A 56689-nucleotide genomic window follows, 5' to 3' on the forward strand; every position below is an offset into this window, starting at 1 on the left:
TGGGACCAGCTGTTCAACAAGCCCAAGGACACACGCCCGGCAGGGGAAATTCCGGTTCAGCCGCTTTCGCGTCAGCAGTTGCTGGCAGCACCGAACAATACGGTGTATCGCCTGGGTCATTCGACTGTGCTGCTCAAGCTGCGCAACCGGTTCTGGATTACCGACCCGGTGTTTGCCGAGCGTGCCTCGCCGGTGCAGTGGGCAGGGCCGCAACGCTTTCATCAGCCGCCCATCAGCCTTGACGAGCTGCCGCCGATCACCGGTGTGATTCTCTCCCACAATCATTATGACCACCTTGACCGCATGGCTATAAAAGCCCTGACGGACAAGACCGAACACTTCCTGGCGCCGCTGGGTGTGGGCGATACGCTGATCGAGTGGGGCGTCCCTGCGCACAAGGTTCGTCAGCTCGACTGGTGGCAATCCACCGAGATCGAGGGTATCGAATTCGTTGCCACGCCTTCGCAGCATTTTTCGGGTCGTACATTGCTCGACAGCAATCGCACCTTATGGGCGTCCTGGGTGATGATCGACGACGATCAGCGGATTTTCTTCAGTGGCGACACGGGCTACTTCGACGGGTTCAAGACCATTGGCGAACAGTACGGGCCGTTCGATCTGACGCTTATGGAAACCGGCGCCTATAACGTCGAGTGGCCACAGGTACACATGCAGCCCGAACAGACCTTGCAGGCGCACCTGGACCTGCGCGGGCGCTGGCTGCTGCCGATCCACAACGGCACTTTTGACTTGGCGATGCATGCCTGGCACGAACCTTTCGACCGGATTCTGGCGTTGGCCTGGGAACAGAATGTGTTGATCACAACACCAATGATGGGCCAGCCGTTCTACCTGCAATTTCCGTGTAGCGGAATGACCTGGTGGCTGGGTGTAGATGATCTCGTCGGTGCCGAGGTGCCGCGCACAGAACAGGTCGAATGTTGCGATGGCCGTCGTCAGAACGCCTGAAAGCCGCGTGCGCCAGGTCTGACCTGATTTTCCGATAGCACGTCCCATATTCTGATTTGCCGCCGACCCGCCCACCCGGCCTAATCGTGACCTTTACAGCGAAGGTGACGGTATGCAATTGCGTGGCTTGGCGGGAAAACCTATCGGGTTGATGGTCAGTGTGGTTCTGGTCGCATTGAACCTGCGCCCATCGATGGCTGCAGTCGGTCCGTTACTGGCGGCGATTCGCCTTGACATGCCGCTGAGCTTCGCTGCGGCGTCGCTGTTGACCATGCTGCCGGTCATGGTCATGGGGCTGGCGATGTTTTTCGGCGTCAGGGTTGCCCATCTTCTGGGCTCGCACCGTAGTGTCATGCTGTCGCTGGCGCTGATCGGCGTGGCGACCCTGGCGCGTGTGTTTCTGGGGTCGGCTGTCGACCTGATTGCCAGCGCCGTGCTGGCGGGGCTCGGGGTTGCCATTATCCAGGCGCTGATGCCCGCGTTGATCAAAGCCCGTTTCAAGTCCCATGTCTCTTTGTGCATGGGGCTCTACGTCACGGCGATCATGGGTGGAGCAACCATTGCCGCATCCTTGAGTCCGCTTATCCTGTGGCTTAGTGGCAGTTGGCATGTCGCGCTGTCTGTCTGGTCCGCGCTGGCGCTATTGGCGCTGTGTTTCTGGAAGGGCCAGCAGCGGCGCTTGTCGCAGCCTGATGCACCAGTGGCCATGCTTGAGCAGCGAGCGTTTTCGCACCTGCCTCGGGCCTGGATGCTCGGGGTTTTCTTCGGTCTGGGCACTGCTTCCTATACCTGCGTGCTGGCCTGGCTGGCGCCTTATTACGTGGAACATGGCTGGAGCGAGCAGGGCGCCGGCCTGTTGCTGGGGTTTGTGACACTGATGGAAGTGATCTCGGGCTTGCTGGTGCCGGCGCTGGCCAACCGTAGCCGGGACAAACGTATCGCTCTGAGTGTTCTGCTCGGGTTGATGATGGCCGGTTTCGCCGGTCTGATCCTGATGCCCGAGCAATCGAGCCTGGTCTGGGCGGGCCTGCTGGGGTTGGGTATCGGCGGTCTGTTCCCGATGAGTCTTATCGTGTCGATGGACCATCTTGACGATCCGCAGCAGGCAGGCAGCCTCACGGCGTTCGTGCAGGGGATCGGTTACCTGATCGCCAGCCTGTCGCCACTGTTCGCCGGACTGATCCGCGACCTGACCGGCAGTTTCGCTGGGGCGTGGTGGTCGCTCATGGCAGTGGTCGCAATCATGCTGCTGATGGTGGCTCGACTTAACCCGCGGCATTATCATCGGTATCTGCGTGGTGCCCGGAGTACGCCGGAATGCGAAGAGGCTGCCTGATTGCATTTTGATGCTATCGTGCTCGCGCAGTCCTGACCGTCCGGTCGCAACGCCAGCGAGAAGCCTTGATGCTCAACAGTAATGCTCTGAGAAAGCTGGACATGCAGGACCTGATGGTATTTGTCTCAGTGTATGAGCAACGCAATCTGACGCTGGTCGCCGAAGCGCTGCATGTCAGTCAGTCGACGGTCAGTTACTGCCTGAAAAAGCTGCGTGCGAATTTCGAGGATGACTTGTTCATCAGCACTCGCAATGGCATGCGTCCGACCCGCAAGGCCCTTGCCATGCACAGCCATGTGCAGCAGATCCTGCAAGCCATCAATCTTTGCCATGACGGGCTGAAGCTGTTTGATCCGACACGCAGGCAAACCACCTTCACGGTGTGTGCTCCCGAGTATTTCGAGCTGCTGGTATTGCCTCACCTGATGCGCGATTTCGCGGCGGCGGGGTTCTCGGTCACTGTCAACGTGCAGAAGCTGGACAAGCATTTGCCAGTCGAGTCGCTCAACGACGGCCATCTCGATCTGGCCCTGTGTTTCGGTCCGGGTTTTCATCGAGTGCCCGACAGCCTGATTTCGCAGGTACTGCTGGAGGATGATCTGGTTTGCGTCATGGACTCGCAGTTCGCGCCGCAGAGCGCACTGATTGACACGACCACCTTTACCCGGCGGCGGCATGTATACCCGACCCCCTGGACCTCCGACAGCAATATGGTTGATGGCTGGCTGCAACGTCAGGGGCTGGAACGCGACATTGTCGCTCGTGCCAACAGTTACCGGGCGGCCTTACAGTTGCTCGAGGGTACCGACTTCATTCTGGTGCTGCCACGGCGCATTCAGACCCTGCTGGATAACGAACCGTGGGTTTCTGTTTTCGAGCTGCCACCGGACCTGCCCGGTTTTAGCCTGGACATGGTCTGGAGCGCGCAGGCCGATCAGGATGAAACGAGTTGCTGGCTGCGCGAACAGATCGTGAAGGTCTGTGCAGAGCGGGGGCTGCTCTGACCAGCGATCAGCTGCCGGAATTGTCTTTTTGCGGGTCGGGAGAAGTGCCAGGTCGTGGCTGCTCACCCTGCTTGTTGAGTTCTTTATTCTTCTCACCCACTTTGCCGGCATTTTCCGGTTTGTGGTCGAGGTCTTCACGTTTGGATTCATCTGTCATGGCAGTTCTCCAGAGGGGTGGGGTATCTGGATATTGGGCTGTTGCAGCCCGACAAGATTCGATCTAAATGACGCGCGGTTCAATGCCGACCCTTCAGGCACCGAACCGCGCATCAGGCATCAACTCAACAGAGTCAGCACGTCTTTGGCAGCCTGCGCCGAACTGGCCGGGTTCTGTCCGGTCACGAGTTTGCCATCGGTCAGCACGTAAACGCTCCAGTCATCGCCTTTGGAGTAGTCGCCGCCCAACGCTTTGAGCGCGTCTTCGACCAGAAAAGGTACAACGTTGGTCAGGCCGACAGCTTCTTCTTCGCTGTTGGTAAAACCGGTAACGCGGCGACCCTTGACCAGCGGCTCGCCATTTTGTGCTTTGACCTTACGCAGCACGCCGGGTGCGTGGCACACCAGACCATGTGGCTTGTCGGCTTTGGCAAACGCTTCGATCAAAGCAATGGAATGCGCGTCTTCGGCCAGATCCCACAGTGGACCGTGGCCGCCCGGGTAGAACACAGCATCGAAATCGGCGGCGTTTACTTCAGCCAGGCGTCCGGTATTGGCCAGCACTTTCTGAGCATCGGTATCTTTGGCGAAGCGCTCGGTTTCAGCGGTCTGGGCGTCAGGCTCATCGCTTTTAGGGTCAAGCGGTGGTTGGCCGCCAGCAGGCGATACCAACGTGACTTCGGCACCTGCATCCTTGAACACGTAATAAGGAGCTGCAAATTCTTCGAGCCAGAAACCGGTTTTTTTGCCGGTGTCGCCCAGTTGGTCATGGGACGTCAGAACCATCAGGATTTTCATATTCATGCTCGTTTTTGAAGGGTTGGGAGGGTGTAGACAGACAAAACCCCCAGGAGTTATGAGAATCTTTGCTGCGCAACGAAACAAGGCCGGATATCGACGCAGTGCTTTACGTCAAGATCCGGCCTTGCTCAGACTGGGCGCTGAAAAGCTTCAGGCAAAGATCATTGCTCTTTGGTAAGGTCCACCAGCGGCTCTTTGCGGACTTCGGTTTCGCGCCCGTCCTGGATGGTCTTGATCTGCCCGAGTGCCTTGTCGACTGCACCCTTGTCAGCCAGCAGGCTGTAGCTGATCTGGAACTGACGTTGCTCCTTCGGTGCAATGGTCGGCACCAGGTTGAGGGGGCGCTGGAATCGGCGGTTATAAGAGAAACTGGTGCCTGGCTCCAGCCCGGTCACGTAACCCTGACCTTTGGTGTCTGTGTTTTTCCACAGCGAGAACACCGGCAACTGCTTGGTATTGAAACCGACGGCAACGCCCAGACTGCCGGCCTTGTTGTGCAGCACGGTCACGGTGTCACCTTTCTCATCGCCGTAAGGCACGATGTTGTAGACCGTCTCGTCGTAGTCCGGGGTAGGTGCGCGGTAGGTTTGCCAGTCGCCCAGATCAGCCTTGGCCTTCTCGTTGAACGGCGAGACCTGCTTGACCGGTGCCTCGAAGCGCGCGCCCTGTTCGAGGAATGGCGTGCTGAAGTTGCTGTGGTACAGCGCCTGATACTCTTTCGGATAATCGCCGTTGTTGGTCAACGTATCGTTAAGCGAGAAGCTTGTGCTGCCAGGCTCGGTGACCAGTTCGGTCTGCACCGAGAAATCCACTTTCTTGAACGCCTGCTCCTTGAGTTCGCCCTTCAGGCGAATGGCATAAGGCGGTTTTTCGTCGATCTGCAGCGTAACCTTGCTGGCCGGGATATTGGCCGCGCGACCGTGCAGGGTCAGCAACTCGCCATTGTCCATGCCCGGATGGCCCACCCATTCGTAACCGCAACGGACGACCAGTTCGTTGAACCCTTCCAGCCAGCCCAGCCCGCCACGGCCGTTAAGCTCGATGAACGCCGGGTTGACGACATCCTTGACCGGTGAATCCCACCCCATGCGCACGTCGCCAACCGAGGCATGCAACACGTTCATGCCGCGGGTCGGTACCACCGACAGCTTCATCGTGCCGTTGTCGATATCGATAATGCTCACGCCTTCCTGACGACCGCCATGCAGCGTGCGCATCGTGATCGTGAACGGCTTGTCAGTCTTGACGCCCAATTGCTTGCTGGTGATCTGCTGATTTTGCGCAGCCTTGTCGGTATCGAGCAGCACGTAGTCCCAGGCAAAAACACTGGAAGCGGCAGTCAACGCGCCGAGGCCTACAAGCAGGGGAAGGGATTTCATGGCGGTGGTCCTTCTGGAATTATTGGAATTATGGTCTTGCAGAGCGCATTCAACCTGACACCAAAGCCGAGTTAAACGATTCAGCAATCAGTTGAGTCTAGCCAAAATGAAGGCAGCTGTGGAGCGGTATTTCCAGGCCCGGCAGCACCTGTGTATCACGATGAGCGCGGAGCCTGGAGACGACGATCAGAAAGTTATCGTTCCTCACGCGCCCGCGCAGGACATCAGGCAACAGCCCCACTCAGCAACCGTTCGATCTGCGCCTGTTCCCAGGCGCTCAGCAAGCTGACCGGGTCAGTCCGCAGCCAGCTCTCGAACGAGCCTTCCCGCCCGTCCGGGCAGCGGCTGTAGCGGCAGTGGCTCAGGCTGCTTTCGATCGTTTCCAGCGTCAGCAGCCAGCCGTCTATGGTCACCTGATGCAGCCCGGTGTCCGAGGAGTGGCCAACACGCTGCATTTCTCGCGTGCCCATCGCAGCATCTCGCAGTTGCTGGTACACCTCCCGAGTGGTCAATGCTTTCATGGGCTTCAAGTATCTCGATTTTCGCTGAGTAAAGCGCGGTTTTGAGTCGCGCACCGTTACCGTTGTTTGGCTGCCTGATCAGCCTGCCTTCAGGATGATTGTGCCGCGCCGAACAGGCTTTCGATCTCCGGGCGTGTCTGATTGATCGCGCCGAGTTGACGAATCAATTGAGCCTGACGGCTGCCACGCACCCCGGCGGCGGTCATGATCGCGTCACGCACGTAGGTGTAGACACCGCTGACGCCAAATGGTGTTACATAGCGAACATGCGCGCCGAGGCCTTGGGTGATGGCCTTGAAATGCTCGCTCGCGTAGTAGGTCCGACGAGTCCAGGCCGACTCGAACACCACTTCCATCATGACCATGTCCAGACGGGACTCTTCGACTTCATGATTCACATCGGGTGCAGGCGGTGCCGGTTGAGCGTTGTCGTAGGGTTGCGCGAGGTGCAGGCGCAGCTTGAGGACCGCATCGGCACTGGCCATCTCGCGGGCCAGTTTTTCCACGGCGTCGCGCGCAGCCGACCGATCACCGCTGTCGAGATGAAAGTGCAGATGGGTTTTGTCCTGGGTTGCCGTTTCGTTGGGGATCGGATCAGGCAGACGATCGACCAGCGTGCTCGAGCCGTCCGGCACGTCGTAGGCAATGGTTTCCGCGAACATGTTCTGCTCGTCTGTAAACAGCAGGGAGCTGGCGTCCTTGAATTGCTTCTGGTCCTCGGCGGACAGAAAGCCGATCTCCACGCCGCCATCAAGCACATAGCCCGGCAGTGGCTTGACGCCTTCGATGACCGGCCACAGATGGCCGTCCTTTTCTCGGGTCAGATGGTGCTGAACGTACCACCCCAGGCCTGGAAGCCTTGCGCACAGCGGGCCGTGAACGTCACGCCAGTAGGTGGCGAACAACGCGTGAGGGACCCCGTCTCTGCGCAGGACAGTGGTGTAGGAATTGATGACGATGTTCTCGTCGCGGGAGCCGTAATCGTCGGGCAGTGCTGAGGTATGCATGAATACTCTCTGTGCGGAAGGTGTCTATCTCAGGCGCCCCGCTGCGAAAGTAAGTTCAAGGAGATTTACCGAAGGGCACATGCGCTCGATGCAATGCACGGCGAGACGAACAGATGCCCTCGGTAGGCGCCCGCCAGGGTATGCGCAGACACGATCAGCCACATGACCGCCAGCAACCCCACCAGCCCTTGGCCGAACACGTCGAAAAAGCCCAGATGCAGGGTCGCACCCAGTTTGAGCGTCGCCAGCGCGTACACCCCGAGTGGAAAGGTGAATGCCCACCAGCCCAGATTGAACGCCAGACCTTGCTTGAAATAGCGCGCTGTTATCAGCACTGCCAGCGCCATCCACCACAGGCCCAGCCCCCAGAAAAGCATACCGGCAATGACCCCGACGCCGGCTGCCACGCTGCCCATCGACGCCAGACCGTGTGCGGCAAACACTGCCGGGGCATCGCTGCTCATCACCAGCATGCTCAGTGCGCCCGTACCGATCGGGCCCAGTGCCAGCCAGCTCGATGCCGCCATGCTCTCGTGCGGCAGTTTGTGGAGTGCCAGTCGCAACAGCAGGATCACCAGGATGCTCAGCGCAACAGGCACCGAGTAGGCCCACAGTACGTAGCTGGTGATCAGCACGGTGAACTGCGCATCTGGCGTGGCGAGCTGCTGCGTCAGCAACCCGCCGCAGGCCGCTGCGACTTCGGCGGCCACCACGGGCAATAGCCATACAGCGGTCATTTTCTCGATGCTGTGTTCCTGGCGGGTGAACATCATGAACGGGATCAATACGCCACAGGCCAGCGCCATGGCCACATCCAGCCACCACAGGGCTTCGGCAACCGGAACAATTGAATCGCCCCAGCGTGCCGGGCCGAAGACCAGCAGGCCGCTGATGAGGGTCGCCAGGCCCATGGGGATCGTGCCGAAGAACATCGAGACCGTCGAATGCCCGAACACCTTACGCGCCTCGTTGAAGAACAACAGCCAGCGACAGGCGTACATCACGCTGAACAGCACGAACAGGCCGATATTGAGGAACCACAGTGCTTCCCCTAGGTTACGCAAAAGTGCCGAGTTGCCTGGCAGTTGCGCCAACGCCAGCGACAGAATTCCGGTGCCCATGGTTACGGCGAACCAGTTTGGCGTGAATTGGCGGATCGCTTCGCGCGGGCTCGCCAAGGCTTTGAGAGGGGCGTAACCCTTGATGATGATGGCGAGCCGGTTCATGGCGTTTTCCTGCGGGCAGTTGCGGATGTGCAGTTAGTTTAAGGTTCGACAATAAATTCTCTAAACGGGTAATCTCGCTTCTTGTTACCTGTATTTCAGGTAGATAAACCCTGAATGGAGTTCGCCCTTGAGGCTTAACCTGCGGCAACTGCAGATTTTTTGCGCTATTACGCGGCACGGCAGCACTACCAGTGCAGGCCATGCGCTGGCGTTATCTCAGTCGGCCACCAGCGCTGCACTCAACGAGCTGGAAAGTGCGCTCGGCACGCGCCTGTTCGACCGGGTGGGCAAGCGGCTGGTCCTTAATGACAGTGGACAGGCGCTGTTGCCCCGCGCCATGACGATGCTGGAAAGCGCCCAGCAGATCGAAGACAGTTTTCTGCTGCCCGATGCCAGCCTGAATGCGCGCCTGCGAATCGGCAGTAGCAGCACTATCGGCAATTACGAGCTGCCGCTGATTATCGGTGCGCTTCGCGCCTCGGCACCGCTGTTGCGGGTGGACGTGGACATCGGCAACAGCGCATCAATTGCCCGCAAGGTCGCGCAGTTCGAGATTGACATGGGGCTGATCGAGGCGCCGTGTCATCTGCCGGAACTGATCGCCGAGCCCTGGCGGGTCGATGAGATGCTCATTGTTGCCGGCAGCAGTCATCCGCTGGCCCGGCAGGCACAGGTATCACTGACTGAATTGCAGCATGCGGAATGGCTATTGCGCGAGCCGGGCTCCGGAACCCGGGAGGAGGTCGAGCACTTGCTGCTCAGGCACCTGCATGATCTGAAGGACATGCGCCAGATGGGCAGTTCCGAGGCAATAAAACGCACCCTTGCTGAGGGCATCGGCATCAGCTGTCTGTCCCGGCGCGTGGTGGCTGATCTGCTGGCAAGCGGTCAGTTGAAGACGCTTGCCAGCCCACTGCCGCCGTTGAATCGGCGATTCTTCATGATCAGGCACCGCGACAAATTCATCTCGCCGAGTCTTGAGTGCTTCCGCGATACCTGCAGGCAAGCCGTCGATCAGGCTTCTGTGCTGCGCCACGGCTTGAGCCACAACGCCAGTCCTGCCAGCAATAGCGCACCATAAAGGCAGCTCAACCCAAGCTGCAGCCAGGTATTTTGCAGCGGATGCAGGGCCAGAGCGGCGATCACCATCAGCGCGCTGGCCAGCAACCAGTGACTGCGCCAGGGCAGGACCTTGAGCAGTGACTGGCGCCGCATCAGCAGCAGACCAGTGACCAGTGCGCCGCCCAATGCAGCGATGGCGATGCCAGACAGACCGAATACCAAGGGCAATGTGCCGAGCAGCAGCGCGTTGCACAGGCTGCCGATCAGTTCGCAGTTGAGCGGCAGACGCGTATCACCTGCTGCGTAGGCATACCGTGCGAGCAGCGCATTCCAGGCACCGAACATCAGCGGTACGGCAAACCATGCCAGCAGTCCCGGCAAAGGGCCGTCGTGGGTCTGAGCGGGCAGCAGCAGGGTTACGAGCGCACCAGCCGCACCTATCAGGCCGGCCACCGCTGGCAAGGTCAGCAAGGTGGCGCTGCCCAGCCCGCGCCGTAGCAGCGACAGACGCTGATCGCCCGCGCTGCCGCTCATCAGCCCCAACAGCACCTGATTCAGGCTCATCAGCGCTATCAACGGCAGGTTGATCAGCTTGCGCGCCAGGTTGACCCAGGTCACCGCGCCTTCGCCAAGCAACGAAGCTACCATTCGCTCAAGCAAGGCAAGGCCCTGGCTGGCCAGGTTGCTGCTCAGCAGTGGCCCGATGCGTTGCAACAGTTCGCGCACGGCGCCAGCTTCCGATTGCCACTGCCAGGGTCGCCAGCCGGAACGGTACAACGTCGGCAACAGCACGCTGGGCATCAGTATGCTGCCCAGCACGCAGGCACTGGCCACGCCAGTCGATGTGGACGCGTGACCAGAAGTGGCGAGGTAGATCACCGGTGGCAAGTTGAACAGCAGCGAGCCAAGCCCGGCCAGTACGAACCGCGACCGAGCCTGCAAGGGCACACAGAACAATGCGTGCAGCAAAAAACCGGGGGCGCACCAGGCCAGCCAGCGCAGGCCGCCAGCAGCCTGAACGTAACCATCGGTATCCAGTCCCGGGCCTATCAGTCGCACCAGAGGCCCGGCACCGACCACCAGTATCAGGCTCAGTGCCAGACCGCTCAGCAGCAGTCGCGGTGCCATCCCACCGAGCCAGCGCTGCTGCCGCTCGGCGGAGCGTTGCTGATACAGCGGCAAGGCCGCCGCACTGAGCAAGCCGGCTGCCAGCGACATGCGCAATGCTTCAGGTACAAACATCGAGACCAGAAACGCATCGCTTTGGCCTCCTGCGCCCCAGGCCGCGACTAACAGCCACTCACGGGCAAAACCGGCTGCCAGGCCGGTAAGGGTGGCCAGTGTCAGCCAGAGTGTCGAACCCAGCATCGCAGGCGCTGCCGATCAGTGGAACAAGGTGAACAGGCCTTTGCCGCCCACCTTGTACTTGAGATTACGCGCGCGCTCGCCTTTGACTTCGGCATTTGGGCCGCTGACGATCGCGTAGGGCGCGACAGGCTTGGACACCACGCTGTTGCCACCGACCACGGCACCTTCGCCGATGTCGGCACCGAACGAGAGCAGGGCGCGGCTGCAGATCCAGGCGTAGTCACCGATGAACACCGGCCCACCCACCGCCCAGAACTCGGGTTCATTCAGGTCGTGCCCTCCGGCGATAATCAGCACATGCGAGGCGATGGTTACGTGATCGCCAATCACCAGCCCGCCACGTGCATCCAGCTGGCAATGCCAGCCCACTGTGGTGTCATTGCCGATACGCAGGCTGTCGACCCCCAGAACTTCGGTATTGCGCCATACGGTCGAGCCTTTGCCGATTTTTGCCCCTCCGATACGCAGCCAGAGCAGGCGCAGGGTATGGCTGGGGATCTTGCAGATCAGAATGTTGTAAGCCAACTCCCAAGTGCGCAGCATGCGGTCACGTAGCGTCGGCCAGTTGATCCCGTAAAGCGGAATCAGGGCGCCAAGGGTTTCACTGGCTAGCAGCTTGTAAAAACGTCGTGCCAGCGGGTTCTCGATTCTCGGCTCGATGTTCAGGTAGCAGATGAACGACAAGGTCCGCTCCTTTATACGCGTCTCGAAGCACACTTCGTTGTCGAGCATCCACTGGTAGGCGGCTTCGAGTTCTTCGAGTGGCACGGCCATCTTGCGTGCGTAGTCGGGCAGCGCCTCTCTGAGGTTGTGCGAATGCAGCATGCGATGTTTCATACGGAGGCTTCCAGCTCGGGTGGGGCAGCGGGGTGATGACGTGAGTTTGCGGCGCTGGCGCGCAGGCGCCTGGTTTCGTGCAGGCTGATGCCGACAAACAGCCAGAACAGGGCAGCCAGCACGCTGGTGAAACTGAAATAGTGGTCGAACAGGCCGCTGAACAGGGCCGACAGCACGCCGATCATGCAACCCAGCGCAATCGCGTTTTCGCGGGTCAGCACGATTCGGCCCGTGTCGGGGCGTACGGCCTTCCACCAACTGACCGTGACGGCGATAAACAGCAGCATGCCGGGCAGACCGATCTTGTAGATGAAGTTCAGCCACAAATTGGAAATACCGAATTGCGTGTAGCCCAGCACTGGCGGATCGGTCTTGAAACCGATGCCGAACGGGAACGTCGCCATTGCATCCGGGAAATGACTGTATTCAAGGAAGCGGATCGCGGTGCTGACGTCGTCATCGGCGAACAGGCCCATCAGCCGCTCTTGCAGCGGTGGATAGAACATCAACAGCACGACGCCGGCAGTTATGCCACCCATCAGCAACCGACCGAGATGCGGGACACGCCGACGGACCATCCACAGCATCACTGCCAGCAGGCTCACCAGCGCGCCGCGTGACCCGGTCAGCAGCAGGCCGACGACGCCCAACACTGCAACGGCCAGGCCCAGCTTGCGTGCCATGCCGCTGCGGGTCATGCCGAAACAGAATGCCAGCGGCAGCAACATTGCCAGAGCGCCACCGGCCACGTTGGGGTGCATCCAGGGTGAGCCCATCCGGGTCGCGAATGATTGCAAACTATCGTTCAGGGTGTCTGCGCCGCTGTAGCCCAGACTGCCGAGAATCGGGATGATTGCTGTTCCCGAGCCTTTGCTTACATAGATCGAGATCGACATCAGCAGCAACAGAAGCGTCCCGCCGAGCAACGCAATGACCAGGCTTTCCAGCGTCTTGAGATCGGTCAGCAAGCGTGGCACCAGAAACAGGATCGACAGGTTGAACAGCCAGCGGACCCAGTTGATCGGCCCATTGCCTTCGGCGACGACGGTCAGTTGGCCCACCAGAAACGGAAAAGCGCTGAACAGCATCAAGGCGACCAGCAACCGCTCGGTGCGCAGCATCGGGGGCACCTTGTCCTGTTCTTGAAAAAATACGCCCTGCAGCAGGTAGCTGACCCAGGTCAGCATGACCAGCCCCTCGGACACCGTCGTTCGAATGCCGATCTGAACCGTGGAGTAGGGCAGAAAGGTCCCGATAAAGCCGAACAGCAGCAAGCCGAGCACTGGGCGGCGCATGACTGTCGCCACGGCGGCAATACCCAGCACGGCCATCAGCACCAGCGGTATCGGCAACAGCCAGATCATCACCCCGAACAACAGGCTGATCAGTAACCCCAGAGGCATCGCCAGTGGCATCAGCGCAGCTCCTCCAGCGTAGCGTGAACGCGATCGCAGAACGCTTTCAGCTGATAGCGGTCGGTCCAGTCCCTGGCGAGAGCCGGGTCTTCTTCGGGGGCATGGGACAGCGTGCCCATCAGCCTGATCAGGTTGCCGCTGTCATCAGGCGAAAAGCGCGGGCTGTGGGGTGGGGCGACTTCATCCAGCGACGAACCGGTGGCCACGGCTACCGGAGTCCCCACGTTCAGCGCCTCGATCACCGGCAGGCCGAAACCTTCGCTTCTGGACGGCTGCCAGAGCCGCTCGGCATTTTTGTAGACTGCGTGCAGCTCGGCATCACTGAGGCCGGTCAGCACGTGCAGACCCGGCAACTGACGCTGCGCTTCGGTCAACGGTTCATCGCTACCGACCAGAACCAGCTCCGGGGTGTCGACGAACTGCATGCGTGCGGTCTGCCAGGCCTCGACGAACCATTTGATGTTCTTGCGTGGCTCGCGAGTGCCAACGCACAGCCAATAGCGCTCGGGCAGCCGCAGGTGAGTGACGTCGGCCGGTTCGCCCTCGAAGCGCTCGACCAGCAGGGGCACGACCCGCAGCTTGTCCTTGAACCGCGGGAACAGGCGCGCCGCCTCGTTGGCGGTAAATTGCGACGGCACCCAAATCTGGTCGGCGACCTTGAGCGACCAGACAATCGACAGGTAGTCGGTCAAGCGGTACACGCGGGCTTTCAGGCGCGAACCGTGGCTGTTCTGCTGGGTGATCTGAAACAGATCGTGCAGCTGCAGTACATAGCGCATGCCAGTGGGTTTTCGACCCAGCGGCAGGCCCATGTTGATATTCGCGACATAGACCTCGATGCCTGCATCGCGCAGGGCGCCAGGCAGGAAAGAGCCCTCGAAGCGCGCGCGGTCCGGCAGGCGATGCACCGAGTCCAGCGGGGCAGCCCAGCGCGGCGCATGCATCACGCGGCGCACCGGATGGTCGTAAGGTGCGACGCCGAACAATTGCAGTTGCACGTCCGGGTGCTCGCGGAAGGCTTTCTCCAGCGCAAAATTCTGGCGGCCGATGCCGCTAATGGGGTAACCGGCTGCCGCGCGGTAATCGAGTCCTATACGCATGAGCGCGATCCTTGCTTGGTGGGCGAAAAGCGGGTGTAGATCACTTCCAGTTGGGCAGCCGACACTGACCAGTCGTGCCGGGCGCGCACATAAACGCGGCCTGCCTCACCGATCTGATCGAGCCGCAGTGGCTTGTCGGTGTATTCGACTATCAATGTGGCGAGTCCGGCTGCATCTTCGCTGCCCAGATAATGTTCGCCATTGGTCACCGACAGGCCCGAGACGCCTTGCGCGGTAGTCACCACCGGCAAGCCGGCGGCCATGGCTTCCAGCGTCTTGAGTTTGGAACCGCCGCCCTGGCGCAAAGGGGCGAAGAACATCGAGGCGGTGGCCTGCAAGGCGCGCAGGTCGGGTACGAAACCCAGCCATTCGATGCGTGGGTCCGGCCAGCGCTCGCGCCAGCTCTCAGGCATGCCAAAACCGCCGATGGCAAAACTCACCTCCGGTGCCTGAGCCCAGACCTTCGGCATGATCTCATCCAGTGCCCATTCGATGGCGTCGATGTTGGGGCCGTACTCATAATTGCCGATGAAGAGCAGGCGATGGCTGCCGCGGTCGGCACGCACACTGGCGTAGTAGCCGCAATCGACACTGTTGACGACATAGGACGTGGCCCTGCCGCTCAGGCGCGACAGCACCTTGGCATCGTCCTCGGTCACTGCAATCAACTCGCCGGTCTGACGAAACACGCGGCTTTCCCAGCGTCTGTAGCGCCAGCGATCATACAAGGCAAAAGCCCCGGCCCAGCGCGGCAGCCGGTCGTAGCTGGCGGCACCCAAGTCGGATTCGACGTTGTGCTCGGTCAGTACGAATGGCTTGCCCGAGCGTTTTAGCGCGCGTTCGAAAGGCTGAAAGAAATACGTATGCTGCAGCTGGATGATGTCCCAGTCTTCCTCGAGCAGTTGCTCGAAGGCTTTTTCCAGTGTCGGGGCATAGCCGTTGATACTGGCCAGCATCGGAGCAGGTGAGAACGCCACAGCCAGCATTGTGCGAAAGCTCAGCAGTGGACGTCGATCAATCACGATCAGGCGCTCCAGCCAGGGTTCAAGTGCCGAGCGGGATTCATCATCCAGCGCAGTCTTGGACTGAACCAGCAGGGTTATGCGATGGCCTCGGGCTGCCAGGTTGCGCAGCAGGTGATATTCCCGGGTCTTGCCGCCGCTGGTGGTGGGCCATGGCAGGTAGGGGAGCGTCCATAGAATTCGCATGCTCAAGGTTTCCATTCCAGGATTTGCAGAGTCGGCTTCAGCAGCAGGGTGATGCCCTGGCTGCCGGACAGCGGGGTACGGCTGCCGGTCAGCGGGTCATGCACCACTGCGTTGGTGATGCCTGGAAAATTCAGCGATGTGCCGGTGGCGCTCCAGAACATCAACAGACGGGAGCCATCGTCCCTGCTCCACGGCACCGCGTACAGATCGCCGGGCACGGCGCTCACCGCAGGCGGGTCCGCAGGTTTGAGGCGCGGGCCGGTGATCTTCAGGAAGTTCTGCAGTGCGGTGTAGACCGGTTTGGGGCCTGCTTGCAGGTCCAGCAGCCCGTAGCCCTGATCACGGGCCGAAGCACGCTCGTCAAGGTCGCTGAGGTTGAACAGGAAGATACGCTGGAAGTCCAGGGCGCTCATCAGCGCCAGGCGCCGCAGGGTGTAGTCGGCCTGGCCTGAAGTGCCAATCAGCTGTTGCATCTCCACCGGACCGTCGTAGCTTGACCAGCCCCATTCGGTGGCCCACACCTGCTTGACACCGTTGCTGTGCAGCAAGTTATTCATGGCATCGGCGCGTACCAGAAAGTCGCGGTCTGCCACCGAGTCGCCTTCCGGGTATTCGGAGTATGGGTGGTAGGCGGCCACGATATTCTGCTGGCCCAGACCGTTGTCGAGCAGGGCCTGCAGCATGTAGCCGGAGGTGCTGTGCATCTGGCTGTAGTAGGCCATGCCTGCGGTGACGATAGTTTTATCCGGCAAGGCTGCGCGAATGGCATCGGCTGTGGTCGTCAGCAAACGACCATAAGCCGCCGGGTCCTCCTTGGGCAGCCAGATAATATTGGGCTCGTTCCAGACCTGCCAGTTGCTCACCTGCGGGTAGCGCCTGGCCAGAGCGGTCATGCGTGCGGCAAAGACGTTGAAATCTTTGGGCGGGTACTGATCGCGGCTTCTGGCATCGACCGGGGCACTGCTGGCGAACGAAGCCGAACCGACCAGGTACGCCAGCGTGTTGTAGTTGCGCGCCTTGATCGCCGCCATGGCGGCGTCCAGTTCGGTCAGGGCGTATTGATCCTTTTGCGGTTCGATGATCGGCCAGTGGATGGTCAGCCGCACCCAGTTCAGGCCCAACTCATCCAGACGGTCCATCTGTTGCCTATAGATGTCCGGCGCAAAGTACTGGAACTGTACGTTGACACCCAGAAAGTCTTTCCAGACCACGTCGCGGGGCGCTTTCAGGACCGTTGCCGCCTGAGCGGCGCAGCTCAGGGTGGCAGCTATCAGCGCGGTTGTAACGGCCTTGAATCTGGATAAACGCTGCATGTCACTTCTCCTCGCAGGCTTGGCGGAAGACGTCCCGGAAATGTTCGGCGGTATGACTCCAGACCCGGGCCTCGCCCATGCGCGAGGCGTTCACTGCCCATTGCTGGATCATTTCGGGCGATGCGCAGACACGCGCCAGGGCACTGGCCAGGCATTCGACATCACCCTGAGGATAGATCGTGCCGTTGCCGTGCGAGACTTCTTCGGCAAATGAACGTGCATCCGAGGTGATGACGCCTCTGCCGCAGGCCACTGCCCATGACAGCGCGCCGCTGGTGCCGCGCAGTTTGCCGAGAATCTTCAGTTTGCTTGATTCGCGATAGGGCAGCACCATCACATGATGAGCCTGAATGACCTGCGCGATCTGCTCGGCAGGCAAGTCCAGTTGCCAGTCGATCAGGTCGACCAGGCCCAACTGGCGAATACGCGTACGCAGTTGCTCCAGGTAGCTGCCGGACTGGCCGAATGCCATTTCCGGCTCGCTGCCGCCCGCCAGGGTCAGGCGTACCGTTGAACGCAGTGCGGGCTGTGAAGTGAACACACTGGCCAGCGCGTCCAGCAGGTCCTCTATGCCCTTGCCGCGATAGATGAAACCGAAGTACAGCAGGCGCAAAGGCTTCATCGGCGGCAATGGGGCCGACGCAATCGCCACGTTGCCGTGATGGATCACAACCATTTGCGCTGGCTTGAGGCCCATGCGCTGACGCAGGCTTTGACTGCCTGCCTGTGTCAGAGTCACCAGCCGGGTCATGTGCCTTGCCAGCTGTCGCTCTTCATGCAGGCACAACGGGTCGGCCAGCACTGTGGCCATCTCCGGCAGAGGTGAACGCATACCGCTGGCGATCGACAGTGGCCAGGGAAGCTTTTCGCGGCGCCAGACCAGTCGTTCAGGGTCATGTACGGTCGCGGTCAGCGGCAGCTTCGGGAAGCGCCGGCGCAGGGCGCGCAAGGCCTGGAACTCCGCCAGTCTTCCACCCCCCAGTTCGGCATGGACCAGATCCACGCTGCTCCAGTCCGTGTCAGCCACCCGCTGTTCTGCGGCGCGAGGATCATTGCCTACCCCTTGCAGCGGCGTACTGATCTGCAGTCCCAGAGCTTCCAGCGCCTGGCGCAGATGCCCGGCATAGTCAGCGATGCCGTTCTGCTCGGGCGGCAGCGGTGCCAGCAGCGCGATTCTCATCAGCCTCGACTCCCGAACCGCTTGAGGAACTTCAGCACGCGTTCCGGCACTTCGAAACGGCGCCGGTTGACGATGATGCCGTCGACCTTCTTGAAGGCGGTATTGAGATTGTTCAGTGTGTCCTCGAGCATCGGCACGGTGGTTTCTTCGGCACGCACCACCAGTACGATCAGATCAGCCTTGCGCAGCAGCACGAAAGCGTCCTGATTAGCGGACAGTGCCGAGGCGTTGATCAGCACGATTTCACCCGGGCTGGCAGGGCTGCGTCCTTCAGTGCGGACTTGATGGCCCTGTTCGACCAGCAACGTACGCAGCCGCTCGATCACGAAGGCCACACCCGCGCCCGACTTGACCGAAGTAAAGCCGAGGGTCAGGCCCTGTCCGTCGACCTGATCCAGCGGCAGGATTCCGTAAACACGGTGCAGGTTGGAGGTAAAGGCAGCGCTGCGTTCCTGCGCGCGCTCCAGATCTGGCAGGCTGGTCCAGACCGGCACGCCAAAGCTGCTCTCGATCTTGTCGCCGTCATGGATGCGCTGATCCAGCAGGTAGAAGAAGTACAACGCCAGCGCGCCCACCACAACGCTCAACGGAAACGCCAGTAGCAGCATCAACAGGCTTTTCGGAAAGACCCGGCTGGGGTTGAACGTTGCCTCTTCAATGGTTGCGATGTTGCTGATCTGGCTGTTGTCCAGCTCGCGGTCGATGCGGGATTTTTCCAGACTGTCCTTGTACAGCGCGTAGCTTTTTTCCGAGGCATCCAGCTCGTTCTGCAGGCGTGAAAGCTCCGGCTCCAGATTCAGCGCCTGCTGGCGATCGTTTTCCAGTTGAGCGATTTGTGCATTTTGCTGCGCAAGCTGGGTTTGCAGGCGTGCGTAGCTGGTCTGCTGATCGGCGTAGACGTTCTGCATGCGGTTGTAGATAGGGTTGGGCGTGATGCTTTCGGAGCGCTGAACAGTTGCCTCCTGCCCGTTGAGCAGTTTCTTGAGGTTATCGATTTCCTCATTAATCGCCCGAATCGGTGGCGCCTGGTCCTTGAACGAGCGGAGCATTTCCTGGCGCTCCACTTCCTTGCCATTGATGCGGTTCTGCAAGTCCTGGCGATTGGGATTGAGCGCCAGCTCGCGTCCGGCGGAGACGGTCTTGGGCTGCTCGGACAGCTGTTTTTTCAGCAGGTCCAGGCCTGCCTTGGTCGAGGCGATGGAGCGCGTTGTATTGTTGCGTTCGGTGCGCAGGTCGTTGAGCCCCTGAGACGTATCGGCCAGTCGCTGGGAAATACTGACTGCGCTGAGCTGGTTCAGGTAGTTCTGAATCTGCTTCTTGTATTCGATGATGTTCTCACCGGTGGTCTTCACTTCCGCTTCGTAGAACGCATACAGGCTGACCCGGCCAAGGGTCTTGGTGCGCTGCGACTGATATTCATCGATCCACGTCTTGAGTACTGTTTGTGCCGTGGCGGGGTCGTTCCAGGTAAAGGTCAGTTCCATTACCGAGGAACCAGGCTCATGACGGACCTTGAAGTTCTTTTCCAGGTCTTCGGCCAGCCGCTCGACCTGCGAGCGGTGTTCCACCAGACCGATGAATTGGAGGACGCTACGCACGCCGTTGACGACGCCCCCGACGACTGCCTTGACGCCGTTCTTTATCGATGCCAGCACGCCGGTTTCAGGTGGTGCCATTGACAGCTCCGCAAGGTACTTCTCGGACACTGCGCGCATGATCGGTCGGCCGCTGAGCATGCGCTCTTCGTCGAGCAGCGGGTCACGCAGGCCGCTGGGTATGACGATGGCCTGACGGTCGGAAAGCTCGATAGGCACAGTGCTGCTGTCGCGGCCGGGCTTGACCAGCAGCAGAGCTGTTGATTCATAGCGATTGGGCAGCAGAAAGGCGCCCAGCAGAATAATGACGAAGGTCGCCAGCACGGTAATCTTGACTTCGCGCTTGAAGATAAAGAACAGGCGCAGCAGGTCGCGGAATGAGCGGATGTTGATCATGTCTGTATCCCTGACAATTAATTGTTATTGCGCAACTCGTAGTTCATGCCCAGCCCGATCGACTTCGCGAAGGGAATCAGCTGGTTGAAGTACAGGGACACGCCGTCGACCTTGTTGCCGACCGATGATTTGGGAACAAACACTATGTCGCCGCGTTTCAGCAGTACCGGCGCGGTTGGGCCTCCGGCATCTGCCCAGAGGAACTTGCTGTAGTCGAAAAAGTAGGTCTTGTAGAGCCCGTTCTCTTCCTGACGCAGCAGTGCAACCTGACCGGCATCTGCGTCCAGCGCGACCCCGCCTGCGCCGAGGATGGCCTGATTGAGATTGGTGGCCACGTTGATCGGCAGCGTGACCGAATTGCGCACGGCGCCGCCCACGAACACGGTATTGCCCGGCGACTGAGAAATATTGATGGTCAGTGCCGTCTCGCGGTAGACAGTCTGCAGCTTGCTTTCCAGCAGGTCATTCAATTGCTGTAGCGTCAGGCCGGCCGCTTTTACCGTACCGATGTAGGGGTAGGAAAAAGTGCCGTCATTGAGCACTTGGAACAAGGTCAACTCATAGATGGAGTTGGCCGTGAACGCCGAAATCGATGGCGCCTCGCCACTGTTGCGCACAATGCGCAGCGTGTCGCCAGGACGAATGCGTTCCGGCGGCAGCGGTTTACCCGCCAACGCGCGCCCGGCCGCCTGGCCCGCCTCGATTTGCGCACGATCGTCCGGCAAGCCGACCCGCGACGGGGTGTTGCACGCACTCACCAGCAAAAGGCTGGCAATCAGCATCATGCTTCTCATTGTTCCTGAACTCCTGTCATGCACAAATACGGCTCCCTTGCGGGTAATAAACTCATGATGGCGGGTACTGCATTACGTAAGCGTCGTGATTCAAATTTACTTGATCGGTGCAAACTGCCTGCGGTCGCTCAGCCTTTGGCGGGTTTTTCCGGCACCCGGCCATAGATGTCGGTAAACCGCACAATGTCGTCCTCGCCCAGGTATTCGCCGCTCTGGACTTCAATCATCACCAGATCGATGACTCCCGGATTAACCAGCCGGTGAGTGAAGCCCGGTTTGATGAACGTCGACTCGTTGGTGTCGAGCATGAATTCCCGTTCGCCGTTGGTCACAGTGGCCATGCCGCTTACCACGATCCAGTGTTCGCTGCGATGGTGATGCATCTGCAATGACAGCGAGGCTCTGGGGCGCACCACGATGCGTTTGATCTTGAAGCGCTTGCCTTCTTCAAGCACCGTGTAGGTGCCCCACGGGCGGGTTACAGTGCGGTGCAGGCGATAGGCATCATGCCCTTGACGCTTTAGTTCCTGAGCGATGATCTTGACGTCCTGACTGCGGCGACCGTCGGCGATCAACAGCGCGTCGGGGGTGTCGATAATGATCAGATTGTCGAGGCCGACCGCACCTACCAGCCGTTTTCGCGAATCGATGTAACAGTTGGTGACGTCATGCAGCACGGTTTCGCCGTTGCAATAGTTGCCCTGTGCATCGACGGGCGACAGTTCGCGCACGGCCTGCCAGGAGCCGATGTCGCTCCAGCCCAGTTGGCAGGGCACCACCGCCACCTTGTCGGAGCGCTCCATCAAGGCGTAGTCGATGGAGATGTCGGGTGCCAGGGCAAACGAATCGCTGTCCAGCTCGATCTGCAATTCGCGATCGCCTTCCTTGCGCTGGCTTGACGCCAGGCATGCACTGACAGCGTTCAGCACCTCGGGGGCATGAGCGCGCATTTCACGCAGTACGGCGTCGGCGCGCATGCAGAACATGCCGGCGTTCCAGAAGTGCAGGCCTCCATCGACATAAGCCTGGGCAGTGGCTGCGTCGGGTTTTTCGACGAAACGTGCCACCTGACAGCCGTCGTTGCCCAGCGCCGGGCCTTTTTCGATGTAACCGAAACCGGTTTCGGGCGCGGTGGGCAAAATACCGAACGTCACCAGCCAGCCGTCGGCAGCAAGTGCCTGAGCCGCCGCCACGGCGCGGGCAAACGCCGCAACGTCGGTGATCAGATGATCGGCCGGCAACACCAGCAATTGCGCATCGTCGCCGTACAGCTCGCTCACGTGCAGTGCAGCCGCAGCAACAGCTGCGGCGGTATTGCGGCCGAAGGGCTCGAGGATGAAGTCCAGACGTGCCTTGCCTTTGTTCAGCTGCCGGTAGTCGTCGACCGTGCGGAAATACACTTCACGATTGGTGACGGTCAGAAGACGATCAACACCGCGCAGACCGACCGCGCGCAAAAAGGTCTTCTGCAGCAGGCTTTCGCCATCGGGAAGGCGCATGAACGGCTTGGGCATGGCTTCCCGCGAGACAGGCCACAGGCGGGTGCCGGAGCCGCCGGCGATGATGCAGGGAATGAGTGTGCTCATCAGAAAGCCTCGCGAGTGAATAGCACTGCAGGCACAGTGCGCATGAGGATGTACAGGTCGAACCAGACAGACCAGTTTTCTATGTACTCAAGGTCGAACTCGACCCTTTTTTCGATTTTTTCTACTGTGTCGGTTTCGCCACGATAGCCGTTGATCTGCGCCAGGCCGGTAATCCCGGGTTTGACGCGGTGCCGCGATGTGTACTCTTTCACCGCCTGTTCGAAAAGAATCCCGGCAGCCTTGGTGGCGGTCGCATGTGGACGCGGCCCCACCATCGACATGCTGCCTGCCGCCACATTGAACAATTGCGGCAGTTCATCAAGGCTGGTCTTGCGAATGAAGCGCCCGACCCGGGTGACTCTGGCGTCGCCTCGGGTGGTCTGTTGTTCGGCTGTTGCGTCAGCCTGGTGCTGATGCATGGAGCGAAACTTGAACACCTCGATCAGGCGATTGTTATAGCCATAGCGCTTCTGGCGGAAAAACACCGGCCCTGGCGAGTCGAGCTTTATGGCCATCGCGACCAGCAGCATGACCGGCGACAGCGCCAGCAGGGCCAGAGACGACAGGACAATGTCCTCGGCACGCTTGATGAAGGGCGACCAGCCGTTGAGCGGAACGTCCGAGGCGTTGAACATCGGTAGCCGGGCCACTTCGGTAATGCGGTTGTGGGTGTGTCGGAAAGCAATCATGTCTGGCACCAGCAACACATTGACCGGCAGCCTGCGCAGTTCGCGAATGATGTAATCCATACGGTTTTCAGCCGTCCAGGGCAGGGCGACCAGCACCTGGGTTACCTTTTCTTCGCGAATCAAACGCTCCAGATCGCTGGTGTTGCCCAGCATCGGCAGGTTGGCGACGGTCTTGGGCAGGCGTCCGATACGATCGTCGATAAAACCGATCACGCCCGAGCGAATGTCCTGATGTTCAAGGAGGTATTCGGCAAGACGCTGCCCGTTTTCAGTCGCGCCCAGAATGACCGCATGTTGCAGGAAGAAGCCTTTGCGCATCTGGCGCTTGAAAAGTGTCAGCAGCAACAGGCGAATGACGCCGAACAACGCAAGGCTGGTCAGGTACCAGATCAGCAGCTCTTCATTGGAGAGGTAACCGAACAACCCCATGGCCTGTTGCATGAACAGCAGCAGGCCGAATGCTGCGGTCCAGGCGATCGCCATTGCCCGCATGCGTAAATCGTTGCTGAACAGGGCCTCTGAGTAGACCCCCATGGCTTGAAACACCAGCACGCCGACACTGCCGAAAAACAGCAGCATGGTCAGGTAAGTCTGTGGCGTCTGCAGGCCACTGTCCTTCATGAGCAACATGATCGCCAGCCCCGGCAGAATGCAGGCAATGCCGTGGGCCAATCGAATGCCGAACAGAAAATATTCGACCAGACTGGTGCGGGTGAGCGAAAGACTGTCGACTGGCTGCAACCTCATAGATCTTCCTTACTCCCTGTAGGCGTCAGAACCCTGCTGGTTCTGAACGTGCTCTGATGGCTGCGCGCAGCTTGCAGATAAGTATCTCTTTGCCATCACTGCTCCAGCTTAGCCAGTTACCGGTCGCTGCGATGAAGGATTCGGTCTGTCTTTTGTGAATATCACTTTAGTTATGTCGTCCAGAGCCGAATTTTATTTAAGACTTTTCAGTGATTTGTAGATGAAAACCTCTTCAAATGGATGGTTCTGTTGTCAGTAAAGCTCATGAAAAAAATACTGCTGTAACTAAATTGGTCCAATTCCGCTGCGACGGGTGAGACAGGAGCCTCCAAGGTCGGGCACATCAGCCATTCAAAGGGGCAGATTTTTTGAGGGAGATTGAAAATTATATGAAACCGACGGGCCTTTTCGCCTTGTCCGGGGTCACAATCATGCGCCGGGCAAAATGCGTCCCGACGCACAATCGTAAAAGAGCGTCGCTCACAGGCTTTAATCCGGACGGTTCGGCAGGGGAGGTGTCATGACACAACGCAGGGCAATGCTCATTCTTCACGGCAAACAGGCGCTCAATGAAGAGGTGCGCGACGCGGTCGCAGACAAGCGCAAGCAGGGCTGGGAGCTGGATGTACGCGTGACCTGGGAGGCAGGCGATGCCGAGCGTCTGGTCGGTGAAGCGCTGGCTGCGGGGCACAGGCATATAGTGGCTGGCGGCGGCGACGGTACGCTTCGTGACATCGCAGAAGCCTTGGCGTTGGCAGATATCAAAGCCAGCCTGACTATCCTGCCTCTTGGCACTGCCAATGACTTTGCCCGTGCTGCCGGCGTGCCACTCGAAGTGGCGAAAGCGCTGAAACTGATGGATGTCGAGCCCCGCGCCGTCGACCTGGGGGAAGTGGGCGGCAAACTTTTCCTCAATATGGCGACAGGCGGCTTCGGCAGTCAGGTGACGGCCAACACCTCCGAAGACCTCAAGAAAGTACTGGGCGGCGCAGCCTATCTGTTTACCGGACTGACGCGCTTCAGCGAGCTGCACGCTGCTCATGGCGAGTTGACCGGGCCGGACTTTCACTGGCGCGGCGATCTGCTCGCGCTGGGCATCGGCAACGGTCGCCAGGCGGGCGGCGGACACGAACTGTGTCCGACTGCGTTGGCCGATGATGGCTTGCTGGACATCAGCATCCTGCCAGCGCCTCAGGAAGTGGTGGGTACGCTCAGAAGTCTGCTCGAGGGTGGTCTCGGCTTTGACAACATGTTCATCCGCGCACGTCTGCCCTGGGTCGAACTCAAGTCTGCTCAGGGGCTGGATATCAATCTGGACGGCGAGCCGTTGTCCGGTGAAGACCTGCGCTTCGAGGCGCGACCGGCAGCGCTGCAGGTGCATCTACCAGCGGACTCACCCCTGCTGAGCAACGTAGCGGGTCTCAATCGTCCAGACTGATGATCCGTTCCCGAACACAAAACAGTACCAGCCCAGCGACATCGAAGATCTGCAGACGCTTCATGATCTGGGACCTATGGGTTTCGACGGTCTTTATGCTCAGGCCCAGGCCGCTGGCCATTTCGCGTGTCGATTTGCCGCGAACGATCAGTCGCAGTATTTCAAGTTGGCGCGCGGTGAGGTTATGCCGCTCTTTCGCTTCGATGGCCCTGTCCGATCGAGTGCCGCGCGTGGCACGCTTGACGACGGTGTGGGCGATGGCAGGGCTCAGGTAGCGCTCGCCCGAGCGCAGCGCATCCAGTGCCTGCTCGAGTTCGGCGGCGGTGGTGTCCTTGAGCAGATAGCCGCAAGCGCCCAGCTCTAGTGCGCGCATGATCATCGCCGTATCAGTGTGCATCGAAAGAACCAGGACTTTGCACTGCGGTTGCACATTCAACAGTTGTTCGAGTGCGTCGAGGCCGTCGACGTTCTTCATCCAGATGTCGAGCAGTACGATGTCGGGCTGGAGGCATTGCGCCAGGCTCGACAGCTGCGCACCGTCAGATGCTTCGCCCACGACAGCGTAGCCCGGAATATCCGCAACCAGCGCTCGCACGCCAGCTCTGATCAGTGAGTGATCGTCGACCAGTAACAGATTGCAGGTCATGGTGGCTCTTGCGTAGATAGGCCCGCTGAGGTCATTCCTTCGTCAAACATCAAGACAATGGACGGAAATGTCCTGCATGACAATAGCGCTTGCGGGCAATGCAACAACACGGTCGGCCCGTGAGTCGCATCAAATGCTATCGGCGGGTAGTACCTGCCGGCGCCTGTGGCGTGGACAAGCCAGCCAATTGGTCAAGAAGCTCGAGTTGTTCGTTGTTGTCCATCGTCAACTCGCCGGTCTGCGGATCGAGTAGCTCGACTTGCCATGAAATCAGCGTAAGGCAGTTCTTGACCGTGCGCAGTGTTTCCTGAGACAGCTCCCTGGTCTGGCTGCCGGATTTCAGCAGCTGGCACAGCTTGCTTGAAAACTCGGCGATACAGGGCACCGGCGCTGCTTCCGCTTCCCTAGCCAACATGCGCAGTGTGGTCAGCAGGCAGCCTGTCGCGTCCTCGTCGTCGGGGATCATCTCCAGGTGCGACAGACATTCTTCCGATTTGTAAAGAAGCGCCTGAGATGTGCTCAGAAACTCGTCGTGTTTCTGCTGCCAATCGTTGTTGCTCAGCATCCTTTATCTCCACAGATCATGGATAGCGAACTTCCGCCCGCGGCGAATGGCTGACAGTTAATGTCGATTTCACATGAAAGTATGTAGGGCATTTCCGAATGTCGCCAATTCCGGTCGTGTACTCAGGGTGTAAGGCGGACAAGAATCAGGCTCCAGTCATAAAGTGAGAATTACTTCACGATAGTGGCAATTAGATGGTGATCATATCAGGTTATCCCTGATTGACATTTTCTGAGCGTAGCAAGATTGGCCGTTGTATCTCTACAGAGTGCCTGGCCTTTAGCGCATTGTGTTGCAACATTTGTCGGCGAAGGCTGCCGGGCGGGGAAGCGGTGATGTTATATTGATATCAATTTCTGCGAATGGCCTTCATCGCCATTAAGGTCCGGCCCGTTTCAGCCGATACAGCTTCCATAGACTCATCATGACCATTGCTTCTGGAGCTAAAATGGCAGGCATTCTCGACACAGTAGATCAACGCACACAGCTGGTGGGCGAGAATCGCCTGGAAATCCTCATGTTTCGCCTTGCCGGTCGGCAGTTGTTCGCGATTAACGTGTTCAAGGTCCAGGAAGTGCTGCAACTACCCAAACTGACCCTCATGCCGCAACGCCACTCCTTCGTCTGTGGTGTCGTCAATCTGCGCGGTCAGACCCTTCCGGTGATCGACCTGTCCCAGGCCATCGGCATGCGTCCGCTGGTGCCAGGGCCTGGCAGCACAATTATTGTGACTGAGTACAACCGCTCTGTTCAGGCGTTCCTGGTCGGTGGCGTGGATCGCATCGTTAACATGAACTGGGATGCGATCATGCCGCCACCGGCCAGCGCCGGTCGCCAGCACTACCTGACGGCCATCAGCAAGGTCGATGATCAACTCGTAGAAATCATCGACGTTGAGAAAGTCCTTGCCGAGATCGTGCCCTACAACGCCAAGGTATCCCGCGAGAAGCTTGAAGATCCGGTGCTGGAACACGCACGTGGTCGTGAAGTACTGCTGGTCGATGACTCGAAGGTAGCTCTGTCACAGCTGCGCGATACCCTCTCTCAACTGGGTCTCAAGCTGCACGTGGCCAGCGACGGACTCAAGGCGCTCAACATGCTCAAGGCCTGGGCAGATGCAGGCGAGAACGTTCAAGAGAAGCTGTTGATGGTGTTTACCGATGCAGAAATGCCGGAAATGGATGGCTATCGTCTGACCACCGAGATTCGCAACGACCCGCGCCTGCGCGCCCTGTACATCGTGCTGCACACCTCGCTGTCCGGAAGCTTCAACGAATCGATGGTCAAGAAGGTTGGCTGCGACAACTTCCTCTCCAAGTTTCAGCCCGACAAGCTGGTCGAAGTGGTGCGCGAGCGCCTCCTGATGATCATCTGAAAACTGCCGGACTGCTGCTCCCGGATGTCTGCCGGTTGCTCTTCGTATAAGCTTTGACGTCAGCATCAAAGCTTATCGAGCCCCTCAAGGAACCGGCCCTCATGTTACGTCTCAGCTCGCTCTACCGTTACCCCCTCAAATCCTGCAAGCCGGAAACCTTGCAGCGAGCCTCTTTCGATACATTGGGGTTGGCGGGGGATCGGCGCTGGATGCTTGTCGATGAAAGTAACGGTCGATTTTTTACTCAGCGAGCCCTGCCGCAGATGTCGCAGCTTTCAGTGCTGTGGAATGCCAGTGGTGGCGTAACGCTCTCGGCGCCTGATCTCGATCCTCTCGACGTCGCTGTTCCGCAGGACCTCGAAACAAACCTGCGTGGTGTGACGGTCTGGCATGATTCGCTGCAGGTGCCGGATGCAGGTGATGCGGCGGCCGAGTGGGTCAGCCAACTGATCGGCAAGCCCACACGCATGGTGTACATGCCCGTGGAGCGCGCGCGCAGGATGCCGGGGGGCTACGGCCGCGATGACGGGCGCGTGAACTTTGCCGACGGCTTCCCCTTGCTGCTGATCGGTCAGGGCTCGCTGGACGACCTGTCGGCGCGTCTTGGCAGGCCGATGGACATGCGACGCTTCAGGCCCAACCTGGTGGTCGAAGGGGCCGAGGCTTTCGCTGAAGACGGCTGGAAGCGCCTTCGTATCGGCGACATCGAATTCCGCCTGCTCAAGCCTTGTGCGCGTTGCATCCTGACGACAGTCGATCCGGTCACTGGCGAGCGCAGTCCGGACCGCGAACCGTTTGCGACGCTCAAGACCTATCGGCAAGTAGAGGGCAATGTATTGTTCGGCCAGAACATGGTCAACGAAGGGGTGGGGGAGCTGGAGGTGGGGATGACGGTGGAAGTGCTGGAGTAGGCGCCGACTGCCGGGAACAAGCACTCGTCCGAGTGCTTGTTCCGTGGCCTGTCAGAGGTCGTCGAAAAACCGCTCGTGCCAGTCGACCAAGGGTTGCGGCGAGTTGAGTTTCTGACCGTAGATCACCGAGTATGACAGCACGTTTTGCACGTATTGACGGGTTTCGTCGAACGGGATGCTTTCAACCCAGACGTCGAAGGCCAGGTGATTGGCACCCTTGAGCCACTGACGCACACGGCCCGGTCCTGCGTTGTAGGCGGCCGAGGCAAGTACGCGGTTGCCATTGAACTGAGCATGTACCGAGCTCAGGTAGGCTGCCCCCAGCTGGATATTGGTGTCCGGGTCCAGAACCTGCTGAGGCGAGGCGAGCGGGATGCTGTACTTGCGCGCGGTTTCCTTCGCGGTCGCAGGCATCAACTGCATCAGCCCTGCAGCGCCGACACCTGAACGTGCATCGTCCATGAACGCGCTTTCCTGGCGAGTGATGGCGAACACCCAGCTGGAATGCAGACCCCTTACTCGCGCTTCACGTACCAGTGTGTCGCGATGCGCCATCGGGAAACGAATGTCCAGATCATCCCAGTACTGTGCCTGACTGATGGTGCGGATCGCCGGGAAATACCATTGCATGTCGTAGGCCAGTTTGGCCTGTGCGACCATTTCGTCGCGGTTGAACAGGCGGCTGACGTGATACCACTCGCGTCGCCCGTTGACGATCTCGCCGCGGTCGTGAAATTCCAGTGCGCGCCGCACGCCAGGCGTGTTGCGCACCTTGTTGATCAGCGCCTGGCTGAGCACCAGCGGTTTGTTGTTGAGCTGGTACGGGCTCTGGGTGCGATCGGCCGCCAGAAAACCGTAGAAGTCGCGTTCCTTGGCCACATCCTTGTACAGCGCTGCAATCAACGGGCTATTGGGCTGGGCCAGTTCGAGGGAGCGGGCTTCCCAGTAGCGCCAGCGATTGGTGGCTGCGAGGTCCTTGGGCAGTCGCCGCGCCAGCTCGTACGCATCTTCCCAGCGGCCCAGGCGCAGGAGCAGGCGCATACGCCATTCGGTGACCGTATCGTCGCGCAGTTCAGGGTCGTATCGGGTCATGACCTCCAGCGCGCGGTCGTCGTAACGACGTGCCAGGGTCAGACCGATTTCCTTGGCAATCTCGACCTGTTCTTCGCGAGAGAAGTGCATGGTCGCCGAGTAGCCATCGAGCATCGACAGAACTTTTTGCGGGTCCTCCTTTGCCAGGCGACGCAGACCGAGACCGACCACATCGGACATCGCTTCGTCCACGGGCGCGAACTGCGACGGGTTGTTGACCATCTCCGGTTTCTGGGCGACAGCCAGTAACAGGCGACCCTGTGGGGCCAGCGAATTGAGGCTGTTGACCAGCGTGGTCGCCAGGCTGTAGTTACGCGCCTGGGCGGCCAGTTTGGCTCGCTGCCAGCGCTTTTGTTCGGTCAACTGGCCCGCTGCCGCCCACTGGGCGAAAAAACCGTCACACGCTGCCGGCAGTGTCTTGCCGGTCATCCAGAGCTTTTCGGCACTGGCATAGCCTTCGGCGCGTTTATTATTGTTCAACTGGTATTGCCCATACAGGCAGTCAAGTTCGACGAACTTCATTTTAGGGTCGTAGTACTTGACGAAGGGCTGCCAGTCGCCACGCTCGGCCAGCCAGCGCAACCAGCGCAGCTTCATCCAGTTGGCCTGGGGCAGGTCGCCATGTTCGGCGAGAAACTTCTCGATCTCGGCATTGCTTGCCGTTTTCAGGCGCGCCGTCAGCTCATCGTATTCAAGATACGGCTCCAGCGGATAGTCGGCCAATGCCGTGCTGTACATCTGGTAGGGGCCCGAATCGCCCTTGGCCAGTGCGCGCTTTGCTTCGTCGTAATACTTGCGTTGCTGGTTGAGGTCTGCCGCATGAGCAGTCTGGACGGCGGTGGCGGAGAGGAGCAGGCACGATAAAAAGCTGAACAAACGACTGCGCATGAGACTTCCGAACAGATGAGTCGGTGAAAAGTATGGCTAGCTTAGCCTTTTGCCAGCTCTTGGTGAAAGCATTGCCGACAAGCTTGACTCATGTAGACATAATTGCCGTTTATAAAGGTGTCACCGATATCGACACGCGTACCGCGAATGCCGACATCCGCATGCTATCTCAGGTAGAATGCGCGCCCGGTTTTTGGAGAAGCTCATGACCCTGCTCAAATTCAGCGATGTGTCCCTTGCCTTCGGCGCCATGCCGTTACTGGACAGGGTGTCCTGGCAGATCGCCCGTGGCGAGCGGGTGTGCATCATCGGCCGCAACGGCACAGGCAAATCCAGCATGTTGAAGCTGGTAAAAGGCGTTCAGAAGCCTGACGACGGCGCTGTCTGGCGCGCACCCGGCCTAAAGATCGGCGAATTGCCCCAGGAATTGCCAGTGGCCGACGGACGGACAGTGTTCGACGTCGTGGCCGAAGGTCTCGATGGCGTCGGTGCGTTGCTCGCCGAATACCACCATCTGGCGCAGAACTGCGTCACCGAGGAAGACCTGAACAAGCTGATGCACGTTCAGCAAGACCTCGAAGCCCGCGATGGCTGGCGCCTGCAGCAACTGGTCGACAGCACGCTGAGCCGTCTGCAGTTGCCTGCCGACAAGACACTGGCCGAGCTGTCGGGTGGCTGGCGTCGTCGTGTTCTGCTGGCTCAGGCACTGGTTTCAGAGCCAGACCTGTTGCTGCTCGACGAACCGACCAACCACCTGGATATCGGTGCCATTGCCTGGCTTGAAGAAGCCCTCAAGGAATTCCAGGGTGCCGTGCTGTTCATCACGCACGACCGGGCATTCCTGCAAAACCTCGCGACACGCATTCTTGAGCTGGACCGCGGCGGCCTGATCGACTGGAACGGTGACTACGCCAGCTTCCTCGTTCACAAGGAAGCCGCACTGGCTGCCGAAGAGACTGCCAATGCGCTCTTCGACAAACGTCTGGCTCAGGAAGAAGTCTGGATTCGTCAGGGGATCAAGGCCCGTCGTACCCGTAACGAAGGCCGTGTGCGTGCGCTCAAGGAGTTGCGTGTAGAGCGCAGTGAGCGTCGTGAGCGTACCGGCAAGGCCAATATCCAGCTCGACACTGCCGAAAAATCCGGCAAGCAGGTCATGATCCTCGACAACGTCAGCTTTGCCCACCCGGGCGGCCCGATGCTGATCAAGGACTTCTCCATGGTCCTGCAGCGCGAAGACCGTATCGGTCTGCTGGGTGCGAACGGTACCGGCAAGACCACACTGCTCAAGCTGATGCTCGACAACCTGCAGCCTACCGGCGGCAAGGTTGAAGTGGGTACGCGGCTGGATGTGGCGTATTTCGACCAGTTGCGTCACCAGCTCGATCTGGAAAAGACCGTGATCGACAACGTCGCTGAAGGCCGTGACTTCATCGACATCGATGGCCAGAGCCGTCACGTGCTGAGCTACCTCGGCGATTTCCTGTTCAGCCCACAGCGTGCCCGCACGCCGGTCAAGGCGCTGTCTGGTGGCGAGCGTGCCCGTCTGCTGCTGGCCAAGTTGTTCAGCAAGCCGGCCAACCTGCTGGTACTCGACGAACCGACCAACGACCTCGATGTAGAAACCCTCGAGCTGCTGGAAGAAGTGCTGCTGACCTTCAAGGGCACGGTTCTGATGGTCAGTCACGACCGGGCATTCCTCGACAACGTCGTCACCAGCACGCTGGTGTTCGAAGGCGAAGGCAAGGTTCGCGAGTACGTGGGCGGTTACCAGGACTGGCTGCGTCAGGGCGGTTCACCGCGTCTGCTGGGGGTTGCCGACACCAAGTCCGGCAAGGCCGAGCTGGCGAGCGCTGTGGTGCAGGCAGCACCGGTGGTGGCTCAGGAGATGCCGGTCGCGAAGAAGAAGCTCAGCTACAAGCTTCAGCGTGAGCTTGAGGCATTGCCTGCGCAGATCGATGAGGTAGAGGGCAAGATGGCTGTGCTCAATGCCGAAATGGCCGAGCCGGGCTTCTATCAGCGTTCTTCCGAGCAGACCGCAGCGGTACTTGCCCAGCTGGAAAACCTGCAGGCCGAGCTGGACAAGTTGCTGGAGCGTTGGGCAGAGCTGGACGAGTGATCGTCTGATTCGCTTATGCAAGACAGAAAAGCCCGGGTAACCGGGCTTTTCGTTATGGCGATCTCAGATCATTCAGGCTTCTTGAGGCTGACTGCCAGTACGTCGCACGGGGCACCGTGCAGCACGTCGTTGGCGGTGGAGCCAAGCAGCAGGGCCAGACCGTGACGACCGTGGCTGCCGACGACAATCAGGTCACAGCCCTGGCTCTTGGCCAGACGGTGAATTTCCTGACGTGGCTGACCAAACACCAGATGGCTTTGATCGTCTTTTATCTGTGGGTACTTGAGCTTGAGCTTTCCCAGTTTCTCCTTGGCCTGATCGATCTGTTGCTGCTGCAGCTGCGACAGGTCCATAGGGACGTCGCCGCCGAATGCCATCGCTATCGGTTCGACGATGTGCACCACCGAGAACTTTGCGCCGCTGGCATCAGCCAGCATGCTGGCGCGACGGATAACCGGGTCACACTCATCAGTAAGGTCAATGGCAACCACAATGTGTTGGTAAGGCATGAGGGTGTCCTCCGGGAGAATTGCGATGGTGGGAGTATGGCTCTTTCATGGGCATCTGGGCAGACCCTTGTGCAAGTCATTGTTTTTGAATTGTTATAAAGAGCCGGGAATCGGGCGAGGGAAAGAAATATGACGGTCTGGATCGTCTTGTCAATCATCGGTGTGATGTTGAGCCCTTTGGTGTGGCTGCGTCCATCACGCCATCAGAGCGGCAGAATGGCGCTGCGCATGGAGGCGCGACGTCTTGGCATGGGCATGCAGTTGACGCCTCAAGAGTGGCCGCACTGGTTGTCTAAAGAGCCGCCAAGCCCCTGCGCCCAGTACCATCGACCGCGCCTGGGAACTCGCGCAGATGCGTGGGTGTACTGGCAGAGCGAGCCGGGCGTCTGGCGCAATCGCTGGCGCGAAGCCTGCGAGGACGAGCGTTTATTGCCGCATCTGGCGACGCTGCCTGTTGATGTGTTCAAGGTCGAGGCGGACGGGCAAATGATTGCGGCTTACTGGGCCGAGCGGGGCGAGTCGGAGGTCTTGCTGCGTATCGATGCGGTTCTCAAGGCACTGGCCTGACCGAATCGCAGGCAATAAAAAGCCCGATAACAACATCGGGCCGGGGTTGGCCAGGCAGGCCGATAATTCGTCGCGCGCCGACATGCTCTTATTGCCATGTCGGGCATCGCTGTTGCGCACCCGCAAATCAGCTGCATTGCGAGCCTCTTATGGCGCAGTGCTGCGACTCTAGACCTTTTGCTTCTTTTTGTCGCGATTCCTGCAACTATTTTTTGCATATGCCCTGTGATGGTGCGATTCAATCTCGTTTATCTCGAGAAACGCGCTGGGTGTGACACTATCACTCCGGCGAATGACGACGAATTGCAGGTTGTCATGGACGTAATCAAGCGCTTGTATATTCCCCCGGATCGGTCATTTTTTGAGTGTTTTGTCGAATTGACAATCACACGGTTTTGCCCGATGGTGTGCGTACCCAAATCAAACGGGCGTATGAAATGAGCGTTTGGTCGTCAGACGGCTCTTACAGAATCCTGACTACCACGTCGCAGCGGTTATACGAGTGATTTGGCGTGTTCATCGACGGCGACGTCGTAGCCTCGTCGGGCATTGACGCCCGACGGGTATCGTTCAGCTTCCATATTGTGGAGATCAGTTGATGATTTACGAAGGTAAAGCCATCACGGTTAAGGCTCTTGAAAGTGGCATCGTCGAATTGAATTTCGACCTCAAGGGTGAGTCCGTCAACAAGTTCAACCGCCTCACCCTCAATGAATTGCGCCACGCGGTCGATGCCATCAAGGCAGATGCATCGGTCAAGGGCGTGATTGTCACCAGCGGCAAGGATTCGTTCATTGTCGGTGCCGACATCACCGAGTTCGTCGAGAACTTCAAGTTGCCGGAAGCCGAACTGGTTGCCGGCAATCTGGAAGCCAACAGAATCTTCAGCGATTTCGAAGACCTGGGCGTACCTACCGTCGTAGCCATCAATGGCATCGCGCTGGGCGGTGGTCTGGAAATGTGTCTGGCCGCCGATTTCCGTGTCATGTCCAGCAGCGCCCGCATTGGCCTGCCAGAAGTCAAACTGGGTCTGTATCCGGGCTTCGGTGGCACCGTTCGCCTGCCGCGCATCGTCGGCGCCGATAACGCGATCGAGTGGATTGCATCGGGCAAGGAAAACGCAGCAGAAGACGCTCTGAAAGTCGGTGCTGTCGATGCTGTCGTGGCACCGGAGAAGCTTCAGGCGGCCGCACTTGACCTCATCCAGCGCGCCATTTCCGGCGAGTTCGATTACAAGGCCAAACGCCAGCCCAAACTGGAAAAGCTCAAACTGAATGCCATCGAGCAGATGATGGCTTTCGAAACGGCCAAAGGCTTCGTCGCGGGTCAGGCCGGTCCTAATTACCCGGCCCCTGTAGAAGCCATCAAGACCATTCAGAAAGCCGCCAATTTCGGTCGCGACAAAGCGCTGGAAGTCGAAGCTGCCGGCTTCGTCAAGATGGCCAAGACCTCGGCAGCTCACAGCCTGATCGGTCTTTTCCTGAACGATCAGGAGCTGAAAAAGAAAGCCAAGGGCTACGATAAGGTTGCCCGTGACGTGAAACAGGCTGCGGTACTGGGCGCTGGCATCATGGGCGGTGGCATTGCCTATCAGTCAGCGGTCAAAGGTACGCCGATCCTGATGAAGGACATCCGTGAAGAGGCCATTCAACTGGGCTTGAACGAAGCGTCCAAGCTGCTGGGCGGTCGCCTTGAAAAAGGCCGTCTCACGGCAGCGAAGATGGCCGAAGCGCTGAATGCGATCCGTCCTACACTGTCGTATGGCGATTTCGGCAATGTCGATCTGGTGGTCGAAGCGGTAGTCGAAAACCCCAAGGTCAAACAGGCCGTGCTGGCTGAAGTTGAAGCCAATGTGGGCGAGAACACCATTCTGGCGTCCAACACTTCTACCATTTCGATCAGCCTGCTGGCCCAGGCGCTCAAGCGTCCGGAAAACTTCGTCGGCATGCACTTCTTCAACCCGGTGCACATGATGCCCCTGGTGGAAGTCATTCGTGGCGAGAAGTCCAGCGAGGAGGCAGTTGCTACCACTGTTGCTTATGCCCGGAAAATGGGCAAGAACCCGATCGTGGTCAACGACTGCCCGGGCTTTCTGGTTAATCGTGTGTTGTTCCCTTATTTCGGTGGTTTCGCCAGGCTGGTCAGCGCGGGTGTGGATTTCGTGCGCATCGACAAGGTCATGGAGAAGTTCGGCTGGCCGATGGGGCCTGCCTATCTGATGGACGTGGTCGGTATCGACACCGGGCATCACGGTCGAGACGTTATGGCCGAAGGCTTTCCGGACCGTATGAAGGATGACCGTCGCTCTGCCATCGACGCGCTTTACGAGGCCAATCGTCTGGGCCAGAAGAACGGCAAGGGCTTCTATGCCTACGAGGCGGACAAGAAGGGCAAGCCGAAGAAGGTCAACGACCCGGCCGTGCTTGATGTGCTCAAGCCGATTGTCTACGAGCAGCGTGAAGTGAGCGACGAAGACATCATCAACTGGATGATGATCCCGCTTTGCCTGGAAACGGTCCGTTGCCTGGAAGACGGCATCGTCGAAACCGCCGCCGAAGCCGATATGGGTCTGATCTACGGTATTGGTTTCCCTCCGTTCCGCGGGGGTGCGCTGCGCTACATCGACTCTATCGGTGTGGCCGAATTCGTTGCCCTGGCCGACCGATATGCCGAGCTGGGTGCCCTGTATCAACCGACCGCGAAGCTTCGTGAGATGGCCCTTAATGGCCAGAGCTTCTTTGGTCAAGCGTCTTCCGAGGAATGAACGTATGAGCCTTAATCCAAGAGACGTCGTGATTGTCGACTTCGGTCGCACCCCGATGGGTCGATCCAAGGGCGGCATGCACCGCAATACCCGTGCTGAAGACATGTCGGCGCACCTGATCAGCAAGCTGCTCGAACGCAACAGCAAGGTCGATCCTGCTGAAGTGGAGGACGTGATCTGGGGTTGCGTCAACCAGACCCTGGAGCAGGGCTGGAACATTGCGCGCATGGCGTCGCTGTTGACTCAGATCCCGCATACTTCTGCCGCCCAGACCGTAAGCCGTCTTTGCGGTTCGTCCATGAGTGCGCTGCATACCGCTGCGCAGGCGATCATGACCAATAATGGCGACGTGTTCGTCATCGGCGGTGTGGAGCACATGGGCCACGTCAGCATGATGCACGGCGTCGACCCGAATCCGCACATGTCGCTTTATGCTGCCAAGGCTTCGGGGATGATGGGGCTGACTGCCGAGATGCTTGGCAAGATGCACGGCATCACTCGCGAGCAGCAGGACGCATTCGGTGTGCGCTCTCATCAGCTTGCCCACAAGGCAACGCTGGAGGGTAAATTCAAGGACGAGATCATCCCGATGCAGGGCTATGACGAGAACGGTTTCCTGAAGGTCTTCGACTACGATGAAACCATCCGTCCGGACACCACTCTGGAAAGTCTGGCGGCCCTCAAGCCTGCCTTCAATCCGAAAGGTGGCACCGTGACTGCTGGTACTTCTTCGCAGATCACCGACGGTGCGTCATGCATGATCGTCATGTCGGCCCAGCGTGCCCAAGACCTGGGCATCCAGCCGATGGCGGTGATTCGTTCGATGGCAGTGGCCGGTGTAGACCCCGCAATCATGGGCTACGGTCCTGTTCCGGCAACGCAGAAAGCGCTCAAGCGCGCCGGTCTCGGCATTGCCGATATCGACTTCTTCGAGCTCAACGAAGCCTTCGCTGCACAGGCCCTGCCGGTGCTCAAGGATCTGAAAGTCCTCGACAAGATGAATGAGAAGGTTAACCTGCACGGCGGCGCCATCGCTCTGGGCCATCCTTTTGGATGTTCCGGCGCACGCATCTCCGGCACCTTGCTCAATGTCATGAAGCAAAATGGCGGCACGTTCGGCGTGTCGACCATGTGTATTGGTCTGGGTCAGGGCATCGCGACCGTTTTCGAACGCGTCTGATTCCCGAGTGTGATGCAAGCCGGGGCTTTGTGCCCCGGCTTTTGTTTTTTGAAAAAACAGTTTTTAACCAAATGTTTTGAACGTGTTACAAGAGGACCGCAGCATGCAATTGCAACCAGGGCTATACCGCCACTACAAAGGCCCGGAGTACCGGGTTTTCAGTGTTGCCAAGCATTCCGAAACCGAAGAAGAAGTCGTGTTTTATCAGGCTTTGTATGGTGATTTCGGTATGTGGGTGCGGCCCTTGAGCATGTTTCTCGAGTCGGTCGAGGTTGACGGGGAGCAGGTCCCGCGCTTTGCTTTGGTTGAGGCCGAACCGAGCCTGTTTTCCCGAACGTGAGAGGGAAGGGCACAACAGGCTGTGCTTGACCTCACCTTGTAGCCACTATATATAGCGTGGCCTTTACAAGCTCCTCATTGTCTTTCATCTAGTATTCAGGAATTTTCTGATCCATGGGCAAATCGCTGGTCATCGTGGAATCCCCGGCTAAGGCCAAGACCATCAACAAGTATTTGGGCAACCAGTACGTGGTGAAGTCGAGTATCGGCCATATCCGAGACCTGCCCACCAGCGGTTCGGCTAGTGCTGCCAAAGATCCTGCCGCCAAGCGTGGCAAGGCCGCTGCGTGCGAAGGCCCGGTACTGACGCCGAAAGAAAAAGCGCAGCGCCAGCTGGTCTCGCGTATGGGGGTTGACCCGGAACACGGCTGGAAAGCCAAATACGAGATCCTTCCCGGCAAGGAGAAGGTCATCGAAGAGCTGCGCAAGCTCGCCAAGGATGCCGACATCATCTATCTCGCGACGGACTTGGACCGCGAAGGGGAAGCCATTGCCTGGCACCTGCGCGAAGCCATCGGCGGAGATGACAGTCGCTACAAGCGTGTGGTGTTCAACGAAATCACCAAGAAGGCTATCCAGGAAGCGTTTTCCAAGCCGGGTGAGCTGGACATCGCACGAGTCAATGCTCAGCAGGCGCGCCGTTTTCTTGACCGCGTTGTCGGCTACATGGTCTCGCCTCTGTTGTGGCAGAAAGTCGCTCGAGGGTTGTCTGCCGGGCGCGTGCAATCGGTTGCCGTGAAGCTGGTGGTAGAGCGTGAGCGAGAAATTCGCGCCTTCAACCCGGAAGAATACTGGGAAATCCACGCCGACCTTGGCACCGCAAAAGGCGCCAATGTGCGCTTTGAAGTAGCGCGGGAAAAAGGCGAAGCGTTCAAGCCGCTGAACGAAGCCCAGGCCATGGCCGCCCTTGAAAAGCTCAAGGCGTCCACCTACAGCATCATCAAGCGTGAAGACAAACCGACCAGCAGCAAGCCGTCGGCACCGTTCATTACCTCGACTCTGCAACAGGCCGCCAGCAACCGTCTGGGCTTCGGCGTGAAGAAGACCATGATGATGGCGCAGCGCTTGTACGAGGCGGGCTACATCACCTACATGCGTACCGACTCGACCAATCTCTCGGCCGATGCCGTCAGCATGGCGCGCGACTATATCGGAACCGAATTCGGCAAGAAATACCTGCCGGAAACGCCGAATGTCTACAGCAGCAAGGAGGGCGCACAAGAGGCGCACGAAGCAATTCGACCTTCCGACGTCAACACCCATCCGTCAAAACTGACCGGCATGGAGCGTGATGCAGAGCGTCTTTACGAGTTGATCTGGCGTCAGTTCGTGGCCTGCCAGATGCTGCCTGCGCAATACTTGTCGACCACCGTCACCGTGGCTGCCAGCGATTTCGAACTGCGTGCCAAGGGCCGTATCCTGAAATTCGACGGCTATACCCGTGCATTGCCGCAAATGGCCAAGCCAGGCGATGACGACGTACTGCCAGACATGGTTCAGGGCGAAGTCCTGAAAATGAACAAGCTTGACCCGAGTCAGCATTTCACCAAGCCGCCTGCGCGCTACTCCGAAGCCAGTCTGGTCAAGGAGATGGAAAAACGCGGTATCGGTCGTCCTTCGACCTATGCGGCAATCATCTCGACCATTCAGGACCGTGGCTACGTGGCGCTGCACAATCGCCGCTTCTATTCGGAAAAGATGGGCGACATCGTTACTGGACGCCTGGCTGAAAGTTTCTCCAACCTGATGGACTACGGTTTCACCGCCGGGATGGAAGAGAATCTCGATGATGTCGCCAAGGGGCAGCGTGACTGGAAAAACGTGCTGGACGAGTTCTACGGGGATTTCCGCAAAAAACTGGAAGTAGCCGAAGCGCCGGACAGCGGTATGCGCGCCAATCAGCCGGTGATGACCGATATCCCGTGCAAAGTGTGCGGTCGACCAATGCAGATCCGTACCGCCTCGACCGGCGTGTTTCTCGGCTGCTCAGGTTACAGCCTGCCACCCAAGGAGCGCTGCAAGGCGACGGTCAATCTGACCCCGGGTGACGAGATTGCCGATGATGACGAGGGCGAGTCAGAGTCACGTGTACTGCGTGGCAAGCATCGCTGCCCGATCTGCAGCACTGCGATGGATGCCTATCTGCTCGACGAGAAACACAAACTGCATATATGCGGTAACAACCCGGATTGCACGGGTTACGAGATCGAAGAGGGTACTTATCGCATCAAGGGCTATGAAGGTCCGAGCCTTGAATGCGACAAGTGCGGCAGCGAGATGCAGCTCAAGACCGGTCGTTTCGGCAAGTTCTTCGGCTGTACCAATCCTGATTGCAAGAACACCCGCAAACTGTTGAAAAGCGGCGACGCGGCTCCACCGAAAATGGACCCGGTGAAAATGCCGGAGCTAAAGTGCGACAAGGTCGACGACACCTATATTCTGCGCGACGGTGCTTCAGGTCTGTTTCTGGCTGCCAGTCAGTTTCCGAAAAACCGCGAAACCCGCGCACCGTTGGTCGTCGAGATTGCGCCGCACAAGGACGAGATCGATCCCAAGTATCACTTCCTTTGTGAAGCGCCGAAAAAGGATCCTGATGGCCGTCCTACGGTGATCCGCTACAGTCGCAAGACCAAAGAGCAATATGTCCAGACTGAAGTGGAAGGCAAGCCTACCGGCTGGCGCGCGTTCTACGACGGCAGCGCATGGAAGGTTGAAGACAAGCGTTGATCGCAGGCGTCCGGCTCCACGAGCCGAGCGTCGTTTTCAGCAGGTCCGGGCCTGTGCCATCAGTTTCTCCTGATGGCACAGGTTGTGCGCGTCTTGTTCCATTGTGATGGAGAGTTTCATCATGGCTCATGAGCTCTATACCCGTACCAACCAGAAAATCTATTTCGCTGGCCTCGCGCTTGAGGCGCTGGGCAGGGCAGAGAAGGGGCAGGCAGTAAACTCCCCGGCACTGTTGCAGGCGGAGCGCGAGTCGGCGCTGTTTCATCTGTATGGCGCACTGCTGGGTTTGTGTCATGAGATCGCAGGGTTCTATCGTCTGCCGCAAGCCAATGCGCGTCGGGCGGAGGAGTTGCTGACTCAGGAAGTACTGGACGCCATCGCGATTCCCGAAATGGCCGAGCTGGTCGAACTGGCTCAGCATCGTCAGACCTGGCTGGCGCAGCTGCTGGCTGCATATAACGCACTGTTCGAGCCCCTGCGCGCGCCGAAGAAGCTCAAGGGCGATGTCAGGCAGCCGATCATACAGGCTGTGAACCTGGACGCTGAGCCGGAGTCTGAATTGTCACGTGAAGAGCTGGAAAGCTGGCGTCAGCAGCTCAAAGGGCTTGCCATTCGCTTTCGTGAAGGGTTGAGCGAGTGCTGAAAACCAATGAAGTACAGGCTGGCAGGCTGTTACAATGCCCGCCTATTGCGGAGTAACTGTATCAATGCCTACTTCTTTTCTGGAAATTGTCGAATTACCTGACGGACGTATAGAGCTGCGTCGTGCCGATGACGAAGGTTCACTGGTGACGCTTGATTTTTCTGCGGATGCCAAAGCGTTCATGCAAGGCCAACACGTTGAAGTCGCCAAAGCCATGCTGAGTGTGGGCGTGCAGATGGCCGGGCGTCTGGCCGAAGGCGAAATCGAGACCGATGACGGCCCTCACGTTTTGCACTGACCTCTGAATTCCGGCCCGAAAACATTGACCGGGCATTTCAGCCCAGTCGGATGTTCAGGCTTTGCGCCTCGCCGATTTTTGCCGCACTGATCAGTTGCTGGCGCGCCGATGTGCCGAGCGGATTGATCCAGCTCACCACTGTATGACTACGTCCCAGTCGAAGTGCCTCACGCGTCAGCTCAAGCACACTTTGCGTGCCACGGGGCTGTAACAGCAGGATTCGCTCCCGATTAAGTCCTGCATCGCGCAACCATGTCTGCGTAAGGCTTGAAGGGGGAGCGATCAATGTCAGCCAGCGGGCGTCTGTTTCTTCGCTCAAGTCTCGAAGGACAGGGGCCAGCAGGTTGAGGCAGTTCCCGGCCGCGCCGCGCAAGGACAGCTCACTGAAAACTTCCGGCTCGTGGCTCCAGGGTGTTTCGATTGCATCTGTGAGCATTGGGGCGATGGGCTGAGCCAGAAACGCCTCGAACAGTGGCAATTGCGAATGCGGTGCTTGATGGAACTGCATAACGTCTCCTTAGCGGCGAATGACGCCGACGCTTAAACCTTCGATCACCAGTTCCTGATCCTTGAGATCGACCTCGATAGGGGCGAAATCAGGGTTTTCGGCCAGCAGCCAGACCTTGCTGCCTTCACGTTTGAAGCGCTTGACAGTCACTTCGTCGCCGATTCGTGCAACCACGATCTGGCCATTGCGGGCCTCGCGGGTGGTGTGTACCGCCAGCAGGTCGCCGTCCAGAATGCCGACGTCCTTCATGCTCATGCCGTGTACGCGCAACAGGTAGTTGGCGCTGGGGTGAAAGAAGGACGGGTTGATGTTGCAGGACTCTTCGATATGTTGCTGAGCCAGGATCGGTGCGCCAGCTGCGACGCGGCCGATCACCGGCAGGCTGCTGTCGTCGGGACGTGCTTCGAAGCCGGGAATGCGGATGCCGCGTGAGGCGCCAGGTGTCATCTCGATGGCGCCCTTGCGGGCCAATGCCTTCAAATGCTCTTCTGCAGCGTTGGGAGACTTGAAGCCCAGTTCCTGGGCGATCTCCGCACGTGTCGGCGGGAAGCCGTTGTCTTCCAGACAGCGTTTGATGAAGCCCAGGATTTCGGCCTGGCGTGGCGTCAGTTTTATCATGATGGGCGCTCTGGCTTTTTATACAGTGACTGGGATTATATACAGTGAAAGCGCATTGGCAATCACCCATTTCACTTTCACCGCCGAGTGGTGATACCGGCAGGTGCGTAACTTATCCTCAGGCAGTCGGCTTCCAGCTGTCGGGTGTACCCTTGATATTGGTTTTTGTGACTGTTCGGCCATAAAGTGGACGGGTCTGCTTGACAAGCAGACCGCCTGATACGTATGTTTCAAACGTTCGTTTGTTAGGCAGAGAGCCATGGCCCAGTCGGAAACCGTTGAACGCATCCTTGATGCTGCAGAGCAGCTATTTGCAGAGAAAGGTTTCGCTGAAACATCCTTGCGTCTCATCACCAGCAAGGCTTCGGTCAATCTGGCAGCGGTGAATTATCACTTCGGGTCGAAGAAGGCCCTGATTCAAGCGGTGTTCTCGCGTTTTCTCGGCCCATTCTGCATCAGCCTTGATCGTGAGCTGGAGCGGCGTCAGGCCAGTCCCGGGCACAACCCCAGCCTGGAAGAGCTGCTCGAAATCCTCGTCGAGCAGGCACTCGTCGTGCAGCCGCGCAGTGGTAATGACCTGTCGATTTTCATGCGTTTGCTCGGGCTTGCCTTCAGCCAGAGCCAAGGCCACTTGCGCCGCTACCTGGAAGACATGTATGGCAAGGTATTCCGTCGCTACATGACGCTGGTCAATGAGGCGGCTCCGCGGATCCCTCCGATCGAGCTGTTCTGGCGCGTGCATTTCATGCTTGGGGCTGCTGCGTTCAGCATGTCCGGCATCAAGGCCCTGCGCGCTATCGCCGAGACTGATTTTGGCGTCAACACCTCCATAGAACAGGTCATGCGCCTGATGGTGCCGTTTCTGGCAGCAGGGATGCGCGCCGACACCGGCGTCAGCGACCCGGCTATGATTGCCGCCCAGCTCAAGCCGCGTACCAAGAGCAGCGCCAACGCTCCTGCGCCTGCCAAGGCCTGAACCGCTACTGCCCGGCTGCATTGCGTCAGGCCTCAGGATCAAGCACCATGCGCGGATTGAAAACAGGCACTGGTGTGTAAGGGTTTTTCTATGAGTTCTGGCCTGCAAGGCTCCCTGATGGTTGATGTCGCCGGCACATGGCTGACCAGCGAAGACCGTCAGTTTCTGCGCCAGCCCGAAGTGGGCGGCTTGATCATTTTTTCTCGCAATATTGAGCATCCACGTCAGGTTCGGGAGCTGAGCGCAGCCATACGCGCCGTTCGCCCCGACCTTCTACTGGCAGTGGATCAAGAGGGCGGTCGGGTCCAGCGGCTGCGTCAAGGCTTTGTGCGTCTGCCGCCGATGCGTGCCATTGCCGAAAAGCCCGATGCTGTCACGCTGGCTGAGCACTGTGGCTGGGTAATGGCGACCGAAGTGCTGGCGGTCGGGCTCGACCTTAGCTTTGCGCCGGTGCTGGACCTGGATTACCAGCGCAGTGCTGTCGTGGGCACGCGTTCCTTCGAAGGCGATCCCGAGCGTGCGGCGTTGCTGGCAGGTGCCTTCATTCGTGGCATGAACTCGGCAGGCATGGCGGCGACTGGCAAGCATTTTCCCGGTCATGGCTGGGCCGAAGCTGATTCTCATGTGGCCATTCCGACTGACGAGCGCAGTCTGGAGCAGATTCGCGCCAATGATCTGCTGCCGTTTGCGCGCTTGAGCCAGCAACTGGCGGCGGTGATGCCAGCCCACGTCATCTACCCGAAGGTCGATTCGCAGCCCGCCGGTTTTTCAAGGCGCTGGCTGCAGGACATCCTGCGCGACGAACTGAAATTCGACGGTGTTATCTTCAGCGACGATCTGTCGATGGCCGGTGCTCACGTCGTTGGCGATGCTGCCAGCCGTATTGAGGCAGCGCTGACGGCCGGCTGCGACATGGGCCTGGTCTGCAATGATCGTGCGGCCGCAGAACTCGCGCTTGGCGCGGCGCAACGCATGAAGGTCAAACCGTCGCCGCGCATTGCCCGCATGCGTGGGCAGGCAACCGCCGGCACCGATTATCGACAACACCCGCGCTGGCTGGCGGCGCTTCAGGCGCTGCGCGCTGCTCAACTGATCGATTAAGGATTTGCGATGACTGTTTACGCGATTATTGGCGGTACCGGCCTGACCCAACTGGAAGGTCTGAACATTCGGCAGTCATTGCCGACCAACACGCCATACGGCGCGCCTTCCGGTGAGATCCAGATCGGCGACTATGCTGGCCGTGAGGTCATGTTTTTGGCGCGTCATGGCCATCCGCACCGTCTGCCGCCGCATCAGGTCAACTACCGGGCCAACATCTGGGCCTTGAAGCAGGCGGGCGCCGAAGCGATTCTGGCGGTCAATGCGGTGGGCGGTATCCACCCGGAAATGGGCACCGGGCATTTTTGTGTGCCACATGATCTGGTCGACTACACCAGCGGTCGCCAGCACACGTTCTTTGCCGATGACCTGGAAACGGTTACCCACATCGATTTCAGCTACCCCTACAGCGAAGCACTGCGCGCGCGACTGATTGCAGCGCTGGCGGCAGAAGGTTGCGCATTCTCGGACCGGGGTGTCTACGCCTGCACTCAGGGACCACGCCTGGAAACCGTTGCAGAGATCATCCGCCTTGAGCGCGATGGCTGCGATATCGTCGGCATGACCGGCATGCCGGAGGCTGCGCTGGCTCGTGAGCTGGAGCTTGAATACGCCTGCCTGACGTTGGTGGTGAACCCGGCGGCAGGAAAGTCGACCACGGTCATTACCATGGCTGAGATCGAACAGGCTCTGCGGGACGGCATGGGCAAGGTGAAAGCAACACTTGCCCGGGTTCTTTCCGCGTCCTGATTCACAGCATGCGTTTGAGGGTGTTGTCCTTGCGCACCAAGTGATGCCAGACCGCGGCAATCACATGCAGCCCGATGACATAGTAGAAGATCGAGCCCAGCAACTTGTGCAGGTCTTCGAACGTCTCGGCGGTGCGGTCAGAGGTCGGCAGCGGCCAGGGAATCTGCAGGTCGGTGAGCGGAACAGGCAGCGCGCCTTTTTCCACCATGACCGTCAACAGGCCAAGCACCGGTTGCGCGAACAGAAACGCATACAGTGCGTAATGTGAAAGGGAGGCTGCCAAGCGCAGCACACCTTCCAGCGGTGGTGTAATGCCGGGCGGACGATGGCGTCGACGCTCGGCGACACGAAAGAACGTCATGACCAGAATCAGAATGCCTACCCAGAAATGGCTTTGTACGACCAGCAGGCGGTACTCGGAGCCTTTGCCGAACTGGGTGCGGCTCAGAATCAGCGTGTACGCAAGCACAATCAGGACCGCCATGATCCAGTGCAGCCATCGTGCTCTAGGGCTGTAACGTTGAGAAGTCGGTGCATCCACGGTTGAATTCCTTGTTGCTTTTACAGGCTTGGTAGACAGCTTAGGCCGCAGGTCGGGGCATGCGTTGCATTATGGCCCGATTTATTGCAGCTCCGCTGCGTGATGCATTGAATGTTGAATATGGCAATTAAGCAGCAGGGGCGTGACGGGATGGAACCTGTGCTCATGGGTGGCTTCATATAACGTGACTATTCACCCAGGAGCGAGTCTTGACCAGTGCCAATACGCCCTTCGGCCCAGCGACGCCGGTGTCGGCAAGTGTTTCATTGAATGTACTGACCATGAATATGCACATGGGCTTTGGCATTTTCAATCGCCGCTTCATTCTTCCGGAGTTGCGCGAAGCTGTGCGCAGTGTATCGGCCGATATCGTATTTCTTCAGGAAGTACATGGTGAACAACAGAGCCATGCCCGCAGTGTCAAAGGCTGGCCAACGATTTCGCAATACGAGTTTCTCGCCGACGCCATGTGGAGCGATTTTGCCTACGGCCGCAATGCGGTGTATCCGGACGGCGATCACGGTAACGCGCTGTTATCCAAATACCCGATCATCCAGCACGAAAACCTCGACATATCCATCGATGGCACCGAGCAGCGAGGCTTGCTGCACTGCATTCTGGATGTGCCGAACCATGGCCACGTGCATGCTGTCTGCGTCCATCTAGGGCTGTTTGAAAGCCATCGGCGCCAGCAATTGAAACTGCTCGCCGAGCTGATGGCACGTCTCCCAGAGGGCGAACCGGTGATTGTGGCGGGCGACTTCAATGACTGGCGCCAGCGCGCCGATGCACTTCTGCACGGCACGGGGTTGCATGAAGTGTTTGTAGAGCGCTTCGGCGCGCCAGCAAAAAGCTTTCCGGCGCGCTGGCCGTTACTTCGGCTTGACCGGATTTACGTCCGCAATGCGACGTCCCACAGCCCGAAAGTGCTGTCCAGCCGGCCGTGGTCTCATCTTTCCGATCATGCACCCCTGGCAGTGGAGTTGACCTTATGACCAACAAGACAGGGCAGTGGCGCGACGGCAACTCCGTGGAGTTGCTGATTAACGGCGAAGACTTTTATGCCCGCGTATTCGAGTGTATCCGCGCTGCTCGCAAAGAAGTGTTGATCGAGACGTTCATTATTTTTGAAGACCGGATCGGTGAGGGGTTGCAGCAGGCATTGCTCGAAGCTGCCGGCAATGGTGCGAAAGTGGTGGTCACGGTTGATGATTACGGTACTTCGGACCTGAGTTCGACGTTTGTCAGAACCATGATCGATGCCGGTATCCAGATTCAGCTGTTCGACCCGCGCCCGCGTTTCATGGGTATGCGTACCAACCTGTTCCGGCGTCTGCACCGCAAGGTAGTTGTTATTGATGGCGAACTGGGTTTTATCGGCGGCATCAACTACAGCGTCGATCACATGACCGACACCGGCCTTACCGCCAAACAGGACTACGCCGTTCTGGTGCGCGGTCCGATTGTCGGCGACATCCACAAGAGCGCCATGAGCATGCTCAGTGACGCGGTCCGGTCGAAGCTGACGCCGATACCGCTCAAGCTGGATCGTGCAGGCAATGCCAGTATGCTGCTTGCCGAACGCGACAATGGCGAGCACACCACTGACATCGAAGAGCAGTACCTCGAGGCGATTCGTGGCGCGACCCAGCGGATTACCCTCGCCAACGCCTATTTCTTCCCAAGCTATCGGTTTTTGCGCGAGCTGCGCAATGCCTCGCGACGCGGCGTGAAGGTCACGCTGATTCTGCAAGGTCAGCCGGACATGCCGTTCGTGCGGGTCTGCTCGCGTCTGACCTACACCTATCTGTTGCGCGACGGGGTGGTCATTCACGAGTACAAGCAGCGTGCGCTGCACGGCAAGGTCGCGTTGATCGACGGAGAATGGCTGACGGTGGGCTCCAGCAATCTCGACCCCTTGAGCCTGGCGTTGAACCTGGAGGCCAATCTGGTCATCCGTGACCCTGAGCTCAATCAGCGTCTGCAGGATCATCTGATGGAGCTTGCCGCAGCGCACAGCACCCAGATGAGCCTGAAAGGGGCTGCTCGTGGCCAGTGGTGGCGGGCGCCGATGATCGTGCTGAGCTTCTTTTTCCTGCGCCGTTTTCCGGCGATTGCCGGGCTGTTTCCGGTTCACGGGGTACGTCTCAAACCGCTGCGCGCTGGCGATGTAGTGCCTGAGGCCAAGGCTATCGAACAGCATCAGAACCTTCATGAACTGGATCAGGAGAAAACGTCATGACCCAGGCCGCAAGCGCTGCGCCGCAGAGCGCGCAGAAGACCAAATGGAAATGGGCAAAACGGATCTTCAATCTGTTTTTCTTCATTGCGGTGCCGGTATTGCTGTTCATGCTGGTCAGGAACCTCGACTGGCAAGAGGTCAAGAAAGCGCTGGCATCCTACAAGGCCAGCACCCTGGTCATCGCCTCTGTCGTCGCGTTTGCCAGCTACGCCACCTATTGCGGGTTTGACATACTGGCGCGTTACTACACGCGGCATAAATTGTCGATCAAACAGATCGTCCCGGTCACCTTCGTCTGCTATGCGTTCAACCTTAACCTCAGCTCATGGGTGGGCGGGATTGCCTTGCGTTATCGGTTGTATTCCCGACTGGGGCTGGAAGTTTCGACCATTACCCGAATTCTGAGTCTTAGCCTGATTACCAACTGGCTGGGTTACATGCTGCTGGCCGGTTTTGTGTTTTCAATGGGCTTTCTGGAGTTGCCCAAAGAATGGTCCGTCGGTTCCACGACCTTGCAACTGATCGGCTTTGGGCTGTTGGCAGTGTGCTTTGCCTACTTGCTGGCTTGCCGGTTTTCCAGGCGGCGCTCGTGGACGATCCGTAAACAGGAATTCAATCTGCCTTCGTTGAAGCAGGCGTTGATGCAAGCCAGCCTGGGTGCCCTGAACTGGTCGTTGATGGCGGCGGTGATCTACACCCTGTTACCCGACAGCGCGTTTTACCCCGCCGTCCTTGGGGTACTGTTGATCAGCGGCATTGCAGGTGTCATTACTCACATCCCGGCCGGGCTCGGGGTGCTGGAGACAGTGTTCATCACCTTGCTGGCGCACCAGTTTTCCAAGGGCAGCATGCTGGCCGCACTGATCGGCTACCGCGCTATCTACTTCCTGCTGCCTTTGTTGCTGGCGCTGGTGGTTTATCTGGTGCTGGAAAAACGTGCGAAGAAAATGGGCGAGAAGAACCAGCAACGCATGGGCGAAGAAGCCAAGTCCCAAAGTTGAAGTCAGGCTTCTGCCCGGAAGGTGTGGGCATTGCGGTTAGCTGCCGTGGTTACTTCCTTCCGGGCCTGTATTCAGGAGGATCCCAGCCCTCAATCGTCAAACCCGACCTGCTCGTGGATTTCGTCCACCTTCAGCTCCAGGCGATACGCCACTGCGATGAACAGCGCCTGACACAGGCACAGGGTTGCGCTCAGTGAGCGGAAGGCAAACGAGCTGCCTTCGTTGACCAGCAACACCGAATTGGCGCGTTTGGCCAGTGGCGACAGGTTGCTGTCGGTGATGATCAGGGTCTTGGCCTGGTGATGCTGGGCGATGCGCAGGCAATGCTGGGTTTCCTTGCCGTAGGGCGTGAAACTGATCGCAATCACCAGATCATTGGCGCGCACGCTGCGCATCTGCTCGCGGTAGCTGCCGCCCAGGCCTGAAATCAGGTGAATACGCTTGTTGGTGTGCTGCAGGTTGTAGACCAGGTAGTCCGCCACCGCAAATGAACGCCTTACTCCCACCACATAGATGTTGTCGGCATTGACCACCAGGTCTACGGCCTTTTCGAACTCGACGTCATCCAGCTCTGCGCTCAGACGTTCGAGCCCGGACAGCGTTGCATCGACGCATTCACGTGCCAGATCGCCCGCGCTGGCTTTTTGCGACTTGTTGGCAATCATGCTGCGAATACGCTGCTGGTAGTTCTGCACCGGCGTGGTCTTGTGGGTGTAGGCCTCACGAAACAGCGCCTGCATTTCACTGAAGCCACTGAACCCGAAACGCTGGGAAAAGCGCACGATGGCTGAAGGATGAACCTCACATTCACGCGCGATATCGCTTATGCGGTCGACCATGATGCGGTCGCTCTGCTGGCTCATGTAGCTGGCAATGCGCTTTAGCTGGCGCGGCAGACCGTCGTACTCATCGGTAATCATGCGCAGCAGGGCTTCGGCGCTGGTCGGCGGAACGTCGACGCTCGTCTCGGACAGAGTGGGCTGGTCGGCGCTGGTCATAGTCACATCCTTTCTGCTTGTTCGTTCAGAGCACCGGGTCGAGACCGCGCCCTGCTGATGGAGCTGCTTCTGGCAGGCAACAGCGACTATATCCTACCTGTCCTTACACCGCGCCAGCAGTTGCGCCAACCTATAGAAAAAATATTCCACAAAAAATAAATATAGAATAAATATTGATTGATGCCCCGCGACGTTTTAGGCTGCATTCACACAGGCAGATCGTGCATCCCATGCATGCGCTGCAGGCTGATAAAAATAACAGGAGCCACCATGGGCCAGACTCGCTTTGCCACAGGGCGTCAGTTGGATCTGATCTGCCTTGGACGCCTGGGCGTCGATCTCTATGCGCAGCAAGTGGGCGCACGACTTGAAGATGTCTCCAGTTTTGCCAAATACCTCGGTGGTTCGTCCGCCAATATCGCGTTTGGCACCGCCAGACTTGGCCTCAAGTCAGCAATGCTCAGCCGGGTAGGCGATGACCACATGGGTCGTTTTCTGGTCGAGTCGCTGGCGCGGGAAGGCTGTGACGTCAGCGCCATCAAATGCGACCCCGAGCGCCTCACCGCGATGGTGCTGCTTGGCTTGAAGGACCGCGAAACCTTTCCGCTGGTGTTCTACCGCGAAAATTGCGCCGACATGGCCCTGCGCGCCGAAGACATAGACGAGCAGCAAATAGCATCGAGCAAGGCGTTGCTGATTACCGGCACGCATTTTTCGACTGATCAGGTGTTCCAGGCCAGCAGCCAGGCGCTGGATTATGCCGAGAAACACAACGTCAGACGGGTTCTGGATATCGACTATCGGCCGGTACTCTGGGGGCTTGCAGGCAAAGCCGATGGCGAGACGCGGTTCGTCGCCGACAACAGGGTCAGCCAGCATGTGCAGCGTATCCTGCCGCGTTTCGACCTCATCGTCGGCACCGAAGAAGAGTTTTTGATTGCCGGTGCCTCCACTGAACTGCTGGCGGCCCTGCGTAAGGTGCGTGAACTGACTGCTGCAACGCTGGTGGTCAAGCTCGGCCCGCAAGGTTGCACGGTCATTCACGGAGCCATTCCAGCACGTCTCGAAGATGGCGCGATTTATCCCGGTGTGCGAGTGGAAGTGCTCAATGTCCTGGGTGCCGGTGACGCGTTCATGTCCGGTTTTCTGAGTGGCTGGCTCAAGGACGCCAGCGATGAGCGTTGCTGCCAGTTGGCCAATGCCTGCGGCGGGCTGGTGGTCTCGCGCCATGCCTGCGCCCCGGCAATGCCCACGCTCGCCGAACTCGACTACCTGTTCAGCCGCGCTGAACCCGTTACCCGCCCTGATCAGGACGTCGTTCTGCAGCGCCTGCACCGGGTCAGCGTGCCGCGCAGGCAGTGGAAACAACTGTTCATCTTCGCCTTTGATCATCGCGGTCAGTTGGTCGAACTGGCGCAGCAGGCCGGGCGTGACCTGGACAGTATCAGTCAGCTTAAGCAACTGTTTGTGCAATCGGTCGCACACGTCGAGGCGGATCTGCGCAAGCGCGGTATCGAAGCCGATGTCGGGCTGCTTGCCGATCAGCGCTTTGGCCAGGACTCGCTCAACGCCGCCACCGGTCGTGGCTGGTGGCTGGCGCGCCCGGTGGAGGTGCAGGGCTCAAGACCGCTGGCATTCGAGCACGGCCGCTCCATCGGCAGCAACCTGATCAACTGGCCGCAGGAACAGATCATCAAGTGCCTGGTGCAATACCATCCTGATGACGAACCCATGCTGCGTCTGGAACAGGAAGCGCAGATCAAGGCGCTGTATGACGCATCGAACGTCAGCGGCCATGAGTTGCTGCTTGAAATCATTCCGCCCAAGGAGCACCCGTCGCCTCATCCGGATGTGATGGTCCGAGCGATGAAGCGCTTGTACAACCTGGGCATTTATCCGGCGTGGTGGAAAATCGAGGCGCAGAGTGCCGCTGTCTGGCAGCAGCTGGACGAATTGATTAAGCAGCGTGATCCGTACTGTCGCGGCATCGTGCTGCTCGGGCTCAATGCCCCGGTCGAAGAACTGGCGGCCGGCTTTGCCCAGGCTCGCAACAGCCGCGTCTGCAAGGGGTTTGCCGTTGGCCGGACGATCTTTCGTGAGCCAAGTCGGGCCTGGATGGCTGGGGAAATCGACGATGCAACACTGGTCAGCCGGGTGCAGAGTACTTTCAACTGGTTGATCGAGTCCTGGCGCGAAAGCCGCGCCTGAATTTATTGATGCAGCGATAACAACAAGAAAGGTGCAGCCATGCCTGTTTCAGCTTCCACGCCCAAGATCCGCATTGGTATCAACCCGATCTCCTGGAGCAACGATGATTTGCCGGCCCTGGGCGGAGAAACGCACTTGAGTACCGCGCTGAGCGAAGGTAAAGACATCGGCTACGAAGGTTTCGAACTCAACGGCAAGTTCCCGAAGGACGCCAAGGGCGTCGGTGATGTGCTGCGGCCCTACGATCTGGCGCTGGTGTCCGGCTGGTATTCGAGTCGTCTGGCACAGCGTTCTGTGGCTGAAGAAATCGAGGCCATCAGCCCGCATGTGCAACTGCTCGCCGAAAACGGCGCGTCGGTACTGGTGTACGGCGAGGTGGCCGATTCCATTCAGGGGCAACGCATCCCGCTGGTCGAACGACCGCGCTTTCACACCGATCAGGCCTGGCGCGAATACGCTGAAAAGCTTACCGAGCTGGCGCGCTACACGCTCTCCCGAGGAGTGCGTCTGGCCTATCACCACCACATGGGGGCCTACGTCGAATCGCCTCAGGATATCGACAAGCTGATGGCGCTGACCGGCAGCGAAGTCGGCCTGCTGTTCGATTCGGGGCATTGCTATATGGGCGGTGGCGAGCCTTTGCAGGTGCTGAGCAAGCACATAAAACGGGTCTGCCACGTGCATTTCAAGGACGTGCGCAAACCGGTCGTGCAACTGGCCCGCAACAATCTCTGGAGCTTTCCGGACTGCATCATCAACGGCACGTTCACTGTGCCAGGTGACGGCGACATCGATTTTGCGGCACTGCTCGACGTGTTATTGCAGGCCGGCTATAGCGGCTGGCTGGTCGTCGAGGCTGAACAGGATCCGGCGGTTGCGCCCAGTTACGCCTATGCCAAAAAAGGTTATGACACCTTGCGCCAATTGCTGGCCGATGCCTGATAAGGAGGATTGATTCATGAGTCTGCTGACCAAAAGCAAACCTGCCGGCCGAGACATTGTTGCACTTGCGCCGGGCACCCTCGAATACGTGGGCTTCAAGGCTTACCGTCTGGAGAGTGGACAACGCCTGCCGTTGAACACCGAACAGCATGAAGTGTGCGTGGTAGTGCTTGCCGGGCACGTCAGTGTGAGCGGCGAGGCGCCGGGGCAGGGCGCGTTCAATTGGGAAGATATCGGCGACAGGCAGTCAGTGTTCGAAGAGAAATCACCGTTTGCGGTCTACCTGCCGCCGCACAGCCGGGCCGAATTCGTCGCCCGTGGGTCGGTTCATCTGGCCGTGTGCAGCGCCCCTGGCGATGCCGGCAAGCAGCTTGCGGCCCGGTTGATTCAGCCTGCCAGCATGAAACGCAGCGTGCGCGGCAAAGGGGCCAATACCCGATACGTGTGCGACATTCTGCCCGACAGCGAGCCGGCCCATTCGCTGCTGGTGGTCGAGGTGCGCACGCCTTCGGGGCATTCCTCCAGCTACCCGCCGCACAAGCACGACAGGGACAACCTGCCGCACGAGAGCTTTCTCGAAGAAACCTATTACCACATGGTCAACCCGCCGCAGGGCTTCGTCTTCCAGCGCGTCTATACCGACGACCGCAGTATCGATCAGGCCATGGCCGTGGAAAACAACGACCTGGTGACGGTGCCCAAGGGCTATCACCCGGTGTCCGTGCCTTACGGTTATGAATCGTATTACCTGAACGTGATGGCCGGCCCGACGCGTGCCTGGCAGTTCCATAACGATCCGCAGCACAGCTGGCTACTGGATCTTTAATCCCTCTTTTCTTTGGAGTCATGCAGATGAGCGAGTCACCGGTGATCGGCCATTACATCAACGGGCACGTGAATGACGGCGATGGCGAGCGTTTCAGCGACGTCTTCAACCCGGCAGTCGGCACGGTTCAGTCGCGCGTCGCGCTGGCCAGTGTCAAGACAGTGGATGAAGCAGTTACAGCAGCCAGGGCGGCGTTTCCGGGCTGGGCCGATCAGTCTTCTTTGCGCCGAGCGCGGGTGATGTTCAAGTTCAAGGAATTGCTCGATCGACACCACGACGAGCTGGCGCAGATAATCTGCCGGGAACACGGCAAGGTGCTCTCCGATGCGCGCGGTGAAGTGGTGCGCGGCATAGAAATCGTCGAATTTGCCTGCGGCGCGCCGAGCCTGCTCAAGAGTGACTTCAGTGACAACATCGGTGGCGGTATCGATAACTGGAACCTGCGCCAACCTCTGGGCGTCTGCGCCGGGGTCACGCCGTTCAACTTCCCGGTCATGGTGCCGCTGTGGATGATCCCCATGGCGCTGGTGACCGGCAACTGCTTTATTCTCAAACCGTCCGAGCGTGACCCTTCAGCCAGTCTGTTGATGGCGCGGCTATTGAAAGAGGCCGGGTTGCCCGACGGCGTGTTCAATGTGGTGCAGGGTGACAAGGTGGCGGTCGATGCCTTGCTCCAGCACCCTGATATCGAGGCGATTTCGTTCGTCGGTTCTACCCCGATTGCCGAATACATCTATCAACAGGGCACTGCCCGCGGCAAGCGCGTGCAGGCGCTTGGCGGGGCCAAGAATCACATGATCGTGATGCCCGATGCCGATCTGGATCAGGCCGCCGATGCCTTGATCGGCGCTGCCTATGGTTCGGCTGGCGAGCGGTGCATGGCCATTTCCGTTGCCGTGGTAGTGGGCGACGTGGGCCAGCGTCTGATCGACAAGCTGCTGCCACGCATCGAACGGCTCAAGGTCGGCAACGGCATGCAGGCCGATTCGGATATGGGGCCGCTGGTCACCGGCGTACACAAGGCCAAGGTCGAGGGTTTCATCGATCAGGGTGTGAAAGAAGGCGCCACGCTGATTGTCGATGGTCGCAATTTCAGTGTGCCGGGCGCCGAGCAGGGCTTCTTTGTCGGGGCGACGCTGTTCGACAATGTCACGCCGCAAATGCAGATCTACAAGGAAGAAATCTTTGGCCCGGTGCTGGGCATCGTGCATGTAGCGGATTTCGCCAGCGCAGTAGAGCTGATCAACGCGCATGAGTTCGGCAATGGCGTGTCGTGCTTCACCAGCGATGGCGGCGTGGCCCGTGCATTTGCCAGGACCATCAAGGTCGGCATGGTCGGGATCAACGTGCCGATTCCGGTACCTATGGCCTGGCATTCGTTTGGAGGCTGGAAGCGTTCGCTGTTCGGCGATCACCATGCCTACGGCGAAGAAGGGCTGCGCTTCTACAGCCGCTACAAGAGCGTCATGCAGCGCTGGCCGGACAGCATCGCCAAAGGGCCGGAGTTCAGCATGCCGACCGCCAAATAGTTTTCACCCATCAATGGAATGTGCGGAGAACAATAACAATGAGTCATCCACTGCGTTTCGCCCTCAATAGAATGGTCGCGCCACGCCTGTCGCTTGAGGCATTCGTCGATCTGGCTGTAAAGCTGGGTGCCGACGCCATCGAGATCCGCAACGACCTTAAGGGCATCGAGATCGAAGACGGCACTGCGCCAGAGGTCGTTGCTGATCTTTGTGCTGGCAAAGGCGTACAGGTTCTTTCGATCAATGCGCTGTACCCGTTCGATGTCTGGAATGACGAGCGCAGTGCCCAGGCGACAAAACTGGCGCAGTACGCTCGCGACTGCGGTGCGAAGGGGCTGGTGTTGTGCCCGCTCAACGACCATGCCGACACGCGCAACGGGGCGCAGCGTGCTTCCGGGTTGCGCACCGCGCTGACCGCGCTGGCGCCGATTCTTCGTGAGTACGGGGTTCTGGGTTTCGTCGAGCCGCTGGGCTTCGAGGAGTGCTCGCTGCGCTTCAAGCGTCAGGCAGTGGATGCAATCAAGGCCGTTGGCGGGCTGGATGTCTACCGTCTGGTTCACGACACCTTTCATCACCATCTGGCGGGCGAGGTCGAGCTGTTTCCGGAGCTGACCGGGCTGGTGCATATCTCCGGTGTCGAGGACGCGCAGGCGCCGCTCAACAGCATTCGCGACGGTCACCGCGTGCTGGTTGGCGAGGCTG

51 protein-coding genes (2 of these 51 cut by a window edge) are annotated in these 56689 nt (G+C 59.1%); 26 read left to right on the plus strand and 25 right to left on the minus strand.

Annotation, left to right across the window (positions count from 1 at the left end):
• The 3 genes from I9H09_RS10125 to I9H09_RS10135 all read left to right on the plus strand — a co-directional run.
• Positions 1 to 969 carry the 3' portion of an MBL fold metallo-hydrolase gene (locus I9H09_RS10125; RefSeq protein WP_054997018.1) on the plus strand. 123 nt of this gene lie to the left of the window's left edge, so the window shows 969 of its 1092 coding nt (coding positions 124-1092); its start codon lies beyond the left edge, outside the window; its stop codon occupies positions 967 to 969.
• 112 nt (positions 970 to 1081) lie between these two features.
• Positions 1082 to 2305 carry a cyanate transporter gene (locus tag I9H09_RS10130; protein WP_054997019.1) on the plus strand — a complete coding sequence of 408 codons (1224 nt, stop codon included), beginning with the start codon at positions 1082 to 1084 and terminating at the stop codon, positions 2303 to 2305.
• A gap of 68 nt (positions 2306 to 2373) precedes the next feature.
• Positions 2374 to 3309 (plus strand): LysR family transcriptional regulator, encoded by a 936-nt coding sequence (locus I9H09_RS10135; RefSeq protein ID WP_054997020.1) that lies wholly within the window; start codon positions 2374 to 2376, stop codon positions 3307 to 3309.
• Positions 3310 to 3316: 7 nt separating this feature from the next.
• On the opposite strand, the gene I9H09_RS10140 is transcribed toward I9H09_RS10135, so the two are convergent.
• The 6 genes from I9H09_RS10140 to I9H09_RS10165 all read right to left on the minus strand — a co-directional run bounded on the left by I9H09_RS10140 (position 3317) and on the right by I9H09_RS10165 (position 8399).
• Complete coding sequence (locus I9H09_RS10140) at positions 3317 to 3466, minus strand: hypothetical protein (protein ID WP_005890415.1); 150 nt, start codon at positions 3464 to 3466, stop codon at positions 3317 to 3319.
• A 119-nt stretch (positions 3467 to 3585) separates the two neighbouring features.
• On the minus strand, positions 3586 to 4263 hold the full coding sequence (locus I9H09_RS10145; protein ID WP_005890416.1) for a type 1 glutamine amidotransferase domain-containing protein: 678 nt from the start codon (positions 4261 to 4263) through the stop codon (positions 3586 to 3588).
• A gap of 164 nt (positions 4264 to 4427) precedes the next feature.
• Entirely contained in the window at positions 4428 to 5645 is a 1218-nt protein-coding gene (locus tag I9H09_RS10150) for an aldose 1-epimerase family protein (RefSeq protein WP_054997021.1), read from the minus strand.
• Positions 5646 to 5869: 224 nt separating this feature from the next.
• Positions 5870 to 6166 (minus strand): DUF7693 family protein, encoded by a 297-nt coding sequence (locus I9H09_RS10155; protein WP_122312319.1) that lies wholly within the window; start codon positions 6164 to 6166, stop codon positions 5870 to 5872.
• Positions 6167 to 6255: 89 nt separating this feature from the next.
• Entirely contained in the window at positions 6256 to 7173 is a 918-nt protein-coding gene (locus tag I9H09_RS10160) for an EthD domain-containing protein (protein ID WP_122312318.1), read from the minus strand.
• Between the two features lie 65 nt (positions 7174 to 7238).
• Positions 7239 to 8399 (minus strand): TDT family transporter, encoded by a 1161-nt coding sequence (locus tag I9H09_RS10165; RefSeq protein WP_122312317.1) that lies wholly within the window; start codon positions 8397 to 8399, stop codon positions 7239 to 7241.
• 127 nt (positions 8400 to 8526) lie between these two features.
• On the opposite strand from I9H09_RS10165, the gene I9H09_RS10170 reads away from it, so the two are divergent.
• The gene (locus tag I9H09_RS10170; protein WP_054989297.1) at positions 8527 to 9480 is read left to right on the plus strand and encodes a LysR family transcriptional regulator; all 954 of its coding nucleotides are present in this window, start codon (positions 8527 to 8529) and stop codon (positions 9478 to 9480) included.
• Here the strand turns inward: I9H09_RS10170 and I9H09_RS10175 are convergent.
• The 11 genes from I9H09_RS10175 to I9H09_RS10225 form a co-directional block, all read right to left on the minus strand.
• Positions 9414 to 10829, minus strand: a complete 1416-nt coding sequence (locus tag I9H09_RS10175; RefSeq protein WP_122312316.1) for a lipid II flippase MurJ — start codon at positions 10827 to 10829, stop codon at positions 9414 to 9416. The genes I9H09_RS10170 and I9H09_RS10175 overlap by 67 nt on opposite strands.
• A gap of 15 nt (positions 10830 to 10844) precedes the next feature.
• Positions 10845 to 11666, minus strand: coding sequence for an acyltransferase (locus tag I9H09_RS10180; protein WP_024671042.1), 822 nt, complete (start codon positions 11664 to 11666; stop codon positions 10845 to 10847).
• Positions 11663 to 13081: an O-antigen ligase family protein gene (locus tag I9H09_RS10185; protein WP_122347064.1), complete on the minus strand. Its 1419-nt coding sequence runs from the start codon at positions 13079 to 13081 to the stop codon at positions 11663 to 11665. The genes I9H09_RS10180 and I9H09_RS10185 overlap by 4 nt, the downstream gene beginning before the upstream one ends.
• Entirely contained in the window at positions 13081 to 14181 is a 1101-nt protein-coding gene (locus I9H09_RS10190; protein ID WP_122323518.1) for a glycosyltransferase family 4 protein, read from the minus strand. The genes I9H09_RS10185 and I9H09_RS10190 overlap by 1 nt, the downstream gene beginning before the upstream one ends.
• Positions 14172 to 15389: a glycosyltransferase family 4 protein gene (locus I9H09_RS10195; protein WP_024689756.1), complete on the minus strand. Its 1218-nt coding sequence runs from the start codon at positions 15387 to 15389 to the stop codon at positions 14172 to 14174. The genes I9H09_RS10190 and I9H09_RS10195 overlap by 10 nt, the downstream gene beginning before the upstream one ends.
• Positions 15390 to 15391: 2 nt before the next feature.
• Entirely contained in the window at positions 15392 to 16702 is a 1311-nt protein-coding gene (locus tag I9H09_RS10200; protein WP_005890437.1) for a cellulase family glycosylhydrolase, read from the minus strand.
• A 1-nt stretch (position 16703) separates the two neighbouring features.
• Positions 16704 to 17882, minus strand: coding sequence for a glycosyltransferase (locus tag I9H09_RS10205; RefSeq protein ID WP_005890438.1), 1179 nt, complete (start codon positions 17880 to 17882; stop codon positions 16704 to 16706).
• The gene (locus tag I9H09_RS10210; protein ID WP_005890439.1) at positions 17882 to 19873 is read right to left on the minus strand and encodes an exopolysaccharide transport family protein; all 1992 of its coding nucleotides are present in this window, start codon (positions 19871 to 19873) and stop codon (positions 17882 to 17884) included. The genes I9H09_RS10205 and I9H09_RS10210 overlap by 1 nt, the downstream gene beginning before the upstream one ends.
• A gap of 17 nt (positions 19874 to 19890) precedes the next feature.
• Complete coding sequence (locus tag I9H09_RS10215) at positions 19891 to 20667, minus strand: polysaccharide biosynthesis/export family protein (RefSeq protein ID WP_024671036.1); 777 nt, start codon at positions 20665 to 20667, stop codon at positions 19891 to 19893.
• A gap of 128 nt (positions 20668 to 20795) precedes the next feature.
• On the minus strand, positions 20796 to 22253 hold the full coding sequence (locus I9H09_RS10220; RefSeq protein ID WP_122312313.1) for a mannose-1-phosphate guanylyltransferase/mannose-6-phosphate isomerase: 1458 nt from the start codon (positions 22251 to 22253) through the stop codon (positions 20796 to 20798).
• Complete coding sequence (locus tag I9H09_RS10225) at positions 22253 to 23689, minus strand: undecaprenyl-phosphate glucose phosphotransferase (RefSeq protein WP_005890443.1); 1437 nt, start codon at positions 23687 to 23689, stop codon at positions 22253 to 22255. Before I9H09_RS10225 ends, I9H09_RS10220 begins: the two co-directional genes overlap by 1 nt.
• Positions 23690 to 24209: 520 nt before the next feature.
• On the opposite strand from I9H09_RS10225, the gene yegS reads away from it, so the two are divergent.
• Positions 24210 to 25127: a lipid kinase YegS gene (gene yegS / locus I9H09_RS10230; protein WP_053479664.1), complete on the plus strand. Its 918-nt coding sequence runs from the start codon at positions 24210 to 24212 to the stop codon at positions 25125 to 25127.
• Here the strand turns inward: yegS and I9H09_RS10235 are convergent.
• Both I9H09_RS10235 and I9H09_RS10240 read right to left on the minus strand, forming a co-directional pair.
• Positions 25111 to 25773 carry a response regulator gene (locus I9H09_RS10235; RefSeq protein ID WP_024671033.1) on the minus strand — a complete coding sequence of 221 codons (663 nt, stop codon included), beginning with the start codon at positions 25771 to 25773 and terminating at the stop codon, positions 25111 to 25113. The two genes, yegS and I9H09_RS10235, sit on opposite strands and share 17 nt — an antisense overlap.
• Positions 25774 to 25909: 136 nt before the next feature.
• Positions 25910 to 26338 (minus strand): hypothetical protein, encoded by a 429-nt coding sequence (locus tag I9H09_RS10240; protein WP_122312312.1) that lies wholly within the window; start codon positions 26336 to 26338, stop codon positions 25910 to 25912.
• 448 nt (positions 26339 to 26786) lie between these two features.
• Between I9H09_RS10240 and I9H09_RS10245 the strand changes: the two genes are divergently transcribed.
• Positions 26787 to 27713 (plus strand): chemotaxis protein CheV, encoded by a 927-nt coding sequence (locus I9H09_RS10245; RefSeq protein WP_005890451.1) that lies wholly within the window; start codon positions 26787 to 26789, stop codon positions 27711 to 27713.
• 101 nt (positions 27714 to 27814) lie between these two features.
• Positions 27815 to 28624, plus strand: coding sequence for an MOSC domain-containing protein (locus I9H09_RS10250; RefSeq protein WP_024671031.1), 810 nt, complete (start codon positions 27815 to 27817; stop codon positions 28622 to 28624).
• A 51-nt stretch (positions 28625 to 28675) separates the two neighbouring features.
• Here I9H09_RS10250 and I9H09_RS10255 read toward each other — a convergent pair whose 3' ends face one another.
• Positions 28676 to 30604, minus strand: coding sequence for a transglycosylase SLT domain-containing protein (locus I9H09_RS10255; protein ID WP_024671030.1), 1929 nt, complete (start codon positions 30602 to 30604; stop codon positions 28676 to 28678).
• A gap of 205 nt (positions 30605 to 30809) precedes the next feature.
• Between I9H09_RS10255 and I9H09_RS10260 the strand changes: the two genes are divergently transcribed.
• On the plus strand, positions 30810 to 32720 hold the full coding sequence (locus I9H09_RS10260) for an ATP-binding cassette domain-containing protein (RefSeq protein ID WP_122324737.1): 1911 nt from the start codon (positions 30810 to 30812) through the stop codon (positions 32718 to 32720).
• A gap of 68 nt (positions 32721 to 32788) precedes the next feature.
• Here the strand turns inward: I9H09_RS10260 and I9H09_RS10265 are convergent, their stop codons facing one another.
• Entirely contained in the window at positions 32789 to 33229 is a 441-nt protein-coding gene (locus I9H09_RS10265; protein ID WP_005890463.1) for a universal stress protein, read from the minus strand.
• Between the two features lie 129 nt (positions 33230 to 33358).
• On the opposite strand from I9H09_RS10265, the gene I9H09_RS10270 reads away from it, so the two are divergent.
• The 7 genes from I9H09_RS10270 (at position 33359) to I9H09_RS10300 (ending at position 41747) form a co-directional block, all read left to right on the plus strand.
• Positions 33359 to 33796, plus strand: a complete 438-nt coding sequence (locus tag I9H09_RS10270; protein WP_122312310.1) for a hypothetical protein — start codon at positions 33359 to 33361, stop codon at positions 33794 to 33796.
• A gap of 598 nt (positions 33797 to 34394) precedes the next feature.
• On the plus strand, positions 34395 to 36560 hold the full coding sequence (gene fadB, locus I9H09_RS10275) for a fatty acid oxidation complex subunit alpha FadB (RefSeq protein ID WP_122312308.1): 2166 nt from the start codon (positions 34395 to 34397) through the stop codon (positions 36558 to 36560).
• Positions 36561 to 36564: 4 nt separating this feature from the next.
• Positions 36565 to 37740: an acetyl-CoA C-acyltransferase FadA gene (gene fadA / locus I9H09_RS10280; RefSeq protein ID WP_005890468.1), complete on the plus strand. Its 1176-nt coding sequence runs from the start codon at positions 36565 to 36567 to the stop codon at positions 37738 to 37740.
• A gap of 103 nt (positions 37741 to 37843) precedes the next feature.
• Positions 37844 to 38080 (plus strand): DUF1653 domain-containing protein, encoded by a 237-nt coding sequence (locus I9H09_RS10285; protein ID WP_005890470.1) that lies wholly within the window; start codon positions 37844 to 37846, stop codon positions 38078 to 38080.
• Between the two features lie 113 nt (positions 38081 to 38193).
• Entirely contained in the window at positions 38194 to 40806 is a 2613-nt protein-coding gene (topA, locus tag I9H09_RS10290) for a type I DNA topoisomerase (RefSeq protein ID WP_236502291.1), read from the plus strand.
• Positions 40807 to 40927: 121 nt separating this feature from the next.
• A complete protein-coding gene (locus I9H09_RS10295; RefSeq protein WP_024671024.1) occupies positions 40928 to 41449 on the plus strand; it encodes a DUF6586 family protein in 522 nt (173 codons plus the stop codon).
• Between the two features lie 64 nt (positions 41450 to 41513).
• On the plus strand, positions 41514 to 41747 hold the full coding sequence (locus I9H09_RS10300; protein WP_005890475.1) for a hypothetical protein: 234 nt from the start codon (positions 41514 to 41516) through the stop codon (positions 41745 to 41747).
• A 37-nt stretch (positions 41748 to 41784) separates the two neighbouring features.
• Here the strand turns inward: I9H09_RS10300 and sulA are convergent, their stop codons facing one another.
• Both sulA and lexA read right to left on the minus strand, forming a co-directional pair.
• Positions 41785 to 42255: an SOS-induced cell division inhibitor SulA gene (gene sulA, locus I9H09_RS10305; protein ID WP_005890476.1), complete on the minus strand. Its 471-nt coding sequence runs from the start codon at positions 42253 to 42255 to the stop codon at positions 41785 to 41787.
• A 9-nt stretch (positions 42256 to 42264) separates the two neighbouring features.
• Positions 42265 to 42873 (minus strand): transcriptional repressor LexA, encoded by a 609-nt coding sequence (lexA, locus tag I9H09_RS10310; protein ID WP_003315796.1) that lies wholly within the window; start codon positions 42871 to 42873, stop codon positions 42265 to 42267.
• Positions 42874 to 43132: 259 nt separating this feature from the next.
• Here lexA and psrA point away from each other — a divergent pair, with 259 nt between their 5' ends.
• The 3 genes from psrA (at position 43133) to I9H09_RS10325 (ending at position 45700) form a co-directional block, all read left to right on the plus strand.
• Positions 43133 to 43849 (plus strand): transcriptional regulator PsrA, encoded by a 717-nt coding sequence (gene psrA / locus I9H09_RS10315; RefSeq protein WP_024671022.1) that lies wholly within the window; start codon positions 43133 to 43135, stop codon positions 43847 to 43849.
• A gap of 90 nt (positions 43850 to 43939) precedes the next feature.
• Complete coding sequence (gene nagZ, locus I9H09_RS10320; protein ID WP_122324739.1) at positions 43940 to 44950, plus strand: beta-N-acetylhexosaminidase; 1011 nt, start codon at positions 43940 to 43942, stop codon at positions 44948 to 44950.
• 9 nt (positions 44951 to 44959) lie between these two features.
• On the plus strand, positions 44960 to 45700 hold the full coding sequence (locus I9H09_RS10325; protein ID WP_122347065.1) for an S-methyl-5'-thioinosine phosphorylase: 741 nt from the start codon (positions 44960 to 44962) through the stop codon (positions 45698 to 45700).
• Position 45701: 1 nt separating this feature from the next.
• Here I9H09_RS10325 and I9H09_RS10330 read toward each other — a convergent pair whose 3' ends face one another.
• Positions 45702 to 46241, minus strand: a complete 540-nt coding sequence (locus I9H09_RS10330) for a cytochrome b (RefSeq protein WP_122312865.1) — start codon at positions 46239 to 46241, stop codon at positions 45702 to 45704.
• A gap of 209 nt (positions 46242 to 46450) precedes the next feature.
• Here I9H09_RS10330 and I9H09_RS10335 point away from each other — a divergent pair, with 209 nt between their 5' ends.
• From I9H09_RS10335 to I9H09_RS10345, 3 genes are read left to right on the plus strand one after another with little or no spacing between them, the layout of a single operon-like run.
• On the plus strand, positions 46451 to 47236 hold the full coding sequence (locus I9H09_RS10335; RefSeq protein ID WP_005890487.1) for an endonuclease/exonuclease/phosphatase family protein: 786 nt from the start codon (positions 46451 to 46453) through the stop codon (positions 47234 to 47236).
• Positions 47233 to 48483 (plus strand): cardiolipin synthase ClsB, encoded by a 1251-nt coding sequence (gene clsB, locus I9H09_RS10340; protein ID WP_122324740.1) that lies wholly within the window; start codon positions 47233 to 47235, stop codon positions 48481 to 48483. The genes I9H09_RS10335 and clsB overlap by 4 nt, the downstream gene beginning before the upstream one ends.
• The gene (locus I9H09_RS10345; protein WP_236502290.1) at positions 48480 to 49484 is read left to right on the plus strand and encodes a lysylphosphatidylglycerol synthase domain-containing protein; all 1005 of its coding nucleotides are present in this window, start codon (positions 48480 to 48482) and stop codon (positions 49482 to 49484) included. The genes clsB and I9H09_RS10345 overlap by 4 nt, the downstream gene beginning before the upstream one ends.
• Before the next feature lie 89 nt (positions 49485 to 49573).
• Here I9H09_RS10345 and I9H09_RS10350 read toward each other — a convergent pair whose 3' ends face one another.
• On the minus strand, positions 49574 to 50482 hold the full coding sequence (locus I9H09_RS10350) for a MurR/RpiR family transcriptional regulator (RefSeq protein ID WP_005890493.1): 909 nt from the start codon (positions 50480 to 50482) through the stop codon (positions 49574 to 49576).
• A 270-nt stretch (positions 50483 to 50752) separates the two neighbouring features.
• On the opposite strand from I9H09_RS10350, the gene I9H09_RS10355 reads away from it, so the two are divergent.
• The 5 genes in view from I9H09_RS10355 to I9H09_RS10375 are tightly spaced (at most 39 nt apart) and all read left to right on the plus strand, a layout consistent with a single transcriptional unit that may run on beyond the window.
• Positions 50753 to 52690, plus strand: a complete 1938-nt coding sequence (locus I9H09_RS10355; protein WP_122347067.1) for a bifunctional 5-dehydro-2-deoxygluconokinase/5-dehydro-2-deoxyphosphogluconate aldolase — start codon at positions 50753 to 50755, stop codon at positions 52688 to 52690.
• 39 nt (positions 52691 to 52729) lie between these two features.
• Positions 52730 to 53632 (plus strand): myo-inosose-2 dehydratase, encoded by a 903-nt coding sequence (iolE, locus tag I9H09_RS10360; protein WP_122347068.1) that lies wholly within the window; start codon positions 52730 to 52732, stop codon positions 53630 to 53632.
• Positions 53633 to 53648: 16 nt separating this feature from the next.
• Positions 53649 to 54458: a 5-deoxy-glucuronate isomerase gene (gene iolB, locus I9H09_RS10365; protein WP_122347069.1), complete on the plus strand. Its 810-nt coding sequence runs from the start codon at positions 53649 to 53651 to the stop codon at positions 54456 to 54458.
• 26 nt (positions 54459 to 54484) lie between these two features.
• Positions 54485 to 55987: a CoA-acylating methylmalonate-semialdehyde dehydrogenase gene (locus I9H09_RS10370; protein ID WP_122312861.1), complete on the plus strand. Its 1503-nt coding sequence runs from the start codon at positions 54485 to 54487 to the stop codon at positions 55985 to 55987.
• Between the two features lie 38 nt (positions 55988 to 56025).
• On the plus strand, positions 56026 to 56689 hold the 5' portion of the coding sequence (locus tag I9H09_RS10375; RefSeq protein WP_122324744.1) for a TIM barrel protein. The gene runs 167 nt beyond the window's last position; 664 of the gene's 831 nt are visible here — the first part of the coding sequence; the start codon lies at positions 56026 to 56028; its stop codon lies off the right edge, out of view.

Origin of the sequence: Pseudomonas tremae, assembly GCF_023278125.1 — a bacterium.
Taxonomy (GTDB): domain Bacteria; phylum Pseudomonadota; class Gammaproteobacteria; order Pseudomonadales; family Pseudomonadaceae; genus Aquipseudomonas; species Aquipseudomonas tremae.

Excerpts from the sequence above, each read along its gene's own strand:
- I9H09_RS10130 (WP_054997019.1), top strand. The coding sequence starts at position 1,082 with ATGCAATTGCGTGGCTTGGCGGGAAAACCTATCGGGTTGATGGTCAGT.
- I9H09_RS10135 (WP_054997020.1), top strand. The coding sequence starts at position 2,374 with ATGCTCAACAGTAATGCTCTGAGAAAGCTGGACATGCAGGACCTGATG.
- I9H09_RS10140 (WP_005890415.1), bottom strand. The coding sequence starts at position 3,466 with ATGACAGATGAATCCAAACGTGAAGACCTCGACCACAAACCGGAAAAT.
- I9H09_RS10145 (WP_005890416.1), bottom strand. The coding sequence starts at position 4,263 with ATGAAAATCCTGATGGTTCTGACGTCCCATGACCAACTGGGCGACACC.
- I9H09_RS10150 (WP_054997021.1), bottom strand. The coding sequence starts at position 5,645 with ATGAAATCCCTTCCCCTGCTTGTAGGCCTCGGCGCGTTGACTGCCGCT.
- I9H09_RS10155 (WP_122312319.1), bottom strand. The coding sequence starts at position 6,166 with ATGAAAGCATTGACCACTCGGGAGGTGTACCAGCAACTGCGAGATGCT.
- I9H09_RS10160 (WP_122312318.1), bottom strand. The coding sequence starts at position 7,173 with ATGCATACCTCAGCACTGCCCGACGATTACGGCTCCCGCGACGAGAAC.
- I9H09_RS10165 (WP_122312317.1), bottom strand. The coding sequence starts at position 8,399 with ATGAACCGGCTCGCCATCATCATCAAGGGTTACGCCCCTCTCAAAGCC.
- I9H09_RS10175 (WP_122312316.1), bottom strand. The coding sequence starts at position 10,829 with ATGCTGGGTTCGACACTCTGGCTGACACTGGCCACCCTTACCGGCCTG.
- I9H09_RS10180 (WP_024671042.1), bottom strand. The coding sequence starts at position 11,666 with ATGAAACATCGCATGCTGCATTCGCACAACCTCAGAGAGGCGCTGCCC.
- I9H09_RS10185 (WP_122347064.1), bottom strand. The coding sequence starts at position 13,081 with ATGCCACTGGCGATGCCTCTGGGGTTACTGATCAGCCTGTTGTTCGGG.
- I9H09_RS10190 (WP_122323518.1), bottom strand. The coding sequence starts at position 14,181 with ATGCGTATAGGACTCGATTACCGCGCGGCAGCCGGTTACCCCATTAGC.
- I9H09_RS10195 (WP_024689756.1), bottom strand. The coding sequence starts at position 15,389 with ATGCGAATTCTATGGACGCTCCCCTACCTGCCATGGCCCACCACCAGC.
- I9H09_RS10200 (WP_005890437.1), bottom strand. The coding sequence starts at position 16,702 with ATGCAGCGTTTATCCAGATTCAAGGCCGTTACAACCGCGCTGATAGCT.
- I9H09_RS10205 (WP_005890438.1), bottom strand. The coding sequence starts at position 17,882 with ATGAGAATCGCGCTGCTGGCACCGCTGCCGCCCGAGCAGAACGGCATC.
- I9H09_RS10210 (WP_005890439.1), bottom strand. The coding sequence starts at position 19,873 with ATGATCAACATCCGCTCATTCCGCGACCTGCTGCGCCTGTTCTTTATC.
- I9H09_RS10215 (WP_024671036.1), bottom strand. The coding sequence starts at position 20,667 with ATGAGAAGCATGATGCTGATTGCCAGCCTTTTGCTGGTGAGTGCGTGC.
- I9H09_RS10220 (WP_122312313.1), bottom strand. The coding sequence starts at position 22,253 with ATGAGCACACTCATTCCCTGCATCATCGCCGGCGGCTCCGGCACCCGC.
- I9H09_RS10225 (WP_005890443.1), bottom strand. The coding sequence starts at position 23,689 with ATGAGGTTGCAGCCAGTCGACAGTCTTTCGCTCACCCGCACCAGTCTG.
- yegS (WP_053479664.1), top strand. The coding sequence starts at position 24,210 with ATGACACAACGCAGGGCAATGCTCATTCTTCACGGCAAACAGGCGCTC.
- I9H09_RS10235 (WP_024671033.1), bottom strand. The coding sequence starts at position 25,773 with ATGACCTGCAATCTGTTACTGGTCGACGATCACTCACTGATCAGAGCT.
- I9H09_RS10240 (WP_122312312.1), bottom strand. The coding sequence starts at position 26,338 with ATGCTGAGCAACAACGATTGGCAGCAGAAACACGACGAGTTTCTGAGC.
- I9H09_RS10245 (WP_005890451.1), top strand. The coding sequence starts at position 26,787 with ATGGCAGGCATTCTCGACACAGTAGATCAACGCACACAGCTGGTGGGC.
- I9H09_RS10250 (WP_024671031.1), top strand. The coding sequence starts at position 27,815 with ATGTTACGTCTCAGCTCGCTCTACCGTTACCCCCTCAAATCCTGCAAG.
- I9H09_RS10255 (WP_024671030.1), bottom strand. The coding sequence starts at position 30,604 with ATGCGCAGTCGTTTGTTCAGCTTTTTATCGTGCCTGCTCCTCTCCGCC.
- I9H09_RS10260 (WP_122324737.1), top strand. The coding sequence starts at position 30,810 with ATGACCCTGCTCAAATTCAGCGATGTGTCCCTTGCCTTCGGCGCCATG.
- I9H09_RS10265 (WP_005890463.1), bottom strand. The coding sequence starts at position 33,229 with ATGCCTTACCAACACATTGTGGTTGCCATTGACCTTACTGATGAGTGT.
- I9H09_RS10270 (WP_122312310.1), top strand. The coding sequence starts at position 33,359 with ATGACGGTCTGGATCGTCTTGTCAATCATCGGTGTGATGTTGAGCCCT.
- fadB (WP_122312308.1), top strand. The coding sequence starts at position 34,395 with ATGATTTACGAAGGTAAAGCCATCACGGTTAAGGCTCTTGAAAGTGGC.
- fadA (WP_005890468.1), top strand. The coding sequence starts at position 36,565 with ATGAGCCTTAATCCAAGAGACGTCGTGATTGTCGACTTCGGTCGCACC.
- I9H09_RS10285 (WP_005890470.1), top strand. The coding sequence starts at position 37,844 with ATGCAATTGCAACCAGGGCTATACCGCCACTACAAAGGCCCGGAGTAC.
- topA (WP_236502291.1), top strand. The coding sequence starts at position 38,194 with ATGGGCAAATCGCTGGTCATCGTGGAATCCCCGGCTAAGGCCAAGACC.
- I9H09_RS10295 (WP_024671024.1), top strand. The coding sequence starts at position 40,928 with ATGGCTCATGAGCTCTATACCCGTACCAACCAGAAAATCTATTTCGCT.
- I9H09_RS10300 (WP_005890475.1), top strand. The coding sequence starts at position 41,514 with ATGCCTACTTCTTTTCTGGAAATTGTCGAATTACCTGACGGACGTATA.
- sulA (WP_005890476.1), bottom strand. The coding sequence starts at position 42,255 with ATGCAGTTCCATCAAGCACCGCATTCGCAATTGCCACTGTTCGAGGCG.
- lexA (WP_003315796.1), bottom strand. The coding sequence starts at position 42,873 with ATGATAAAACTGACGCCACGCCAGGCCGAAATCCTGGGCTTCATCAAA.
- psrA (WP_024671022.1), top strand. The coding sequence starts at position 43,133 with ATGGCCCAGTCGGAAACCGTTGAACGCATCCTTGATGCTGCAGAGCAG.
- nagZ (WP_122324739.1), top strand. The coding sequence starts at position 43,940 with ATGAGTTCTGGCCTGCAAGGCTCCCTGATGGTTGATGTCGCCGGCACA.
- I9H09_RS10325 (WP_122347065.1), top strand. The coding sequence starts at position 44,960 with ATGACTGTTTACGCGATTATTGGCGGTACCGGCCTGACCCAACTGGAA.
- clsB (WP_122324740.1), top strand. The coding sequence starts at position 47,233 with ATGACCAACAAGACAGGGCAGTGGCGCGACGGCAACTCCGTGGAGTTG.
- I9H09_RS10345 (WP_236502290.1), top strand. The coding sequence starts at position 48,480 with ATGACCCAGGCCGCAAGCGCTGCGCCGCAGAGCGCGCAGAAGACCAAA.
- I9H09_RS10350 (WP_005890493.1), bottom strand. The coding sequence starts at position 50,482 with ATGACCAGCGCCGACCAGCCCACTCTGTCCGAGACGAGCGTCGACGTT.
- I9H09_RS10355 (WP_122347067.1), top strand. The coding sequence starts at position 50,753 with ATGGGCCAGACTCGCTTTGCCACAGGGCGTCAGTTGGATCTGATCTGC.
- iolE (WP_122347068.1), top strand. The coding sequence starts at position 52,730 with ATGCCTGTTTCAGCTTCCACGCCCAAGATCCGCATTGGTATCAACCCG.
- iolB (WP_122347069.1), top strand. The coding sequence starts at position 53,649 with ATGAGTCTGCTGACCAAAAGCAAACCTGCCGGCCGAGACATTGTTGCA.
- I9H09_RS10370 (WP_122312861.1), top strand. The coding sequence starts at position 54,485 with ATGAGCGAGTCACCGGTGATCGGCCATTACATCAACGGGCACGTGAAT.